The sequence below is a fragment of the Mucilaginibacter sp. P4_A11 genome, assembly GCF_056402535.1.
Window position 1 is genome coordinate 1 of the sequence record NZ_JBFUHE010000021.1, and the last position, 57671, is coordinate 57671.

Annotated in this window: 46 protein-coding genes (1 of these 46 running past the window's edge); 18 read left to right on the top strand and 28 right to left on the bottom strand. The window is 42.2% G+C overall.

The features are described 5' to 3' along the window. Window positions 1-448: 448 nt before the first annotated feature. The 3 genes from AC1DUD_RS27995 to AC1DUD_RS28005 all read left to right on the top strand — a co-directional run bounded on the left by AC1DUD_RS27995 (window position 449) and on the right by AC1DUD_RS28005 (window position 3062). Window positions 449-1102: a hypothetical protein gene (locus AC1DUD_RS27995; protein ID WP_477380707.1), complete on the top strand. Its 654-nt coding sequence runs from the start codon at window positions 449-451 to the stop codon at window positions 1100-1102. A gap of 94 nt (window positions 1103-1196) precedes the next feature. After that, window positions 1197-1610, top strand: a complete 414-nt coding sequence (locus AC1DUD_RS28000; protein ID WP_477380709.1) for a hypothetical protein — start codon at window positions 1197-1199, stop codon at window positions 1608-1610. A gap of 9 nt (window positions 1611-1619) precedes the next feature. Continuing rightward, window positions 1620-3062 carry a hypothetical protein gene (locus AC1DUD_RS28005; protein WP_477380711.1) on the top strand — a complete coding sequence of 481 codons (1443 nt, stop codon included), beginning with the start codon at window positions 1620-1622 and terminating at the stop codon, window positions 3060-3062. 45 nt (window positions 3063-3107) lie between these two features. Here the strand turns inward: AC1DUD_RS28005 and AC1DUD_RS28010 are convergent, their stop codons facing one another. Both AC1DUD_RS28010 and AC1DUD_RS28015 read right to left on the bottom strand, forming a co-directional pair. Beyond that, a complete protein-coding gene (locus AC1DUD_RS28010; RefSeq protein WP_477380713.1) occupies window positions 3108-3254 on the bottom strand; it encodes a hypothetical protein in 147 nt (48 codons plus the stop codon). 609 nt (window positions 3255-3863) lie between these two features. After that, window positions 3864-4463: a hypothetical protein gene (locus tag AC1DUD_RS28015; RefSeq protein WP_477380715.1), complete on the bottom strand. Its 600-nt coding sequence runs from the start codon at window positions 4461-4463 to the stop codon at window positions 3864-3866. Between the two features lie 306 nt (window positions 4464-4769). On the opposite strand from AC1DUD_RS28015, the gene AC1DUD_RS28020 reads away from it, so the two are divergent. Further along, window positions 4770-5567 (top strand): alpha/beta fold hydrolase, encoded by a 798-nt coding sequence (locus tag AC1DUD_RS28020; protein WP_477380717.1) that lies wholly within the window; start codon window positions 4770-4772, stop codon window positions 5565-5567. Window positions 5568-5656: 89 nt separating this feature from the next. Beyond that, complete coding sequence (locus tag AC1DUD_RS28025) at window positions 5657-6244, top strand: Crp/Fnr family transcriptional regulator (RefSeq protein WP_477380720.1); 588 nt, start codon at window positions 5657-5659, stop codon at window positions 6242-6244. Window positions 6245-6287: 43 nt separating this feature from the next. Here AC1DUD_RS28025 and AC1DUD_RS28030 read toward each other — a convergent pair whose 3' ends face one another. Further along, window positions 6288-8597 (bottom strand): tetratricopeptide repeat-containing sensor histidine kinase, encoded by a 2310-nt coding sequence (locus AC1DUD_RS28030; RefSeq protein WP_477380722.1) that lies wholly within the window; start codon window positions 8595-8597, stop codon window positions 6288-6290. 435 nt (window positions 8598-9032) lie between these two features. On the opposite strand from AC1DUD_RS28030, the gene AC1DUD_RS28035 reads away from it, so the two are divergent. Further along, complete coding sequence (locus tag AC1DUD_RS28035; protein WP_477380724.1) at window positions 9033-9617, top strand: DJ-1/PfpI family protein; 585 nt, start codon at window positions 9033-9035, stop codon at window positions 9615-9617. A gap of 68 nt (window positions 9618-9685) precedes the next feature. Here AC1DUD_RS28035 and AC1DUD_RS28040 read toward each other — a convergent pair whose 3' ends face one another. After that, window positions 9686-11317, bottom strand: a complete 1632-nt coding sequence (locus tag AC1DUD_RS28040; RefSeq protein WP_477380726.1) for a hypothetical protein — start codon at window positions 11315-11317, stop codon at window positions 9686-9688. A gap of 401 nt (window positions 11318-11718) precedes the next feature. On the opposite strand from AC1DUD_RS28040, the gene AC1DUD_RS28045 reads away from it, so the two are divergent. Both AC1DUD_RS28045 and AC1DUD_RS28050 read left to right on the top strand, forming a co-directional pair. Beyond that, on the top strand, window positions 11719-12465 hold the full coding sequence (locus AC1DUD_RS28045) for an SDR family NAD(P)-dependent oxidoreductase (protein WP_477380728.1): 747 nt from the start codon (window positions 11719-11721) through the stop codon (window positions 12463-12465). Between the two features lie 20 nt (window positions 12466-12485). Further along, the gene (locus AC1DUD_RS28050; RefSeq protein ID WP_477380730.1) at window positions 12486-13361 is read left to right on the top strand and encodes an NmrA family NAD(P)-binding protein; all 876 of its coding nucleotides are present in this window, start codon (window positions 12486-12488) and stop codon (window positions 13359-13361) included. Window positions 13362-13536: 175 nt separating this feature from the next. Here AC1DUD_RS28050 and AC1DUD_RS28055 read toward each other — a convergent pair whose 3' ends face one another. The 4 genes from AC1DUD_RS28055 to AC1DUD_RS28070 all read right to left on the bottom strand — a co-directional run bounded on the left by AC1DUD_RS28055 (window position 13537) and on the right by AC1DUD_RS28070 (window position 18339). Further along, window positions 13537-14916: an aldehyde dehydrogenase family protein gene (locus AC1DUD_RS28055; protein WP_477380732.1), complete on the bottom strand. Its 1380-nt coding sequence runs from the start codon at window positions 14914-14916 to the stop codon at window positions 13537-13539. 192 nt (window positions 14917-15108) lie between these two features. Then, on the bottom strand, window positions 15109-16026 hold the full coding sequence (locus AC1DUD_RS28060) for an SDR family NAD(P)-dependent oxidoreductase (protein WP_477380734.1): 918 nt from the start codon (window positions 16024-16026) through the stop codon (window positions 15109-15111). Window positions 16027-16301: 275 nt separating this feature from the next. Continuing rightward, the gene (locus tag AC1DUD_RS28065; RefSeq protein WP_454801256.1) at window positions 16302-16994 is read right to left on the bottom strand and encodes a response regulator transcription factor; all 693 of its coding nucleotides are present in this window, start codon (window positions 16992-16994) and stop codon (window positions 16302-16304) included. After that, complete coding sequence (locus AC1DUD_RS28070; protein WP_477380737.1) at window positions 16981-18339, bottom strand: sensor histidine kinase; 1359 nt, start codon at window positions 18337-18339, stop codon at window positions 16981-16983. Before AC1DUD_RS28070 ends, AC1DUD_RS28065 begins: the two co-directional genes overlap by 14 nt. 140 nt (window positions 18340-18479) lie before the next feature. Here AC1DUD_RS28070 and AC1DUD_RS28075 point away from each other — a divergent pair, with 140 nt between their 5' ends. Beyond that, entirely contained in the window at window positions 18480-19403 is a 924-nt protein-coding gene (locus AC1DUD_RS28075; protein ID WP_477380739.1) for a sensor histidine kinase, read from the top strand. A 379-nt stretch (window positions 19404-19782) separates the two neighbouring features. On the opposite strand, the gene AC1DUD_RS28080 is transcribed toward AC1DUD_RS28075, so the two are convergent. After that, on the bottom strand, window positions 19783-20706 hold the full coding sequence (locus AC1DUD_RS28080) for a peroxiredoxin family protein (RefSeq protein WP_477380741.1): 924 nt from the start codon (window positions 20704-20706) through the stop codon (window positions 19783-19785). A 317-nt stretch (window positions 20707-21023) separates the two neighbouring features. On the opposite strand from AC1DUD_RS28080, the gene AC1DUD_RS28085 reads away from it, so the two are divergent. Next, window positions 21024-21206, top strand: coding sequence for a histone H1 (locus AC1DUD_RS28085; protein WP_454801260.1), 183 nt, complete (start codon window positions 21024-21026; stop codon window positions 21204-21206). Between the two features lie 166 nt (window positions 21207-21372). On the opposite strand, the gene AC1DUD_RS28090 is transcribed toward AC1DUD_RS28085, so the two are convergent. The 5 genes from AC1DUD_RS28090 to AC1DUD_RS28110 form a co-directional block, all read right to left on the bottom strand. Then, entirely contained in the window at window positions 21373-22023 is a 651-nt protein-coding gene (locus tag AC1DUD_RS28090; RefSeq protein WP_477380743.1) for an HD domain-containing protein, read from the bottom strand. A 60-nt stretch (window positions 22024-22083) separates the two neighbouring features. Next, entirely contained in the window at window positions 22084-22941 is an 858-nt protein-coding gene (locus tag AC1DUD_RS28095; protein WP_454801263.1) for an AraC family transcriptional regulator, read from the bottom strand. 313 nt (window positions 22942-23254) lie between these two features. Beyond that, window positions 23255-24673 (bottom strand): efflux transporter outer membrane subunit, encoded by a 1419-nt coding sequence (locus AC1DUD_RS28100; RefSeq protein WP_454801265.1) that lies wholly within the window; start codon window positions 24671-24673, stop codon window positions 23255-23257. A gap of 3 nt (window positions 24674-24676) precedes the next feature. Then, the gene (locus tag AC1DUD_RS28105; RefSeq protein ID WP_477380746.1) at window positions 24677-27847 is read right to left on the bottom strand and encodes an efflux RND transporter permease subunit; all 3171 of its coding nucleotides are present in this window, start codon (window positions 27845-27847) and stop codon (window positions 24677-24679) included. 12 nt (window positions 27848-27859) lie between these two features. Further along, on the bottom strand, window positions 27860-28990 hold the full coding sequence (locus AC1DUD_RS28110; protein ID WP_477380748.1) for an efflux RND transporter periplasmic adaptor subunit: 1131 nt from the start codon (window positions 28988-28990) through the stop codon (window positions 27860-27862). A 744-nt stretch (window positions 28991-29734) separates the two neighbouring features. Between AC1DUD_RS28110 and AC1DUD_RS28115 the strand changes: the two genes are divergently transcribed. Next, window positions 29735-30022 carry a hypothetical protein gene (locus tag AC1DUD_RS28115; RefSeq protein ID WP_454801268.1) on the top strand — a complete coding sequence of 96 codons (288 nt, stop codon included), beginning with the start codon at window positions 29735-29737 and terminating at the stop codon, window positions 30020-30022. Window positions 30023-30256: 234 nt separating this feature from the next. Here the strand turns inward: AC1DUD_RS28115 and AC1DUD_RS28120 are convergent, their stop codons facing one another. The 8 genes from AC1DUD_RS28120 to AC1DUD_RS28155 form a co-directional block, all read right to left on the bottom strand. Then, entirely contained in the window at window positions 30257-31330 is a 1074-nt protein-coding gene (locus AC1DUD_RS28120; RefSeq protein WP_477380751.1) for a PAS domain-containing sensor histidine kinase, read from the bottom strand. Window positions 31331-31480: 150 nt separating this feature from the next. Then, window positions 31481-33892, bottom strand: a complete 2412-nt coding sequence (locus AC1DUD_RS28125; RefSeq protein WP_477380753.1) for a histidine kinase dimerization/phosphoacceptor domain -containing protein — start codon at window positions 33890-33892, stop codon at window positions 31481-31483. An 8-nt stretch (window positions 33893-33900) separates the two neighbouring features. Further along, window positions 33901-35505: a sensor histidine kinase gene (locus AC1DUD_RS28130; protein ID WP_477380755.1), complete on the bottom strand. Its 1605-nt coding sequence runs from the start codon at window positions 35503-35505 to the stop codon at window positions 33901-33903. 202 nt (window positions 35506-35707) lie between these two features. Beyond that, window positions 35708-36454 (bottom strand): SDR family oxidoreductase, encoded by a 747-nt coding sequence (locus tag AC1DUD_RS28135; RefSeq protein ID WP_454801272.1) that lies wholly within the window; start codon window positions 36452-36454, stop codon window positions 35708-35710. Between the two features lie 266 nt (window positions 36455-36720). Beyond that, complete coding sequence (locus AC1DUD_RS28140) at window positions 36721-37194, bottom strand: DinB family protein (protein ID WP_454801273.1); 474 nt, start codon at window positions 37192-37194, stop codon at window positions 36721-36723. A 77-nt stretch (window positions 37195-37271) separates the two neighbouring features. Next, window positions 37272-37655, bottom strand: coding sequence for a tautomerase family protein (locus AC1DUD_RS28145; RefSeq protein ID WP_454801274.1), 384 nt, complete (start codon window positions 37653-37655; stop codon window positions 37272-37274). Window positions 37656-37691: 36 nt separating this feature from the next. Then, on the bottom strand, window positions 37692-38204 hold the full coding sequence (locus AC1DUD_RS28150; protein ID WP_454801275.1) for a hypothetical protein: 513 nt from the start codon (window positions 38202-38204) through the stop codon (window positions 37692-37694). Window positions 38205-38247: 43 nt separating this feature from the next. Beyond that, window positions 38248-38472, bottom strand: a complete 225-nt coding sequence (locus AC1DUD_RS28155; protein ID WP_477380759.1) for a hypothetical protein — start codon at window positions 38470-38472, stop codon at window positions 38248-38250. A gap of 452 nt (window positions 38473-38924) precedes the next feature. Between AC1DUD_RS28155 and AC1DUD_RS28160 the strand changes: the two genes are divergently transcribed. The 7 genes from AC1DUD_RS28160 to AC1DUD_RS28190 all read left to right on the top strand — a co-directional run bounded on the left by AC1DUD_RS28160 (window position 38925) and on the right by AC1DUD_RS28190 (window position 50231). Beyond that, the gene (locus AC1DUD_RS28160) at window positions 38925-40664 is read left to right on the top strand and encodes a thiamine pyrophosphate-dependent enzyme (RefSeq protein ID WP_477380761.1); all 1740 of its coding nucleotides are present in this window, start codon (window positions 38925-38927) and stop codon (window positions 40662-40664) included. Window positions 40665-40697: 33 nt separating this feature from the next. Then, window positions 40698-41966, top strand: a complete 1269-nt coding sequence (locus tag AC1DUD_RS28165) for an MFS transporter (RefSeq protein WP_477380763.1) — start codon at window positions 40698-40700, stop codon at window positions 41964-41966. A gap of 23 nt (window positions 41967-41989) precedes the next feature. Continuing rightward, window positions 41990-43438 carry a hypothetical protein gene (locus AC1DUD_RS28170; protein ID WP_454801279.1) on the top strand — a complete coding sequence of 483 codons (1449 nt, stop codon included), beginning with the start codon at window positions 41990-41992 and terminating at the stop codon, window positions 43436-43438. A gap of 106 nt (window positions 43439-43544) precedes the next feature. Further along, window positions 43545-45476 (top strand): sigma 54-interacting transcriptional regulator, encoded by a 1932-nt coding sequence (locus AC1DUD_RS28175; protein WP_454801280.1) that lies wholly within the window; start codon window positions 43545-43547, stop codon window positions 45474-45476. An 831-nt stretch (window positions 45477-46307) separates the two neighbouring features. Then, window positions 46308-47516 carry a TolC family protein gene (locus AC1DUD_RS28180; RefSeq protein ID WP_477380766.1) on the top strand — a complete coding sequence of 403 codons (1209 nt, stop codon included), beginning with the start codon at window positions 46308-46310 and terminating at the stop codon, window positions 47514-47516. 18 nt (window positions 47517-47534) lie between these two features. Continuing rightward, the gene (locus tag AC1DUD_RS28185; RefSeq protein ID WP_454801282.1) at window positions 47535-48635 is read left to right on the top strand and encodes an HlyD family secretion protein; all 1101 of its coding nucleotides are present in this window, start codon (window positions 47535-47537) and stop codon (window positions 48633-48635) included. Window positions 48636-48644: 9 nt separating this feature from the next. Next, window positions 48645-50231, top strand: coding sequence for an efflux MFS transporter permease (locus tag AC1DUD_RS28190; protein WP_477380769.1), 1587 nt, complete (start codon window positions 48645-48647; stop codon window positions 50229-50231). A gap of 261 nt (window positions 50232-50492) precedes the next feature. On the opposite strand, the gene AC1DUD_RS28195 is transcribed toward AC1DUD_RS28190, so the two are convergent. From AC1DUD_RS28195 to AC1DUD_RS28220, 6 genes are all read right to left on the bottom strand, one after another. After that, entirely contained in the window at window positions 50493-51308 is an 816-nt protein-coding gene (locus AC1DUD_RS28195) for an alpha/beta fold hydrolase (RefSeq protein WP_477380771.1), read from the bottom strand. Window positions 51309-51695: 387 nt separating this feature from the next. Then, on the bottom strand, window positions 51696-52577 hold the full coding sequence (locus AC1DUD_RS28200) for an NmrA family NAD(P)-binding protein (protein ID WP_477380773.1): 882 nt from the start codon (window positions 52575-52577) through the stop codon (window positions 51696-51698). Between the two features lie 3 nt (window positions 52578-52580). Next, the gene (locus tag AC1DUD_RS28205; RefSeq protein WP_454801287.1) at window positions 52581-52817 is read right to left on the bottom strand and encodes a hypothetical protein; all 237 of its coding nucleotides are present in this window, start codon (window positions 52815-52817) and stop codon (window positions 52581-52583) included. Between the two features lie 240 nt (window positions 52818-53057). Beyond that, window positions 53058-55505: a sensor histidine kinase gene (locus AC1DUD_RS28210; RefSeq protein ID WP_477380776.1), complete on the bottom strand. Its 2448-nt coding sequence runs from the start codon at window positions 55503-55505 to the stop codon at window positions 53058-53060. An 81-nt stretch (window positions 55506-55586) separates the two neighbouring features. Beyond that, window positions 55587-57545 carry a sigma 54-interacting transcriptional regulator gene (locus tag AC1DUD_RS28215; protein WP_477380778.1) on the bottom strand — a complete coding sequence of 653 codons (1959 nt, stop codon included), beginning with the start codon at window positions 57543-57545 and terminating at the stop codon, window positions 55587-55589. A 33-nt stretch (window positions 57546-57578) separates the two neighbouring features. Beyond that, window positions 57579-57671, bottom strand: partial view of a histidine kinase dimerization/phosphoacceptor domain -containing protein gene (locus tag AC1DUD_RS28220; RefSeq protein WP_477380780.1) — the 3' portion only. The gene runs 2241 nt beyond the window's last position; only the last 93 of its 2334 coding nucleotides appear in the window; its start codon lies off the right edge, out of view — the gene reads right to left on this strand; its stop codon occupies window positions 57579-57581.

Sequence of the window (57671 nt, forward strand, 5' to 3'; positions counted from 1 at the left end):
CTGTCGTAATCTATTCATCTTGATCGGTTTATTGGACATGTATTCGCTGGTTTTGTTTATCTAAAAAGCTAAACAAAAACCTTGTCCACAGAAACCTATCAATACATTACTTTAATCTCTTTTGAGGGGTCACTTTCGTCTGGCGAAGAGGGGTCACTTTGCTTTGGCGAACGTGGTCACTTTCAACTGGCAAAGGGGACCTTTTTGATCTGGCCGGATAGGGTCATTTTGGTGTGTTTTATCCAAGCGAGGCACTATACTCAAAAATTCAAGCGGGATAGGGATTGAACACTTTGGTTATGCGGACGGTGTCAGCCAGCCGATATATCTGGATGAAGAAATCACAGAGCAAGGTAAACGCAATCAGTGGGACGATACCGGAACGCTGGACAATATATTAGTTGTAGATCCAGGTGGAGAGACAGAAGAAAGCTTCGGTAGCTTTTTGGTGTTCCGTAAGCTGGAGCAAAATGTATTTGAATTTAAAAAACATGAAAAATTATTACCGGCAGTCCTCGATCAAAGTGGAAGTCCTGATGACGAACTGCCTGGAGCAATGATCGTGGGCCGTTTCGAGGATGGATCAGAAACCGTCAATGACAGTAATGCCCGGGGTATCATCAAACAAAGCCAGCTATTCAATGACTTTGACTACCGTGACGACACAGCCGGAACCAAATGCCCTTTTCATGCACACATTCGGATCACTAATCCGAGAGCCGGTGTACCTATCGATTTTGCAAATAACGTCAGGCTAACGCGGAGGGGAATCCCTTATAACGAAGCTAACCGGGACGTCAATGATTTAGAAAAAAATCCGCCCAAAACCGGTGTAGGCCTTCTTTTCCAATGTTACCAAAAAAGCATCACGAATCAATTTGAATTTATTCAGAAAGCCTGGGCGAACGACGGAGATATCGGCGGACATATCGTTGGACTCGATGGGATCATCGGCCAGGGTGCAAACCCATTCGTCAAAGACCTTCCGGAGCAATGGGGCGTTACAGGAAAAACTAATGCTATTTCATTTTCAGATTTTGTCAAAAACCTTGGCGGTGAATATTTTTTCACGCCTTCCCTTAGTTTTTTCAAGAACCTGTAGCGTGCTCTTCAATGACCAAATGATTCAGCCTTAAGTGCTGTTTGGTCCATCAAATCGAGGTTACTAATTCACGATAATTAAACAATACATCCTAATGGCAACGACAATCAATTACGCTGATATTCAGAACTACCTGAATGCGATCGCAGATCTTTCCGGTGTTATTGCAGGAAGCCCTCATAAAATTTTTTGGGACATACCTTATGGTAGTTTCATTTCTACAAACGTACCACGTGCCAAATGTAATGGGAACCCCGTACTTATAATGAATAATAACAAGGTGGACCCGGCTCTTGATCCGCTGATGTCACCGTTTTACCGAATTTTGATCGATCCCGCAGGTTTCTGTGGTAATCCCCAAATGCCAGATGGTGGCCCGATGATCACTGAAGCCGGTTATAGCGTCAATTTACCTGACGGCAGTGTAATCACAGGAGCCCAGATTCAAACCAATATTGAGTCCTGGCTCTCCAATGGATTTCCCGAGTTTGCTCCAGCAATAGTTTAAATTTTAGTTATGAGAAAGCTTTGTATTATCCTGCTTTTTTTGGGCGGCATCGGGTTAATGGTCAAATGCAGTTCCAACACCCCGAAATCTAAGTCCTCGAATTTAGTAAAATTGGTATCTGACCCCGAGGAGAATTGTCCGGCAGATAGTAGTTTGTTCCCGATCAGGGCACCACTCAACCTGGAACCGGATAGTGGCAAGGAATGTCAATTCTATCAATGGGCGTGGGCTACTTTTCTATACGCAACACAGGACTCGAGCGGGTCTCCCCGTTTTCTAAGTTATGAAACCCCGACCCAACTTTTCCCCGAAAATGCAACTCCGCAATTCGATAAAAAAGCGATTAAATCATCGAATAAAATGCTGTTATTGTCCCCTAGGCTGGAAGAGGACAGTGTGGTTACCGGATTTGCTGAGGTTGAACAGGCGACGACCAAAGGCATTTTGATTGATAAAAATGGCAGGGCAGTTTATTATGCGCAACATATCAATAAGATATTTGCATCTTTTGTAAGGGATAACAATTTTACGGATACGGCTGCACTTCATAATGCAGATCCCAATCTGGAATTCCCAACCGGTAGTTTAGAGTTGAAAACCTCCTGGAAGATTGTTGACACGAAAGATGATGTTTCCTCCTATTATACCACTGACGCGATGGTAGCGCAATTTGAAACCATTACAGATGCCACAGGTAAAAGCATCGTAGTGATCAACCCTAAAAATTTAAAGCAAAGAAGGGTGGCACTCCTGGGTATGCATGTCGTTGGTGTAACCAAAGGGCATCCGGAATTCATCTGGGCGACGTTCGAGCATGATGACCTGGCGCCTAATAATAACTCTCCAAGAGATAAGGATTGGCCGAGTAATGCGCTTTCCGGTTCTGTTTTGAACCAACCATTAGATTCGGGGAATTATTTATTCTATGCCAATGGCGTCTCTGCAAAAAAGAGCAACAACAAAACAGGAATAGCGCAATTAACTTTTCAAGATGCAACCCAGCAGACGTTTAAGCAAGTCAGCAACATTTTCCACCAATACTGGTTTGACGACGATGGCCTGATCGAATCTTTAAACCGGAATGTTAAGCAGAAGCTTGGTCCAACTTCTGTCTGGAGCCACTATAGCTTTAAGGGGGCAGTTTGGCTGAATAGTATTAAAAAGAGTTTCAAAACTGACAGCGATTTTGCAGATATGGACAAAAAAGATTCAACAACTATCGGAGGTGAAAAAGCGCTATCAAATGTTACAATGGAGACTTTTAAACAATCAACCCAAAGGTGTTTTAGTTGCCATAAAACTTCCGAAGAAAGTGATCCGGATTTAAGCAGTATAATAACTTTTCCAGCCAAAAAAATAAACGTGAGCCACGTATTAACGAATGCCTATTTCAATTTAAAAAGGGGTGACCAGATTGCTAAAGCAAAGCTTAAGCAAAAAAACAAAGGTTAAAAGTCTGTACATAAAAAAAGCCCCGCGAACTTCTCGGGGCTTTTTTTATGTTTCAAATAGCAATAAATCTTTTAAAAGCTGTTTCAAAGAATGCATGCTTGACTGCGCCTCCACACATTCCAGATAACGGCCCATGAAGGATACACCTGTTTTTTCTTTCTGCCAGCGCAGCAGGGCCGGTTTTCCTTTCAAAGCGCTTGCCACCCATATATCGGTCAGGTCCCCCAGCAGTTGATTCCCAAAAACCAGCGTAAATTTCCGCCGCGCAAAGCTGCGCCTTAAGATACTAAATATTCTCCCAAAACAATTCTTACCATCCCTATAATTGCGAAATATGAAGGTGCAAAATCAGGTTTCATAAGGCCTTATAATTTGACGAATGCAGTTATATACATGGATTCGAGTAACTTGAACTTTTTTGATGGTTCCGATGTCCAAAATATGATTATGCGACTATGCGATACTTTTGTAAATACGTTAAATGTATCCTTAAGTAGCGAAGACTTAGTTGTGCCTAACGTAGATTTTAGTCCTCCCAGATTAAATCGCTCGAATTCAATGATAAATACATGCATAAAGGATTTGGAGTTCTTTGAAGCTTTAGATAAGAAGCCCTTAATAATAGATCAGTACTCATCCTTGGAAATGCTACCATGGAATTAGTTACTTGATATATGAGATTATAGCGTAATAGAGGCGATTTGGATCGTATCTTAGACATTAAAAGCAATCAACTCGTGCATTGCTCTCTTCGCTGATTCAGTCGGCAGGTATTATGATTTGAGACTTGTGATCATCAATTTAATGAAATTGATCAAGGTTTAGCTTTAAGAATTCCACATTGGATATTTTAGTGTCTTCCCATTCTTCATTAGCCTTAGCCGTAAAATAACTATGCGCCTTCAACTGCTGAAGTATTTTTATCAAAGCATCCTTTTCGCTAATTGAAATGTTGGTCAAAGCTTCTCTTTCCATAATCAATATCTTGTACCGTGCCAAAAAAGTTGGGTCACCATAATCGGAAGACAAGGCATCATAAGCCATTTCTTCTAAAAACCCATGCTTCTTCTTGTTGTCTAACACCGATATCAGGTCACCAACTTCTTGCTTTACATCCTGCGTAACAAATTGGCTCGTAAGGAAATCATCGGCTAAGATTAATGCGGTCGATTGATCATCGTTGATTTCTAAAAGAAAATCGGAACTGTAAAACCAAATTGCAGTTTCAAGAATAAACATCCCAAGTTCATTCAACTGGCCATGGTTTGCCAGCATTCTTGCAGCTTCAATGGTGCGATTAACCCAATTTATGTCGTGATAGGGGAATTTATCAACTTGTTGTATTTTAAATAAAGAGGTTACATGTGCTGCGACCCTCTCCCTTAGTTGTGAAATATTCATTTAACGATGATCATCCTTTAATTATTCCTTGCTTTACAATAAAAGTGCCTATAGTTAAATCATTGATAGTATGTATATTAATTCTAGAAGCGATCTTTCTTTCTTTGATATATCGTAAATCATCCAAAATTATCGTGATAAAAAATCTTCGTTAGTGCATATTAGCAAATACCCTTCCTATTGCCTTGGACATTCATATTAAATATTTTTTTACAAGGTTGCGATATTAACCTGGGTTAATATTATCCAGACTAAGGCGTAGTACGTTTGCAGTGTCAAAATTACTTGGCACTAAAAATGAAAAAAATGAAAACTATTATTTTAACATTGGCCATAGCCCTGATGGGTATCACCGCCTTTGCACAAAACAAAACTAAAATCAAATCACAACAAACTATCGTAATTGTACCGGGTGCTTGGACCGACCCATCAGCATGGGCATATGTGATACCCACGCTTAAAGCCAAGGGTTTTAATGTCATCGCGGTCACACTGCCTGGACATGGTAAGGACACAACTTCCTTTGCCCATATCACATTGCAATCATATGTTGATGCCGTTGAAAAAGCCATTGGTAACAAGACGGACGTTATTCTCGTAGGTCACAGTATGGCTGGTATAGTAATCAGCCAGGTAGCTGAAAACATTCCGGCTCAAATTAAAAAGTTGGTTTATGTAGCGGCTTACCTTCCTCAGAATGGAGAAAGCTTGTTATCATTGGCACAAACCGACGCCGATGCCCATGTTGGTAAATATTTACATATCAGCGAAGCAACGGGATCAGCCAATATAGCTAAAGAAGGAATTGTTGACGCCTTCGTAGCTGATTCACCGAAACCGGTGCAGGATCAGGTTGTAGCAGGCTTTAAAGCAGATCCTTTGGCTCCTCTGGCAGGCAAAGTCACTTTAACTGAAGCCAACTTCGGTTCTGTATCAAAAACTTACATCCATACAGTAAATGACCACACCGTTAGTTATAAATTACAACAAGCGATGGTCGGCAAGTCTAATGTAAAAAAAGAATATTCTCTACCCAGCAGCCACACGCCGTTCCTTTCAATGCCTGATAAATTAGCAGCGATTATCATCAGCGAAGCGAAATAACAATCAGCGAACTTCCATTATCATATAACTCACCGGAATTTCCCCGGTGAGTTTCTTTTTTTAAATTTACAACCGTGAGTTTAAATAACATGACAGAATTCGATCAACTACAGCAAGCATTATTCATCACAGCACATCTCGACCGGGAGGACTTTGAACTTTCCCGCCCTTATTGGAAATTGAAATCATATAAGAAGGGTGAATTTTATAATGAATATCAAAATGTCTGTAAACATCTCGGCTTCATCGTGAACGGCGTCTTCAGAATTTACCGGGCTGATGAAAAAACCGGTGAAGAAAAGAATATGCTATTTTATTCCAACGGCCAGTTCGTCGCTTCCTACAAAAGTTTTATCAACCAAACTGCATGTGATTATTATACGTCGTCTATGAATGACTCGGTAATCCTTTACATCCACATTGACAACCTAAAGAAGCTATACCAACAATCGCACAGTTGGGAGCGCTTTGGCCGAATGATCGCGGAGCTTGCCTATCACCAGGTAATAAGTAATACTGAAGGTTTTTTGTTTAAGAGCCCGGAGGAGCGCTACCTTGAAATGCTTGAATTGCATCCTTACATTTTCAATTCAGTGCCATTATACCACATCGCCTCTTATTTAGGCATCCAGGCCCCGTCATTAAGCAGAATAAGGAAACGAATGGTCAGTAAGTAGCCCCCAAAATAATCGTTGGTCTAAAGTTTATATCCCACGGCTATTAGCTGTCTGCATTTATTTGCTTTTTAAGGACTTCTATTTCTTCAACAGATATTAGGTGTAGACTTATTTTTTTGAAGACTATAGCCAATGTGGTACCTTCATGATTTACAATGGAGAACGTACCGTTCAATTCTTCTGTCAATCCTTTCATCAGTTTCAACCCAAAAGATTCCACACCATCGCCATCGAATTGTTCAGGCAGCCCTTTTCCATTATCACTAATAGTTAACAATAGATCATCAGCACATCCCTGAGTCAGGCTGATCGTCAGGCAATCATCGTCCGAATAAGGAAATGCATGTTTAAAAGAATTGGTGATAGCCTCATTTAAGATCAGGCCTACGGGTACAGCCTGAACTACATCGAGATCAATGGGATCGATAGTCATCTTAAAATGGACGATTTGTTTGGTTTTGAAAGACTCGCTTAAATAATCAACAAGCTCTGTTATATATCCCCGCATGCCAATAGAGGACATATTATCAGAGCGATATAGCTTCTGATGTATCAGAGACATCGTTTGAATGCGATGCCGGCTATCGGCCACTGCCTCATAAGCAGCCTCATCCTTCAAATACAACGATTGGGAAGAAAGCAAACTGACGATAGTTTGCATATTATTCTTGACCCGGTGGTGTGCTTCTCTCGTAAGCCATTCGTTATCGCGAAGTAATTTTACCAAAGCCTCATTCTTTTCGGAAATGATATGCTGTTTTTCCTGAAGTTGAATGTTATTCCGCTGCTTAAGCCTGTATCTGTTATACCCCAGAGCTAAAAGCACAGATACCAAAAAAAACCCACCGAAAAAAACATTTTTGATGGCCTTCGTTCTGTCCATCTGGTTCTGTTCAAGCAGGCTTTGCTTTTGTAAAAGCTGAATATTTTTGGATTGTAACTCCAAATTTCTGTCTTTCTTTTCCGATTCATTCCTGATCTCTACTTCTTCAAATAACTTTTTGTTAGTGGCGTTATAAAGTGAGTCATTTAATTTTTTATGGTGCTGGTAATGTTTGATAGCGGAGGCTAATTTTCCGGATGACGAGTCTACCTTAAATTGTAAAAGTTCGACCTGGCTCATAACCGACGGTCTAATAAGCTGGGGTGATACATTGAGCAATTTACCCAGATAATATTCTGCTTTTTTGTACCGTCCTCTTGCCACGTAAAAATTACTGATTGTATTATAATTTCTTAAGTAGTCCTCTATGTCCTGATTTTTCAGATCAATGTCCGAGAGCCTGGCCAAATCCTTGTAATACATTTCAGCATCTCTGATCTGCCCCAATTTTTCATAGCAAATGCCAAATGCAGCATCCATCCATTGGCGCTGCGTATCGTTGGCAGGTGGAATTTTTCTTGTACTCTTGATCAAAAAATCAAGGGCTTTGTTAATATTGCCTTCCTGTACCTGCGCTTTAACAATGTTTGTTAAGACCTCATAATATCTGTTATAGTTCTTTTCTGCAATACTGAAAGGCAAAGCCTTATATAAATATTGGAGGCTTTTAGAATAAAGCCCAAGATCAAAATAAGTCATCGCAAGATTGTAATAGAGGTATGATGCATAGGAAAAGTCACCCGTCGACTCCATACTATTGACAGCTTCTTTCTTGTAGAAAAGCTCCTGATGAAAATTTCCTTTGAGTTTACTCAGAGATGCAAGAAGGTCGAAAGTGAAATGCAGGTTTTTGTAACCTATCGACTTCAGCCCTTTTACTATTATTTTCAACTCTTTTTCCGCCATATCGTATCTACCCTGGATCATGTGCATATCAGCGGTCTTCTTATAGGCGAGAAAAGACATTACCGGCTCGTTGTTCAGCCCATAAATTTTCTGAGCCTCTCGATAACATTCAATTTTTTTTTCGAGCGTATTTGGTCCGCGATTAAAAGCGTCCCCGAACCTTTCCCAGGTTTTGGCTTCCAGATCTTTGTCATGGCGACTTCGATAATACTGGATCACTTTCATGAAAAAGCGGCTTCCATTTTCGACATCATCAACATGAAGGTAGCTATAGCCGATGCATTGCAAGGCTTCATTCTCCCATTTAACAGTGTGTAAAATTCTGCTAAGTGCCAGCGCCTGGTTTAAAAATGTAAGTGCAGTGTCTTTGTCAACTTTGAACCAGCCTTTCTTATTGAGGTAATAATCTCCGGCTTTTAATAGCAACTTGATCCGGCTGGTATCCGGGCGGCTTTGTTTAATAGATTTCTGCAAGAGTCGCAGGTCATTAATCGCGTTATCTTGCGAAAAAGCCAAGCCTGACGAAATGATTAAAACGCAGAAGACTGACCAAAATCTTTTCATATAACCAGAATTTGTTACGGACCAGAAAGCCTATACCTGAATCAAATCTGAATACAATATTCAGCTGTTACGATGAAACTGTTTGCTAAGATTAATATGATATGAGTCTTCCCTGTATTAAAATTAAGCATTTACGGCGTTAAACAGAATTAAAACTTCAAAGCACCTATGTTTGACTATTGACTAATCACATAGCAATCAAGGTCAAGATTTAAGAACGTGCTAATAGTAAATTCGTATACTTTTAATAGCTTAGTCTTCCTAAATAATATAAAAAACATCCGGTTCGAGGCAATAGACTAGCAGGGATATCGCAACCTATTACGCTATTAAGGGTATCAGAAAAAATTAGCGGATATTCTTTAAAATAGCCCGATGTAAATTCGAATAATTATAAATCAAGTTTTAAGGATAATTATATAATTCAATGTACCCATGAAAAATGTTTTGCTGTTGCTGATTGAAGGCTTTGAATTATTTGAAGCAAGCGCGTTCATAGATGTTATCGGTTGGAATATGCTCGAAGGAGACCAAAACACGAGGCTATTCAGCTGTGGACTTACAAAAGAAGTTAAAAGCTCGTTTAATCAAAAAGTTGTAGTTGATCTTTTAATTGAAGAAATTGATTCGACAGAATATGCTGCCTTGGCTATACCAGGAGGATTCGAAGAATATAACTTTTATGATTATGCTTATCACAAAGAGATAACTGACTTGATACGCAAATTCTACCGGGCCGATAAATGGATTGCGTCAATCTGCACTGGCGCTTTTCCAGTCGCCAAATCCGGCGTACTTAACGGACTTATGGGAACTACTTACAGTCTGGCGCCTGAGATGCATGAGGAGTTGCGGGCGTTAGGTGTAAATGTTCAGCATGTACCTATTGTCACAGATTGCCGGATCATCACATCCTCAAATCCTTCAACAGCAATCCCCGTAGCATTTAAATTATTGGAACACCTCACCAGTATCGAAAACTCAAATCGGGTGAGCGCATTAATGGGATTCACCAAGTAATTAAGTGGACGGCAAATTTACCGTCCACAACTCATTTAGCCTACGATCTCTTTATGGCAGAATTGACTTTAATTGACCATAAATCTCTCCCACGGACCCACAGTTATACGGTTACAGGTCATCGGATTAGTTCCATCTTCTGCAGAAATATATTTACCATTATTACCCCTGAGAGATATAGATGCGTCAGCATTAACGACATAATCGAATTGCTCCCATTCCCCGATACCTGTCCGGTTGCAGGTCAAAGGTCCGTTTCCATCTTCAGATGAAACATATTTCCCCATACTTTGCAGCGCAACCTTACCGTTACCGGCATTAATCACTTTAAATGTCTCCCAGGCATCTCCGTGAGGCACATTACAATACATAGGTGCCGTGCCATTTTCACCACCTACCCAGAGATTATTCCAACCGATCAATTTGATCTTTTGGTTATATGGTGGCAAATGCATTTGCCCTCCTCCTTTTACGGGTTCTGTCGGTCTTAGTAAAGTCAACGGGGTCAAACCTTTGAACATTTTTGTTCCGTCATTTGTGAGTCTCAGGTAATAGTCCGATGAGCATTTTACACCATCTTCATCGAGTGCAAGCAAGCCCACGCCTGCGGGTTGCATAGATTCGTTTTCTGCGGTCTTTGCAATTTGATTAGCTTCATTATACTCATCAAACATGGAGATATACAGCCCCTGTGCACCTAAACGGGTCATATTATAGAATTGATGCCACATAAAGTCGCCATGGACCCGATGCCTCGCTGAAAGATCACCAGGAAGGACGCAGGCCTGATAATCAATATTGTTGGCTTTACAGTAGGCCATGTCCGGGAGGTTGTAATTATTGTAATAAAAGTCAGAAGTCTGGCTATCACCAATCGCTCCGACCATCCAGGGTGAGATCATGTTAAGTGCCTTGAAAACAGGTTCAAAATTTTTAGTCCCCGGTGTGATGTAATCGCGCCATTCATGGGGTACGCCGCCAATGACGTAGCAGCCTTTACTTTTAAACCAGTTAACAACATCCAGTTCGGCATCGGGGGTTTGGTCGCGACTTGCAAATCCAAGGCCCCAGATGCAAACCACAGGCTTACCGTTTTGCATGGCATAGGCCTTGGAGGATGTAAATTTTGCCATCTTTTCTGTCCAATCCGTTTTTATCTCGTCTTGAAAAGTACCCCATCCGCTGATATCATACATGATATAGAATTTCACGTTATGCGCTTCTGCTGCAGTTTTTACGTTTTCAGCAATTACGTTACGTATCTGCCGGTAATCCTGAAATCTTTGGAGTGCGGCTACTTCGATCCCATTTTCCTGCATCCATCGAAAATGCGTATCTACAGTTTGGGGTGTATAGGATGAAAATAACTTTGTCGGCTGTCCGCTTCCCTGATTCGGCAGATTGGTGGCAAACAAGGTAGTATATTCTCTGATATCTGGCCAGGATTTGACCATATCGCCAACTTTTGGTGGGGTATTACCTCCGGTCCAATGCCACCAGATGGCCTCATTTGCGCCGTCGCCAGGGATACTAAACCAGCCCTGGTAACCAACAACTACTTTGCCAACGACATCTCCGGGGACAGAAGTCTTTCCAACGCGTGTGTTTTGTACAACAGCCTTCACATTTCTAGTAGCTGGCAACTCATTCTTGGAGCATCCCGCCAGTAAAATTAACGACAACATTAAATATTTTTTCATAGGTAATTTTTTGTTGACTTTACGAAAGTGGTGCCACAATCAAAAGCATTCACTTTAAGATCATTACCATTATCAAAGGAGATTACCAATACTTTATATCGTGCATAAACATGAATTTTATGATATTAAGTTATCACATTTAGGGATACTATGCCATGTAAGTCCTGGCGTTAAAAACCATTAACGCATGATCGGGCGGGTAAGCCTTTAAGCGCAGAATAAAATGACTGAGCATCTTTATATGTCGTATAAGATCCGTTAAAATTCGAAATAACGTAACGAAATTTACGCAGAAATATAATAAGTAATTAGTAATCAGTGATTTACTCACTGGCACTAATTATGAGTAATTGGGATATCAGGTTATACAACCATTCTCAATTAACTTAAAATTAAAAGATATGTCAGTATTAAAGGGGAAAGTAGCACTTGTTACGGGGGGCAGTCGCGGAATCGGAGCAGCCATAGTCAAAAGACTGGCAGCAGAAGGGGCTGATGTTGCCTTTACTTATGTAAATTCAAAAGAGAAGGCAGACGAAATTGCCAATGAACTCCAAGGGATAGGCTCGAAGGCTTTGGCGATTCGGGCAGACAGCAGTAGGAAAGCTGATCTCGAAGCATCTGTTGAAAGGACTGTTGAACATTTCGGACGCCTGGATATCGTTGTGAACAGCGCAGGAATAATAGTCATTGGTGCAATTGAAGATTCCGAAAAGCTGGCTGATCAATATGACAAACAAATTGATATTAATATGCGTGCGGTAGCTACCCTTATCCGAAAATCAGCGTCTTATATGGAAGCTGGCGGCCGTATCATTAATATAGGATCTGTTGCCGGTACTGCCGTAGGTATCCAGACCTTAACAGAATATGGCGCCACAAAGGCCGCAGCTGCTGCTTACACCAGAGGGTTTGCCTGGGATCTGGGCAGTAGAGGAATCACTGTTAACATTATCCAACCGGGGCCGATAGCCACAGACATGAATCCCGAGGATACTGATTTAGCCGAGCATCTGCGCAACAAAAATGCGTTGAAGCGTTTTGGTAAACCGGAGGAAGTCGCCGCCCTTGTGAATTTTTTAGCAGGGCCGGAATCGGCTTTCATAACCGGCGCAGTTTTTAACATAGATGGCGGAAGCCTGGCTTAACTAGGATAATAAAGAAGATTATGAACAAGAAAATTTTGATCACCGGTGCCACCGGCAAAACCGGCAAGGAAACCGTTTCACAGCTTTTGAAGAAAAACATACCGGTTAAAGCAATGGTCCGGAAGCTTGATGAAAGATCTGACGAATTAGAAAGCATGGGCGCGGAAATTGTCGTAGGCGATCTGCTGGATCTTAACAGTATGAGTGCTGCTATGGAGGGAATAAGCGGCGCCTATTTTGTCTATCCGGTTATCATTCCCGGGATATTGGAAGCCACCGCGATATTTGCGCAGGCTGCTTTTGAAAATAAGCTGGAACTCGTTGTGAATATGTCGCAGATATCCGCAAGGCGGTCTGCAAAAAGCATGGCTGCAAGAAACCATTGGGTTGGAGAACGTCTTTTTGACCGTTCCGGCGTACCGGTAACACACCTACGGCCTACATTTTTTGCAGAGTGGCTAATGTATCGCGCTAAAGAAATAAAAGCAAAAGATTCGCTAACGTTGCCGTTCGGTGAAGGCATGTATGCTCCCATAGCTGCAGCCGATCAAGGCAGGGTTATTGCCAGCATACTTGCTGATACCGAGGCTCACGCAGGTAAAACATATCCGCTTTTTGGCCCAAAAGAACTCAATCAGTTTGATATCGCAGAAATTCTTTCAGATGTTTTGGGGAGAAAGATTACCTACCATCCGGTGGAGATCGCTCATTATGGTGAACACATGGAGAACGATCTGGGTCATGATCCATGGTTCGTGCAGCATGTCATTTCTGTTGCGCAGGATTGCAGAGATGGCGTATTCGCAGGAACCAATAACCTGGTGTTGGATATAACCGGCAAGCCAGCGATGTCAATGCGAGCGTATATAGAAGCAAATCGTGGATTATTTGAATAATTATTTCCTGTTCAGATCACGACAATGAATAAGGCTGCGGGCAACTGTAGCCTTTTTATTTGAGCCAATAAAACTAAGGACGTCTAATGAACAGTTTGTACGTAAATTAAAAGGTACCGGAAAGCTCTACGGAGTAGGACTTTCCGGTAATAATGAAGAGCTTGTCAAAATCAAATTAGTAATCAAACCACATTTGTTGCGCTTCGGCCGTCTCCTTGGTAAATGGCGGAAATAAATGAACAATAGCTACATCTGCAGGAGAAATGAGGATAGACTTTGGGTGCGTTAACGCTTCGTATCCATGTTTTCCATAGTAACTCCCAACACCGGAATCTCCTACGCCTCCGTACGGCATAGATTCTACATACAGATTCACGTTGCTTTGGTTGATTGCACCGCCGCCGAAAGAAACTGAATTTAAAATAAAATCAATGTTGTTCTGGTTGCGGCTAAAGATGAACGCAGCGAGCGGTTTCGCCTTACTTTTGATATTGCTGACCACTTCTTTAATATCTGAATAGGTCAGTACCGGTAATATCGGACCAAAAATCTCGTCGTCCATTATCGGATCTGACCATGCGATAGGATAAAGCAAGGTAGGCGCCAGATATTTTGCTTCTTCATCAAAATCGCCACCCGCGATAACCCTATCCTGATCAATCAGTGCTGCAAGTCTCCTGACCTCTTTTGCCGAGATGATCTGGTCATAGTCGGGATTGTTTTTCGGATCAGGTCCAAACATTTCCAATAGGGCTTTTCTTGCTTCTTCAACAAATTCTTCCACAACCGATTCGTGCACGTAGGCATATCCCGGAGAGGTGCACCATTGCCCGCCCCAGGCCGTTGCACCCCAGGCAAGTTTCTTTGCCGCGTCCTTAATATTAGCCGTTTCATCAACGATACCGGGATTTTGCCCGCCGAGTTCCAGCAACACCGGTGTAAGGTTTTCAGCAGCGGCGCGCATCACTATTTTGCCAACTTTCACACTACCGGTAAAGAACATAAAATCGAAAGGCAGCGCCAGCAACTGCGTTACCACCTCTCTGTCGCCTCTTACCATGGCTACCGCCTCCGGTTCAAAATATTCTGCAATACAGCTTGCAAAAAGTTCAGCGGAAGCGGGCACCGCTTCGCTAGTTTTCAGGATAACCGTGTTACCTGCTGATAGTGCTGCGATGGCGGGTAATAACAGCAAAATAACAGGTCCGTTAAACGGACCTATGACCAGTGAAACACCATAAGGCTCCCTGTAAGTTATGGCAGTATGGCCTGTTGCCGCCAATGCTTTTGGCATTGGTGCGGGGACGGGTTTCATCCATTCTTTTAGTTGCGACCTGGTAAAGGCAATCGTGCCCAAAGGGGCCATGATTTCGAAAGCCTGCTCATTCGAGGCTGTCTTAAAATCCTTTCCCAGTGCTTCCTTGATTTCATCCTGTTTGTCAATCAGGAGACGCTCCAAGCGGTCCAGCTGTTCAATACGCCATTCATAGCTTTTGGTAATATCTGTATTGAAATAGGCTTTTTGTTTGTCAAATAATTCTTGAAATTCGTTCATAGCTTTAATGTTAATTTTGTTTTAGTAAACGTTAGTCTGATAAGCTAAATGGTCACTGCCCGTTCTTGAAGACAAACTAGTTGCTTTTTGCCGGTATCGGGCGTAATCCAGTATTGCTTTCTGATAGTGAACTGCAGGATTTTCAGTTCAAAAAGAACTGATTAATCAATTTTGGAAGTGTCCGATAGCGCATTATAAAACACTGCGTGCATCTAAAAAGTCGGTATTACCGGACACACCTTCCCATTTCTTTATGATGGCGATCGTTTTTTCAGTACTTTTTCGGAACATGCCAATTGAATCCTTACCAATAGGTAGTTGAACGGGCGGATTTTCGGTGTGAGCCAGAATTATAATTACGCTGGCAAGTTTTACAGGATCGCCAGGCTGCTTACCGTGTAAGGTGTCGCCGGCGCTGCGCATAGGGCCGACCGTGCCCTGATAGTCATCAATTACATTTTTGGAAACACCGAAGGAGCCCGCACTAAGAAAAGCGGTACGGAAAAGTCCGGGTTCAACTGCCGTAACCTTGATACCTAAAGGTTCCAGCTCCACCGCCAGGCCCTTTGATAATCCCTCTACAGCATACTTTGTGGACCCATACAGCGCCCAGCCGGGAATGGCATCAAATCCAAAAAGAGACGAGAAATTAATGATATGACCGGCACGGTTAGCACGCATGTGCGGAAGCACAGCGCGGGTAACGTTCAGCAGTCCGAATACATTGGTTTCGTACTGTTGCTTCACTTCTGCATCCGTTGCTTCCTCAATGGCCGTTATAATACCAAACCCGGCATTATTGATCAAAACATCAATTTTTTCAAATGCCAGCAATCCTTCGGCAACAGCCTCCCGGACTTGTTCTTCATTACTTACATCCATGATGGTAATCAAGAGGTTTGGATCCTTGTTGAGCTTTGCGGCAAGGTCTTCCGGTTTACTCCTGACTGTTGCGATTACCTTGTCGCCGTTTTCCAAAGCTGCTTTAGCGATTTCGAATCCGAAGCCGCTCGAGGCTCCGGTGATGAACAGTACTTTTTGTGTTTTCATAACTTTTACAGATTTGATCCTGATGTATATTACTATCAGCAAATGCCAAATCCAAGCCATGAGCTAGTTCTTTATCAATCTGATATTTAGGCTAAAACACGTTAAAACTATGCCACTGTATTTCGTAATACAACTATCGGGAGTACGAGATTTCGTAAGCTCCGGCTGGAAATTCGGAGCCCGTTTTTGGAGATTATACGATTGTTGCGTGGAATTTAAAAAATCCGATATGACTGATTGCAGCTTATCTCATTAAAAAACCGTTAGGTATGATAGATGAAAAACAAGATTTCATAGACGGGATCATCACCTAAGCCACAGGTGGTTGTTGCACTTCAGGCATCAACTAATTTATAGCCGTAACCTCTTACGTTAAGGATTTGCACCGAGGGATCTTCGTTAAAGTATTTTCTTAACCGCGTAACATAGACATCCATGCTCCTGGCGTTAAAAACGCTGTCATCACCCCATATTTTTAGCAAAGCTGTCTTACGATCCAACAGATTGTTTTTATTTGCAATTAACATTTGAAGTAATTCTGCTTCCCGTTGGGAAACCATAGTGGTTTTGTTTGCGTTGATCAGTTCCAGCCGCAGGTAGTTAAATTCATAGGATCCAACAGATAAGATATCCGGAGATGGCTGACCACTATAACTTTTTAGCCTGCGCCGGCATAAACTTTTTAAACGGGCGATCAGTTCTTCCATGCTGAACGGCTTCTTCATATAATCGTCTGCGCCCACATCAAATCCCCGGATCACATCGGCTGTCTGCGTTTTAGCAGTTAAAAAAATGATGGGTACCAGCTCATCAACTTTTCGGATATCTTCGACAAGTGAATAGCCGTCTTTACGCGGCATCATCACATCAACAAGGCAAATATCTGGCTTGCTGTTATTAAAGGCGCTCCAGCCTTCTACACCGTTGGAAGCAATCGTGATTTCGAAGCCGCGGGCATCAAGCGTCTCTTTAACAACGGAAGCCAATACAGCCTCATCCTCAACCAGTAAAACTTTAATCGTGTTCATCTCTTGAAAATTGAATAGTGAAAGTTGTTCCGGAATTTAGTTTGCTTTTAACACTGATAGCTCCATCCAGACTTCCAACCAGCTGCCGGACATAACTCAGGCCCAGACCGTACCCCTTAACATCGTGAATATCGCCAGAAGGCACCCGGTAAAACTTGTCAAACACGAAAGGCAAATGCGCTGTACCGATACCAATGCCGTTGTCACTGATCATTAGCTGCCAGCCATTTTTTGTTCGGGTGATCTCCAGGTTAACAACGACCTTTTCACGGGCATATTTGATGGCATTATCAATCAGGTTATTGACAATTGTATCTATTATATAACCATCTGTGATGACCTCCCCGAGATTATCCTGGTTTTTAAAATAAATTTCCGCACCATCCCTTAAGGTAAAACGTTTGATAACATCTGCGATCAGCTCGTCGATCCTGATCAATTCCAAATTGGCTAGTCGCGCGCCGCTTTCAAACTGAGAGATATCCAGTATCCGGTCGACATTTTTATCCAGTTTATCCAAAATACCTTTATTGATCTGTAAATACCGGATTGTTTTCTCTGTATCTGAAACCTCGCCAAAATTAATTAACGCTTCATGTGTAGATTTTAAAATGCTAAGCGGGGTGCGAAATTCATGGGTGACATTTCCTATGAAATCGTTTTTAATGTCATTTAGTTTAATCTGTTTCCGGATGATGATCCACATATAAAACAGGCTGCCGGCAGAAAGCAGGATCAGCAGTAAGGATACCATTGCAGGGATGAGATTCTGCTGTAATACTTTATTACTGGTGCCGGATATGTCTGCAATGACGATAGGACTGGATTTAGAAAAATTCACATAGCTGGCCACCTTATCTGCGGGAAGAGGTTGCTGGTGTTTCAAAACGATGAGTTTAAAAGGCAGACGGACATTAATTTTCCCCAACTCTTCCCTGAAAATCTTTGTAAGCAGCACAAGATCGACCGGTTTATTATCTCCTTTAGAGATTAACTGAGCCATCATCAGTTTAACTCTCCCAAGATCGTTTTTATCAATTTCGACCGGTTTAAACATAATGGTTACGCCGCGGTTTTTTCCAGACCTTGCATTCTTAGCAGGGGCATTATCTTTCTTCATTTCCAACACATTCAACGTAGGAACCTGTTCACTGAGAGTCGACGGCAAAACTGCCTGTTGTATCAGATACTGATCTACGCTATGCTGAAGGGCGCTGGTTAGCAGTTTTTCAAAATTCTCCTTCCCATTCCGGTAGGTATTGTATACCCAATAACTTTGAAATAACAGGATGGATATTGCCGTCACTGCGGCTACCATCAATACATACTTTACTCTTTTCTTCATGTTGATCTCGATCAAAGATAGCGTTAAATAATCCTGATTAACCGGCAGTTAACACACGTTAACACTAATTAGCAAAGGATTAACAGACGAGTGTCAAGCCCGAAATATCTTTGGTCATCCAAAACATAATTATCGGCAACATGAAAAGCAACTCGTTAACTCTGTCCGGCAGCGGATCTTTTTTTGGTAACGGTGCAGGATCTTCCCTGACCAATGGCTTTAACCAACTATCATTATTCTACAGGAATGCCGCTGACCTATTATGGGGCAATGGATCAAAGAAAAAAAGAAGTACAGCGACAGGTTCCTTAAGCAACGTCAATGATGATTTGGCAGGAATCGGAAAGGCTGCTCTGTTGTTTCAAATCCGTGAACTTCACGCGCGTAATGAAATTCTTGAGATGCACAGCAAACGGCAAGAAGCAACTATTAGCGAAAAGGACTGGTTGCTTCGAGAAGTTCATCACCGTGTGAAGAACAATTTTCAGACGTCTATGAGCCTGTTAAGCCTGCAGTCCGGGCATCTATCCAATCCTGAGGCACAACAGGCGCTCCTGAACAGCCAAAGAAGAATTCAGACCATGGCACTTGTCCATCAAAGGCTTTATCAATCAAGCGATTTTAAGCTGGTTAATTTAAAATCCTATATAGAAGATCTTATTGTTTACCTAAAACAAGGATTTGAAAATTCCGGAATGATTCGCTATAAAGTCAATATACCCAGCGTAAGCCTTAGCATCGACCAGGCAGTACCGCTTGGATTGATACTCAATGAAGCGATTACGAATGCTTTCAAATATGCTTTCCAAAATTGTCCCGGTAACATTACCATTGAGCTAACTGTAGCCGCTGACCAAACCTATTGTCTAAAAATCACAGATGATGGTATTGGCTTGCCGCCATCCTTTGATCCTGAACTTTCAGCGTCCCTTGGGATTAAACTTATGCGTGGACTGGCAGGACAATTGAACGGAGAATTCACTGTTTATAATAATGCTGGTACAGTGATCGCTATAACCTTTAAAAAATTGACTGATGACAGGTCCTGCGATAGATCAGCCTGAAAGGTCAACAACTATCGAATTCACAAAATGAATTTAATTAGCCTTTCAACAGGCACTTACATTTCCACCCCTGATAAAACCTGACAAATGCCAGATGCCAAGACTTCGTTGAAGAAATCTGCTAATGGACATATGAATTTAATTGTAGTCCGAAGAGACCGGTCTTAATCTGTGAAGGATTAATGGTGAGTCAACTCCGTATCTTAGCCGGCCGCACTTAAAAATATTGTTTCATCAACAGCAATCAAAGTTGCGGATATGCCAATGGGTCAAGCTTTGCACCGGTGACGGCAAAACGATATTGCGCCAAGCTAGGGACGGGTAAAAAAAAAGGCAAAATGCTGTATGCATCATGCCGTTTCTCAATACTTAGTAAAAGTTAGCGTATCAAAGCCTGATCAATTGCGGGGGACAGGACCTTATCGACGTTGGTAAAGCCCTGGTAAATATAAGTAATCAAACCGTTTTTACCGACCACCATGGACGTGGGATAAGCAAATACTTTATAATCCCGCCTAGCCTGGGTAGCGTCTGGCACCAGCGTGTATGCAAAGTTTTGGCGCCTAAGAAATTCCCGGACCTTTCCTGGGTTGTCAAGGGCTAATGCCAGAAAAACCACACCGGAAGATTTGTATCTGGATTTGATTTTGTTCAGTTCAGGCATTTCTGTAATACATGCGCCACAGGTCGTGAACCAAAAGTTTAGCACTACCACTTGGCCGCGCAGTTTGGCTAATTGTATTACTCTCCCGTTCAGATCTTTAAGGGTGAAGTCCGGGGCCAGCTTATTCAACAACGACTCGATTTTGCTTTTATTTTCCGCCAGACTTTTATAGTAGGTAGAATCCTGCGGGCGGACATACAATATCTCCGGATCGGATCTATCAGGATGAAATAAAAGCGGAGCATGATGCCATGATTTGATAACGCTGTCAAGTTTATCTATCGCGATCGTATCACCATTTGGAATAATGTATTTTTTTGCCGTCAGCGCTACGCTGAATACTTTAACTTCCTTTGAACCGGTAGAAGTTGTTTGTGCTTTAGCAGGTTGAAAAATCGTCATTGTGACGGTCAAAGCCAGTGAAAGGTACCAAATCCGCTTAAGCGAGTCCCTTTTAAAAAGCTCCATCCCGCCGTGATCTTTTTGAGACCACTTAGGCAGAAAACGTTCGATAGTGTAACCAGACAGCTTGTTCAAAGTAGCTGATTCTAAATAATTGTAACAGTCACTGAAGGCTGCTACAGCCTGCGGCCCGAAGAAGAAAGCTCCTGCGGCAATAAATAATGAATTAGTTTTCATGGCGAATAAATTTAATTTGTTTTATAACTCAAAGTTACCCGCATCTGGGGGAGGCAATGTTAACTACCTGACAATTAGTGTTAATCAATGTTAATCTTAGCGCTGAGAAAAAAAGCGCAACGCTGATTTTCGTCAATGGAGGTATGCGTTACACATCTTTCTGATCAATTGTGGAAATTCAGCACGCCGCTTCCGGTTCAAGATGATTTAATTGAAGTTCCGAGCAGTTTTAATTGGTATACAGCATTTTTCATCCTATTTTTTATTTTTGCCCGCGACATCAAAGAGATGCGGACATTTAAATCAGGAATTTGACCATGGAAAAATTAGCGGAATTAAAAGCGCTGTTAGAGACAGCCGAAAAAGACGGACAACTATTTTACGAGAAAAATAACAATGCAGCAGGTACCCGCCTGCGTAACGCATTGCAGCAGATCAAGGTAGTTGCGACTGACTTGCGTAAAGACGTAACGGACAAGAAAAAAGAAGCAAAAAAATAAGTTAAGAAGATGTTTTGGGGAAGCCCTGTCGAACGACAGGGCTTTATTTTTGACCAAAAACAGTTGAAACTCGTTTCAAATACGAAGCGAAACCAAGACCCCTCCTGAATATATGCCATGACTTGCTTATAGCGTTCGTGTCGGCCTCCTATCAAAATTATCCATTCTATTCAGACCAAGGGGAATGCAGGATGCAGTCACAAAAGTTCTTTTGATGGAAATTGGGAATCATGAAGGCACAAACATCTGACTTGATATTACCGAAGGTGGTTTCTGTCTTATGTTCGAAACCTGAAAAGAAGGTGGGAATTATATTTTTTTTGAAGCCAGTGCGCGGGAATGCCGTAATAATCTCGTTACGGGTCTGTTCACTTAAATTCTCATACCCATCGCCCATAACATCCAGACCCACACCTGAATATAAAAGGGCAACCTCTGTTTCTTTGTGTTCCGCTATGCCGATAGTCGTGTGAAGCGCTATAGCATCCCAAACCAGTTGAATAGCCTCTTTTCCGATACCGTGGCTAATTAAAAAATCACGGGCTGCATTTGCGCCGTCTACCTCGAAACGTAGATCCTTGCTACTATATTTAGGAACCAGACCCAAGTCGTGGAATGCGGACGCTATGTATAACAATTCTGCATCATACTTAAAGTTATTGCGATGCCCGTTAAGTGAGGCGAACAAAAATACCCGCAACGAATGATTATACAGAAAATCAGTACCGTGCTCCAACAGTAACTCAGTTGCCTGAGTAGCTATTGTACTATCGGGAATAGTAATTCCCGCTATTGTTTTAAATGAAGTTAACGACATATCTTTTTTAGGGCAAATGTCGCCTAATAACAGCGCTCCCGGAATGTCAGAAACGGCGAACTACATGTGATTAATTACATAAGCGTCCCTGTAATCTACGGGAGAAAGACCTGTGGTTTTTTTAAAGAAATGGCTGAACTGCTCAGGAGAAGAAAAACTTAGCAGGTAGGCAATCTCTTTAACAGACTTTGCTGAAAACATGAGGGAACGTTTCGCTTCGGCGAGCAATTGGCCATTAATAACTTCCTTTGCGCCTTTGCCACTTGAGCGCTGACAGATTTCCGTTAATTTCCTGGGAGTTACAAATAATTGATCCGCAAATGCAGCTACATCATGATGTGTATGGTATTGATCGCTGACCAATTCAAGGAAACGACGATAGATCTGCTTTTCCTGATCATCAAACCCGCGATGCAAACTAGCATTAACGTTGCCGATTTTGATCATGATTATTTTAAGATACGCTGCCAGGGCATCAACTTTGTTTGCGTATTCCGGTTTATTGTTTTCCGTTAACAGCACTTGAAAAAGCTGCATCAGTTCATTAAGATCATTACAATCAATTTTCAATTGCTGATTTGCTGCAGCATCGTTAAATAAAACAGCTTTGCAGTTGCTGGCGCTAGAGGGTGTCCGCTCCCAAAAACAATCACCAAAAAGAATCTCAAATCCATACAAATTTGTCCCGGCACTTAACGCTTCAACCTGCCCCTTGGCAATAAGAATTAACTGCGCGGCTCCGAGTTGATAAAGGACATCGTCTACCTGAATTTCACCCTGGCCTCTGTGAAGCAGATATATTTTATGAAAATTCAGACGATGCGGTATTGAATCGGTATAAATCTCTTTATCAAGATGTTTGATCGCAAAAGAATCTTTGATGATACTTTCAGAGTCTACCCTAGGTGATATCAGCATAAACAAAGTTAACGGGGATAATATTAAATTGCGCCATCATAAAGTAAGGTTTACCATTAAAACGACCAGTAACAGACAGGCCATTGTTATTACTATAAAGTGCTGCAATTTGATTGTTTATAATAATCAAAGGTGATTTCGCTTCTTATTTCCTACGTTTTCCAATCCGCTAAAACGGTTAGTTATCCGTTGCAATACGACCTATAATAGATAACCGTTAGTAATGTCTTGCCTAACGCAGATAAAAAAAGCCTGTGTTCCGTATTAACGGTCCACAGGCATCAATCAAAACAACATCACTCAAACACAAATTTTAATTCCATCCGCCACCGAGTGAGCGGTAGAGGTCAACTGTAGCATCCAGCCTGGCTTTCTTTATAGTAGCCAGTTCCAGCTGACTCTGTAAGACGTTACTTTCCGCGATGATTACTTCTAAATAGGTTGCCATTCCATTTTTGAATAGCAATTGAGAGTTCCGTGTTGCTTCCTGCAATGTGCCGGTTCGTTGATTAGCCAGATTCTGTTGCTGCTTGAGCTTATCCAGCTTTACAAGGGCATCAGAAACTTCGCCATATGCCGTTAAAACGGACTGGCGGAAGCGGATCACGGTGACTTCACGGTCTACCTTTGCAACATTATAATTCGTGTTCAGCCTTTTCTTGTCAAATAACGGCTGTGTTATTCCGCCGACAACTGTTCCAAATAAAGAAGCCGGTATATTGAACCAATTACTGGCTTTGATGGCATCTAGTCCGCCTTGCGCATTAAGCGTTAGCGATGGGTACATGCTTGCTTTTGCCACGCCGACGTCCGCATTTGCTTTTGCCAGCGCCAGTTCTGCCTGTCGTACATCAGGCCGCCTACGGAGTAATTCTGCAGGCATTCCGGAGGTTAGTTTTTCCGCGATTGAAAGAGAATCCAGGCTGTTACTTCTGCCCACAGGGCTGGGCAGCCTACCGGATAAAACACTTATCGCATTTTCCTGCACTGCGATCTGTTGTTCAAAACGTGGAACCAGCGCTTCAGCTGTCAGCTTTTGAGCCTCCACCTGCTGAATAGCTAAACTGCTTACCTTGCCCGATGTAAATTGCAGCCGGATCAGCGTTAACGTACTATCGTTGAGCAAGACGTTATTCTTGGCGATCTTTAGCTGAGCATCAAGCATAAGCAGATTATAATATCCTTTAGAGATGTCACTAACTATCCTGGTCTGAACAGCTTTACGGGCTTCTTGTGTCGACAAGTATCCTGCCAGGGCAGCTTCCTTCCTGCCGCGAATTTTACCCCAAATGTCAGCTTCCCATGAAAGGGATACGGCCAAGGTATAATCCTCAAGATGTTGCTGCCCTAAAAATTGGTTTAATTGCATTCCGCTCAGACTGTTATCCGATGGCCGGCCTGAACTGGCTGATATACCCAAGCCGACAGACGGGATGTCCCCGAGTTTGGCTTGCTTGAACACGAATTCGGCAGACTGAATATTTTTTACGGCAACCTGGAGATCAAAATTATGGTCCAGTGCGTCGGCAATCAGCGATTTCAATTCCGGATCTTCAAAATAAGATTTCCATGGTAAAGCACCTACTGAAAGAGAATCCTGCGCGTTGTCACGAAAAGCAACCGGCAGGTTCATGTTCGGAACGGCGACATCGCGCGATACTTTACAGCCTTCTATGGTTTGTATGGCCAGCAAAACGATGGCGGCGATACTGTATTTAGTTAACGTTTTCATTGATCAGTTTAAAATTAATTCATCTGCATTAGGGGTAATCTCGACGATCTTTTTGCGGCTCACCCTTTCCTGAAGGCCCTGAAATATGACAAATAATACCGGGATAAATGATAGGCCAAGCATCACACCAACCAGCATTCCGCCTGCTGCGGCAATACTAATCGAGTGGTTGCCGTTCGCAGACGGACCTGTTGCGCTCATCATCGGTATCATCCCGGCAACGAATGCCAGCGATGTCATAATGATCGGCCTGATGCGCAGAGCAGCTGCTTCCAACGCTGACTGGATAAGCGAATGCCCTGCCCTGCGGCGAAGAACAGCGAATTCGACGATCAAAATCGCATTTTTTGAAAGTAATCCGATAAGCATGATCAGTGCAACCTGCACATAAATATTGTTCTCAATACCAGTAATTCCGATGGCCAGAAACACGCCTAATATGCCATTTGGTATAGAAAGGATGACCGCCAGGGGAAGGATGTAACTTTCGTATTGTGCTGCAAGTAAGAGGTAAACAAAGATCAGACACATGCCGAATACGATGACGGCAAGCCCGTTCGAACTTATCTGCTCTTTGGTCAATCCGGAAAATTCCTGGGTATAACCGTCCGGCAGTTTTTTGGTCACTTCATTTACCACGTTGATGGCGTCGCCTGAACTGAACCCTTTCTGAGGCATGACTGTTACTGAAATAGAATTGTAAAGATTATAGCGTTTCGCTGTTTCCGGTCCATAGACTCTTTTCAATTGCACCAGGGTATTGAGTGGCAACATTTCGCCCTTGGCATTTTTAACATAGATGCCATCAATCTTGGATGGATCCGTGCGGTCTTTTACATCTGCTTGTGCAACCACACGATAGAATTTTCCAAACCTATTAAAATCTGATGCCTGGACGCTGCCAAAATAGGTTTGCATTGTCTGCAGGATATCTTTGATGCTTACGCCTAATTGTTTGGCCTTATATTTATCAATTTCGAGTTTAAACTGAGGATAGTTTGCTTTAAAAGTTGTGAAAGCAAATCCAACTTCTTTATGCTTCATCAGTTCAGCAATGAAATTATCCGAAACCGAGGCAAATTTATCCAGTTTAGCATCGCCTGTGCGATCCTGCAACACAACATCAAGCCCGTCCACATTACTGTATCCTCTGATAGAAGGCAACTCGAATGCGAATGCATTAAGGCCCTTGATCTTAGCCAATTTCTGCTGAACAATATTTTTGATTTCAGGAATAGAATTTACAGGTCCACGCTCTGCAACAGGTTTAAGTATAACGAATATCTGAGTGGCTGAAGGGCTATTTGAAAAAGTCAGGAAGTCGAAACCAGCCAGGTTATTTACCTTTTTGATTTGTGGCATGCTTTCCAGCTCTTTCACTGCGTCTTCATCCAATTGTTTCATTCTTTCGAGTGATGACCCGGGCTGCATATTGATCGCAATGCCGATAAATCCGATGTCTTCTGTCGGTATAAATCCTGTTTGGGTCCTTTTGATCATGTAACCTGTTGTCACGGCAATCGCTGCCAGGGCGCCGAGTGTTAACCATTTCTGACGGATCAGAAAGCGAAGGCTGTTGATATAACGATCGGTCAGCATTTTGAAGGTCACGTTAAAAAAGACGAAGAAACGATCTTTGAAATTTTTAGGGGCGTCTGATTCCTCCCCATTATGTACATCCTTTAAAAGCAGGGCGCAAAGTGCCGGGCTTAACGTCAAGGCATTGACAGCAGAGATAACAATAGCGATGGCGAGCGTAAAAGCAAACTGACGATAAAATAAACCGGTTGCACCCTTCATCAGGCCGATCGGTAAGAACACTGCGGCCATGATCAAGGTGATCGAAATGATCGCACCTGTTATTTCGTGCATGGCCTCCAGGGTTGCCGGCGCAGGCGCCAGCTTTTTATGCTCCATTTTAGAATGGACTGCTTCGACAACTACGATCGCATCATCCACTACGATACCGATGGCGAGTACGAGCGCAAACAATGTCAAAAGGTTAATGGTAAAACCAAAAACATACATGAAGAAGAAGGTGCCGATAATGGCCACGGGAACAGCTATCGCGGGAATTAGCGTAGACCGGAAATCCTGTAAGAAAATAAAAACGACAATGAAAACCAGGATAAATGCTTCTATCAACGTATGCTTTACCTGATCGATCGAAGCATCCAGTGCTTCTTTGGTATTATAAAACGTCGCATTTACGATTCCTTTCGGATAGCTTTTTTCGGCTTTTGCAAATAGTTCATTAGCCTGAGTTTGTATGGCATCAGCATTGGTACCAGGTAACTGGAAGATCACGACAGTTATGGCAGGCTTCCCATTCACCGTGTTGGAACTGTTATAAGTATAAGAACCCAGTTCTATGCGTGCAATATCTTTCAGCTTCAGAAACGACCCGTCCGGGTTAGCGCGTATAACAATATCTTCGTAACCTGCAGGTTTAGTCATCTTGCCGTCGTACTTAACGACATATTCAAACGACTCTTCGCTTCCCTCCCCGAATTTGCCCGGCGCTGCTTCCAGATTTTGATCGTTTATCGCCGCAAGTACTTCGGATGACGATATTTTATAAGTAGCCATCTGGCTTGGTTTTAACCAAATACGCATAGCATATTCCTTATTACCGCCTAAAATAAATGCGCTGCCAACTCCCTGGATCCGCTTAAGGTCAGGTATAATATTAATGTTTGCATAGTTGGCAATAAATTGCTGATCATATTTTTTGGGGGTTTCGCTTAAAATTGCCTGAACCATCATCAAACTATTCTGGGCCTTAGCAGTAACAATACCCCGTTGAACAACTTCCGGCGGTAACTGACTGGTGGCTTGTGCTACCCTGTTTTGAACGTTTACAGCGGCCTGATCAGGATCTGTACCTTTAGTGAAAAATACAGAAATAACAAGCGAGCCGTCGTTACTGGCTACTGAACTGATATAGGTCATATTATCCACGCCATTGATTGCCTCTTCCAGGGAAGGCGCAACAGATCGAAGAATAGTTTCAGCGTTCGCACCCGGATAAATGGCTGTTACCTGAACTGACGGCGGCGCGATATCGGGAAAGCGTTCCAAAGGAAGACTGACCATACCCCAAACGCCAAGGATCACGAGTATAGACGATATGACTGTGGCCAGTACCGGTCTATCAATAAATTTCTTTAACATGGTTGATAAGGATTAATTGTTTGCAGCTAATGCTGAGTTGAGGTTGGTTTGCTGAGGTTGGATGAGGTCTCCTTCGTGAAGATGGTCATATCCGCGGTAAACGATTCGATCGCCTGCCTTGAGCCCTTCCTTTACTAAATAGTTATTTCCGCTTTTGCCCGATATGCCGATTTCCTGTTTAACTACTTTATTTTGTTTGTCCACTAAAAAAACAAATGTTTTGTCCTGCATTTCCAGAGTAGCCGATTGGGGAACGATAATTTGGTTGGTTAATCTGAGAGAGAGCCTGATCTTACCGGTATTTCCCGAACGCAGCAGGCCGTTCCCGTTTTTAAATGTGGCACGTACGGTGATCGCGCCAGTGTTACTATCAAATTGTCCATTGATCATGTCCACTTTACCTTTGTTAACGTAGGCACTGTCGTCAGCAAGAATGAGTTCTACAGGAGGAAGACTTTTAATCTTTTCGTCGAGTGTATTACCTGCATAAAGCGATTTGAACCGAATGAAATCATACTCGCCAAGGGCAAAAAAGGCATGAACCTCGTGAATATCTGAAAGATCTGTAAGCGGTGATGGATCAGCCGGGCTAACCACGCTTCCTTCCTTGCGAAGTACACGTCCAATATATCCACTGACCGGTGCCCTGACTATTGTATACCCAAGATTGATTTTTGCCGTAGCGATATCCGCTTTTGACTGTTCCATGTTTCCCATGGCGGTTTCCCGAACCGATTGAGCGGTTTTTAGTTGAATATCCGAAATAACTTTTCCGGATACTAAAGGCGTAAGTTTGTCAACTTCAAGCTGAGCGTTTTTAAGGGTTCCTGCCGAAGCGCGGTAACTGGCCTTAGCATTGTTGAGCTTTTCGATAAATGGAGCCTGATCGATCTGAAAAAGCGGTTGCCCTTTTTTCACAAATGCACCATCGTCAACAAATATATGACTTAAGATACCCGATATTTGCGGGCGGACTTCAACATTGGTAATACCTTCAACTGAAGCAGGATATTCCTGAAAGGTCGAGGCGTCACCTGAGGTTAATTGAATTACCGGAAGCTCTTGTGGTGGCGTTGCTACCTGAGCGGGTTTACCGGCACAGCTGGCCAGGAATGCGAGGATGAATAGATATGGAGTTTTCATTGTTTTGAATTTAAATGTTTAAAATGTGTTTGACTTAATAAATACAACCAGTTGCAAAACGCAAGCAAATATAAATAACAACTGGTTGCATTTTAAAACTGTATTTTTTTACTTGACATTAGGATTACAATAGGGGATTTATGACATAGCAAATATTCGTGATCAGCCTTCTTTCAACCAATCCGTTGTCCCCACTGTAAACCTTTAGAACTCTTTAGAACGGATACCTAACGAAATACCTGGCTAGGTGAGCAGTAGTAATCCAATAAGATGCCATTAGCTAAATACTTGATATACAGTTCAATAATTCAAAGCTTCCAGGAATAATGCTTCTTTATATCGTAAATCGGTAAAAAGATGTACCAAAAAATCATTATAAAACCGTATCAGATCAGTGGAGAAAGCACAAAACACACAAGGAGAATTAAATGAGAGAGGCAACACGCCCTTACTTCAAGGCTCTTTAAGCGCAAGGAAGAAAAAAATTAGTCCGTGCTCATAAAACTCTGAAAAAATTGAGTGTATTGTTTGTAAAACACTTCCAGAATTATTAAATGAGCCTCGTTAAGCAAGCGAATTCAGTATGCTACGTTCGAAAATTAAACGAATTTTTACTTTATCAGCTGTCGATTTACGACAATAAGTAACATTTTTTTTGATTTTTTAATGTAAGTAATTACTATTCAGCACTTTAAAACAAGGCACGAATATTTAATATAGTTCAAGTACCTTATAATCAAGCGCATGAAAACGAAATTCAAACGTATACGGAGATTAAATTTGCTGATTACAAAATCGGTCATCAAACTCCAGGACAGTGGATATCATTTTGACTATCTGATGCTCAACCAAAACGAGTTGTTTTGTATTCAAAGCAGCCAATTGATTCCCGCGGATAGCGCGATGATTAAGTTAATTGACTTGGGATACGATCACCTTCAAAACTGTTATAAATATGTGCATACAGTGGAGGCCTACAACGGCGAAAACGGACTGCTGGTAACTGAAGGGATTTTTTGTAATCAGTGTTAGCGTTTCTCAGAAGTTGCCGATAATCAATGATGTCGCCGCATATAACAGCAAGCCCAAAAAATGGTTGATCGGCATTGGCATGTTGAAAACAGCATATCCCGGACAGGACATTTGTCTGCCTGATTTGATAGCCGATATTCCCCCTGATATTTACCGGCACTTCACCGGACCACCAAAAAAAATCTTTGATTTCAATTCAGTTCTCCGGCCTCAACTTCCGCTGATTTAAGGCATTTAGGAAATGGACGCCTGCAATGGTAAAGTAAAGCTAAAAACAGAACCATGGAGACCTGCACGCTTTGCCCATACCTTCCCTCCATGGGCGATAACGATTTTCTTAACGAGGTACAATCCCAGCCCTTTACTGTTCTTGTTTGTTATAACCTGCTGTCCAGCCTGGTAGTACTTATCAAAGATTTGTTCCTCTAGACCTTCAGGAATTCCCACGCCCTTATCCGTGATATTTATTTCAACATGCCGGTCAATACGGGAAACGGCGATATCGATCTGGGGATGGTTGGGAGAAAACTTTACAGCGTTTGACATCAGATTGATTAGTATCTGCATAATTTTTAGTTTATCTGCTTTTACATATAGGTCGTCCGTTTGCGGAAAGTTAAAATGATAATGTTGATGGATAGAGTTCATTTCAAAAGTAATCGTGCGTATCAATTCGATAATATTGAAAAAACTGAAGTCATATCGCATTTCTTGCTGATCATTGACTGATCTTGTAAGATAATCCGCCATAACCCCGGTTATGGAATTGACGTGCATATCAACACTTTTCAATAAACCTAACTGTTGCTGACTGATGTTTCCGCCAAGCATCTTGATGAGCAACTGCACATTTAGTTTAATAATAGTCAAGGGTGTACTTAACTCGTGATTGATAATGGATAAGCCAAGTGATTCCTCCGACACGGCCTGACCGATATCCTCAATCGTGCCGATCACTTCGTTCACTTTTCCCCAATGCCCGTGATAAGCAATGCCGGTTAATCGTAACCATTTACGCTTTCCCCCAGGAGTCGCTATATTAATTTCGGTAGAAAACCCGGTTTGATCTTTCACTGCCGCCTTAAATGAGCGCAGAATGTCACACCAAAAAGACTGATCAATCTGTTTGAAAATATCGATTAAAAAATATTCTTTCAAACCTGGCAGATCTAGAATTTCACCCGATTTCGAACAAATACTCATTTTATGCGTTTCAAATACAAATTTCCAGCTTCCTTTGACAGTGGTGTTAAACGCAGGTAGCATCGTATTGAACTGGCTAACAGGTAGTATATCGTAGTTATCCATATTTTAGATTGAAATATTTATAACTGGTGTAATCCAATAAAAAAGCCAATAGGTATGGTCCTGATTTTCTTACAGTTAAGTATTACTAAGCGATATTAAGCTACTTTATTTCGAAATACAACCTAGTCTGCGATTAAATACCGTTCAGATCTAAAGAAATGCTTCGCTATCCGCCTTCCGTTCAAAAATAAGGTCGACCGCAAGACCATGGTGATTTCGAAAAACAGGTACCGCATCGACTTGTCCCGATAGCCCAAGGATTAGATTAAACCCAAGCGTTCGACTTGAAGCAGCATCGAAGTCATCAGGCAGACCGGATCCATTGTCCGCCATGCTCAATTTAACGCGGCCGCCGGAAAGCTCGACAAGCTCTACATATATTTTGGCATTCTCCTGAAACAGGAAAGCGTGTTTAATACTATTGGAAAGCGTTTCGTTGATGATCAGTGCTAAAGGAACAGCTTGCGAAAAACTGATATTTAACTTACCCAATTTAAGATCGAACTTGATGAACGAGGCCTTTTTAGGATAATGTTCTTTTAGATATGATACCATTTTCGAAATAAATGCTGCAAGGTCAACACCTTCTGCATTCTGGCTAGGATCCAGTTCCTGATGAATAAGAGACATCGCCATCATCCGGCTTTGACTTTTTTCAATTGCTTCAATTGCGTCATCGTCTGTTATGAAAGTTGACTGCCGGCTCAAAAGATCGATCACTATTTTCAAATTGTTCTGAACCCGGTAATGTATTTCTTTAATGAGTTTATCCTTAGATATCCGAAGTTCTTTATTATCAAGTATGGCTTTTGCTAACAGGCGCTTTTGCTGTTGACCTTCTGACAACTTTCGTATGCGAAATGGAAAGCGAAATATAAATATTACGCCCATCCCGATCAAAAGTAAAGCTAAAACTAAAAATACAATGATCGTGCGGTTTACAGTATTGCTGCTGGACAATGCGCCATTTTCAGATATAGCAACAGGAACTTTACTGTGTGCTTTGATCCTGGCGAGTTCAGATCCATCGGAAATATGGCGCAGTGAATCTATTAAACGATTGTATCTTTTCAGGAAAAGCATAGAACTTGCATATCGTCTGCGCTGTGAATCGATCTGATGAAGCAGCCAGTAAGTCTCTACAAGGTTACCAACAGAAAAATTGCCGGCATCGGGATCCTTTATCAATTTAACCAGATAGGTCCTGCTCTTTTCATAATTCCCTGCGTAGAAATAAAACTGGCCCAAAATAAAAATCATTTCAGCCTGATTAATGTTCCCGCGGATTCGCTCGTTGACAGGCATAAGTGCTTCCGCTTGGAGAAAATACACCTCGGCTTTCTCGTAAAGCTTTAATTTCCTATTGCATTCACCCAATGCGATTAAGGCATCTTGCTTATCAATAGAATTCGTGGGAGGATCCGATATCATCAAGCTGCTCAGCAAATGCAACAAGGAATCATTCCCTGACCTCCCTAAATCTTCATTAATAAAATAGTATAGTAACTTATAGGCATGTGCGCCGTCATTATTACTCATGTACTCTGCAAACGCTTTCCTGTACCATTTAACGGCCTCATCTCTTTTAGTTGCGCCGACGGCATATGCATTGCCCGCCCTGGTATAAAATATGGCAATACTCATATGGTCGCCTGACCGGTCGGCAGCATCAATCGATTCCAGCGCGTATTTTAATTGTCCAACATAATCGCCCTTAACCTGGTGAATGAGACTGATCAAATCACTTGTATAATGCGAATAAGGGAATTTTACGTTCAATTGAAGCTGATAAGAGCGAAGGGCTTGACGCTCTGCCTCAATGATATTTTGTCTGGCAAAATTGAGATAAGCTATATTGGTAAGTACGTTAAATAAATTCGCGGAGTCGTGTAGGTCAGATAACAATACTGCAGCTCTTTCAAGGCAAGCAATTCTGCGGTCTGTCGTGGACGGCAAAAAAGGAAGATACATGCCCTGATAATTCCAGGCTTTGGCGACAACTCCCGAATCGCGTAAACTGGGGGAACGTGTTACCTTATTAAAATAAAAAGACGCCTGCCTTATTTTGCCAGCCTTCAAATAACATTTACCCAGCATGCAATACACCTGAGCTATCCATCGCGTTTCTTTTAAATAGCTGTTTGCCTTTTCAGCCAGATGAAGCCAATATTTACAACTGTCAATATCCCGTTTTTTGAATCCTGGCTGAAAAGCATAATAAGCGCCGAGTAATAACATCAGTCTGACTTTCGGACCTCCACTGAGTTTGGATAGCTGGTATCTTGCTACCCCGGTTTGCCTGTCATCTATCCACTTACAGTATTTTTCAGCATACCCATCATCAATGCCATCTGAAATTATCCTTGAGCGGCTCATGTGATGATACTTCGCGGTCAGCACCAGTGAGCTGTCCAGATCAATGCTTGCCTCATTGGACACCGTTAGGAAAGCTGCGCTTAGTTGCATCAATCCCTTGTTGTTACGCTGGACTGTGTTTTCTTTTTGCGCAAATGCGCACCATGCCGGAAAAACAAGGAATAAAATTAAAGTGTATTTTAACATGGTTGGCGTTAGTAATGTTCAACTTCTTTTTCGTGGCGGAACTCTACGCTCACGGTTACCCCGTCCACCTGCTCAATTTGAAAAAAGCCATGCAGTTGATCACTCAACGCTTTCATCATGATTGCGCCACTTAGGTTATAGGAACAGCTTTTGATATTTAATGAGGTGGTTTGCGAGGCAATGGACAAACGGATCATACCGGGTGATGATACCAATAAACAAATTGAAACTATACAGCTCAACGTTTTTTCATCAATGATTTTTAAAGTGTTAGAAATGGCCTCACCAATAAAAAGTCCTGCGAGTACTGCCTGTGTGTTTCCCATCAGGATTGGATCTGCATAAAACTTCAACGTTGGCGGAACGCCCTTTTCAGCAAGTTTTGTAGTTAGGTAGGCAGCAAGTTCTGCAATATAAGCTACCATGTCGATCTCCGTAGTTTCATCGCTTCCATAGAGCTTTTGATGCATGATCATCATGGTCTGTAAGCGATCCTGGCTTTCATCTATCACATCGATGGCTGTGCCATTATTTAAATATTTTGCCTGCGTGCTCAACAGGCTCATCACCATTTGAAGATTGTTTTTTACTTTATGATGGGCCTCTTTTAATAGCTCCTGAGTTTCGACTTTCAATCTTGCCTGATCATTCAGCAGATCTTTGATAGCATTCTCAGTCAATAGCGTTTCCCTGTTTATCCATACTGTCAGATCCTTTTGTTTTTTCCGTCTGTCCCATACTTTCCAAAAGCACAAACTAAAGGCACAGACGGCTACGATAACTGCCGCGAATTTAAGTGAATGACGATCGACACCCGCGCGGCTGATGTTGGTCGATTCAGCCTTGGGCCTTTGCTTCGCTAGTATAAACTTTTGCTGCATAGCTTTTAAACGCATTTGCTTTTCCTGCCGGAAAAGTGAATCGGTAACGATTTTGTATTGTTGATAATACGCGAAGGATTGTTCGTAATTTCGGGCAGCAGAATCCAGTTTAAATAATATTCGATAAAAATCAGCACGTGCTGCCGGCTTTAAATACGGGCTATCAGCGATGATAATTTTATTGAGCAGTTCATGGGCTGCATCATTTTGACTATACCCATTCGACCGCCACGATTTCAAATGCTTTTTTAACAAGAGGTCGACAAGCATTTGAGTATAAATGGCTTTTTTTAAACGCGCGAGCTTTAACATCAGAACATACTGAACTTTAGCTTTGCCTACCTGGCCCAAAGCAGCAAATACGTCACCGGATATTTTGGCTTTCAACAATTTACTTTTCAGCGTTTTTGCAGGAAGAACTTTAAATTTCCTCTGGATGATTGGATAAGCGGTATTTGCATGTTCGCTAAATAACAGCCCATTAATTTCCAGCAGTAGGGTGCTGTAAAAAAGATCGGCATTAGTACGGGCACTATCGGCCGGAAACTTCGCGATAGTCGGTACCATCAGCGATTGGGACACAGGTATCCTTGTTTTGAAGCGTTTCAGCGGTAATAGATCAGCTCTGCACTGATCAGCATCAGCGAGGAAACAACAGGTACTTATTAAAACAAAGACTAATTTTGACATAATCAACCGGAACGTTCTATAAATAGACAATGCTTTCGCCAATTGAACAATGAACGCTCCGGTTATTGGCTTACCAAAGATATACCATAAAACAACAGTTTGAATATTAGCTATTTACGGAATAGTCGCTTTTTTTATGCTATGATATATCGTAATTCAACGAAATCAGAAATGCGAATACTTTGCTGTTTAACATTTACCAAAGACAGCCTTATCGTTAGCAGTACTAACAGCATCCTGCAAATTAAGAAACGGTTTTGCCGTTAATCGCAAGAAATCCCTTGGCATTGTCGGCAAAATATAATTTGTGAAATTCTTCAGCCGCGCCAACATAGACTTCAAAGCGGTCATCAGCAAATGCATTAAACATTTCCTCTGCGACAAATTCGGGTGATAAACCATTGCTACCGCCTGCATTCTTACTAAATTCAGTGTTTACCAATGGGGGGAAAAGTTCAAAAACACGGATAGGCGAACCATCCAACAGTAACCTTAGAGATTGTGTATATGAATGCAGGGCGGCCTTACTTGCACCATAGGTAGCCCGCTTAATATTTGCGCCAAGGACAGCTACTGAAGTCACGTTGATGATCGCTGAGGCGGATTGCATCTTCAGGGCAGGCATCAGTTTTTCGTTCATACGAATTACCGACAGATAATTAGTCAGCATTTCTTCCTGGGCCAGTGAAAATGCATTGATATTTTCTGCAAGAAGATCATATTGATTTCCCTTCCCCGCGTTATTAATAAGCACATTTAAATCGGGAAAATCTCTGTTCACCTGCGCAACTAAAAATTCCAGATCGGATTCATTGGTCATATCGCAACGAATCCCGGTGGTATTGTTCAACTGCGCTGATGCAGCATCTAACTTTTCCTGATCGCGGCCAGTAATAATAATTTTATTTTGCAGAGAAAAAAGCTTTGCCATCGCAAAGCCGATCCCTGCACTTCCACCGTTGATAAGAATGGTATTACCTGATGTTTTCATATATAGATTAATTATTTATAATAACGATGAATAAGTCAGGCACAGGCTCCGTTGGCCGAAAGGCCGGATTGTCGTTCCAGAATATCCTATGCAAGACCTTTTCCCATGAGCGAAGATGATACCAAATAGCAAAACATTGATATTTAGACAAATACATGAAGCAGGAAATAATTACAGAACGGTATTTCGTAAATCACCGAAACTGATACGAAATACCGAAGCCACTGTCTGTTCAAGCCTGCTGCAAAAAGAACTTGCTACGAGTATTAGTAAAGCAACCTTAGCTGGCCTAAATGATAACTCAGATGGTTGGTCCTGTTCAATAACACACTGTATTTATTGCGAAGTGGGTTTTTCAAGAAATCCTCATCAGTCATTGCTGCATGACGTGCAAGCCAGGCATCCTCAGTCAGTGTTGTAAATTCTTCTTGTAATCGAACGTGAACAAGAAGAAAATAATTTCTCAGCAATCCTGTAAATGACTGTATGAAGGCCGGCTGCTCGCTGTTTTGAACGAATGGTGAATGGAGTTCCGGATAAGCCCGTTTACCTGTACCAAGTATTTCTGACATCGCATCGTTAACAGCGATTAAGTGTCCTACTATGTACCATCCACTGTTCCTGCCTGGTGAAATGGGCTGGGCCAACTGCTCGTCCGACAGTGTCTCAATAATATTTTTAAGTCTGGAAACTTGCAGGTTCCAGCTTGAAAAGGAAAGATTTAAAAATTTATTCTCCATGTTTTTTGATGCAATTATATAAATACCAATCGGTATATTCAGTCATTTTGTTTTAATCTTTTATATTTTCCAGGTACTCAAACATGAGGTTGTATGCCATTAGCAAACGCCCAGTTTTCCCATGCGGTTTCCTGAAAACAGACCATCACATCATTAGGTGATACATTAATCCCATCGAGCCTAGCCATTAAATCTGCAAGTAGCATTTTTTTTACTTTAACACTTCGTCCCACGGAGAAAAGGATCTCGATGATCATAAAACTTTCGGTTCGGGATGTCTTGAGTTCCGGGTAGAACGAATCATATACAAAATTATCTTTGTTCAATTCGATTACACGTTGAAACCTGTCATGTTCAGGAGTGCCCGCTTTCGTAACGATGCATTCATGAACCTGGTTAAGAATAGCGTGCTTCTCTTCGGTTGTTCTGCCTTCCAGGAGGGTTAATGTTATTAATGGCATGTTAACATGAATTTTGGAGATATGATATTATGGATCCTAATAATTAAAGCCATCGGATGAGAGAATTACCCCTTGGTGAGCGTATGTAACACTGGTAGCAAATATTTCTTCATTAACGTGCATGGACTCATCCCCAATCCAGATGCGCGCATCAGCAACTATCAGTTCCCCTTTGATCGAAACGGTTGCATCAGGATGCATTGCTTCCAATTCCTTTGCGATATGAGTACCGAATCCGGAATATGTATCTTCCCCAAGCTGTAAAATATCCAACACCGGCATTTCCCCGCCTTTGCAGTACACTGTAACGCGCCAGGGAGATATGGTGATAGAAACTTTAGTCCCTTCTACTATCTGATTTTGTCGAATGACTACTGCAGTTCCATCTTCAAGGGCGAAATCAGCGTCCAGCATCAAATCGGTTTTAGCTTTCGCATGATAAAAAGAGCAGATAGTCAGGAATTCAGTTCGTTGCTTTTCGAAAGCATAACTGATGGATCTTTGTTTACTGAGGTAAAGATTAGTTCCAAAAATAAAGCCGTGTAACATATATATTAATTCGTTTTCTTTCTTGCGTTAAATAAAAAACTGATCAGGTACGAATGGTCAGCCTTTTTGAACGGTATAGTTTCCAAACACGCCGGCAAAGGCGGAAAACATAGAGCAGGCCTAAAAGGACTGCAAACAATTCCGCGCCTGAAATGATTGACAGCAAAATATTTGAACCTCGCATAGACGTTCCTTCCCTGTTTGCCAAGCCGTATGAAATATCAGGAAACATTGCAATAAGGCCGAGATTTAAAAGTCTTTTTTTCATACCCTTAGTTTTAAATGACTCCCGCAACAAAAAATCAAAAAGATCCATTGGCGGCAATTCTTTAACTCGAAATATGTACCAAAGTATAAACACCTAATAAAGAATCTTTTATAATATTTCGGTTTTTTTTACTGGGACGTTATTTCGTAAAACAACAGCGTCCTCTATGAAATAACGCAGCGAATAATCCTGAATTCGTTGGATCGACAGCACCTTATCTTCTGGCATCACTTAATCAGAAGTTATATGTGCCACAGTTTTTCGTTCTTAATCTTAAGTTTTTACGATATAAAACAGCGAAAATTGGAGCTATTGCTCACAATTAACTGATTGCCAATAATTTAAAAAATGGCATTTCCATTGCAAATTCACGACATACTGGACATTGTTTATCAGACAAGTGCAGGCGAACAATCTCTAACCGTTTTAACATTTATCTAATTTTTAAAATTATGTCAAAAAAAGCAGCCCAACAATTAGTCGACATGCTTGTCCAGGCGGGTATTAAACGCATTTACGCAGTAACTGGCGATAGCCTCAACGAACTCAATGAAGCTGTAAGACTTACCCCTGAAATACGCTGGATACACGTTCGTCATGAGGAAGCCGGGGCATTTGCCGCAGCCGCAGAAGCGGAGCTAAATGGGTTAGCTTGCTGCGCCGGGAGTAGCGGACCAGGACATGTCCATTTGATCAATGGCCTATACGATGCGCACCGTTCAGGAGTACCGGTACTTGCTATCGCATCAACCTGCGCTACAACTGAGTTTGGTAGCGATTATTTCCAGGAGACCAATGTGATCAAATTATTTGATGACTGCAGTCATTATAATCAGATAGCGGCGACGCCAGCACAATTACCCCGAATGACGCAGGCAGCTATACAACATGCCATACATAAAAAGGGTGTTGCGGTGATTGGTTTACCAGGCGATGTTGCGGCGATGGATGCGGTGGAAGTTCATTCAGCACAGGCAAATTATTTTAGTAAAGCGGTGATTACGCCTGCTGCAGAAGAGATCGCGGATCTGGCTGAACTGATCAACCGAAATCATAAAATCTGCATTTTCTGTGGAATTGGGGCTGCAGAAGCCCATACTGAAATTGTTGAATTGGCTGCATTGTTAAAGGCGCCCGTTGGCTATTCATTTCGTGGTAAAATGAGCATACAACATGACAACCCAAATGAAGTAGGCATGACTGGGCTACTTGGACTCCCTTCGGCTTATCATAGCATGCATGAAAGTGATCTGGTCCTGTTGTTAGGAACCGACTTTCCATATGTACCCTTTATACCTCAGGATAAAATTTTGATTCAGATCGATACAAAACCTGAACGTCTTGGACGCCGGGCAAAGCTTACGATGGGTCTTTTTGGTGACATTAAAAGTTCGCTTAGTGCCCTATTGCCACTTATCCTGGCCAAGCAGGATGCAAGCTTCCTGGATGCACAGTTACATATCTACGCAAAAGTAAAGGAGCATCTGCAGATTTACGTGAAAGACAAGGGGCATGTGGACGCTATTCACCCGGAAGCTGTCGCCCAGACCCTGGATAGTTTAGGTACAGATGACGCGATCTTCACTGTTGATACCGGGATGTGTTGCGTATGGGGCGCTCGCTATATACGCTCCACTGGTAAAAGGAGTATGTTGGGATCATTCATTCATGGTTCGATGGCTAATGCCTTACCCCAGGCCATTGGTGCGGCGTTATCTAATCCCTCAAGACAGGTCGTGGCGATGTGCGGTGATGGCGGCATCTCAATGCTCCTTGGCGACCTGGCAACTATCAAACAATATGAACTCCCGATAAAGATCATCGTGTTCAATAACCGTTCATTAGGTATGGTTAAACTGGAAATGGAGGTTAACGGCCTCCCGGACTGGCAAACCGATATGCTCAATCCGGATTTTGCCATGGTTGCACAAGCTATGGGAATAAAAGGCCTTTCAATTCATGACCCTTCGATGTTGGAAGCATCGCTGAAAGAAGCTTTCGATTATGCTGGCCCGGTGCTTGTAAATGTATTCACGGATCCGAATTCCCTGGCCATGCCGCCGAAAATTGAATTGAAAATGGTAAGCGGCATGGCCGTATCAATGACCAAACTAATGCTGAGCGGCAAATTTGACGAGGTACTTGAAACGGTCAAATCCAACTATAAGCATTTACAAGACCTCACCGATTAATTAAATAGCTGACCAGTACTAAATTATATGTATATGAGTGATTTAAACAACAATGCTAATCAAAACTCACAACGTAGGGCTTTCGTAATCGCTTGGGTGTTTGGTTTGATCTTCTATTTTCTGGAATATGTGATCAGGTCGTCACCGGCGGTAATGCTTAGCGAACTTTCAGGAATATTTAATGTAAACGCCTTAGGGGTAAGCACCATCCTTGGCACTTATTATTATACCTATTCCGTAACCAGCCTGATCGCAGGCGTTGCACTTGACCGTGCAGGTGCAAAGTATTCCATATCCGTCGGGATTGGAATTCTGGCGCTCGGGTGTTTCTTATTTGCGATACCCAGTACGATCATGGGTGATACGGGCCGGTTATTACAAGGTGCGGGTTCCGCATTTGCATTTACAGGCTGTGTATACCTGGCGTCTCACGGTTTTGCCGCACGTTATATTGCTACGGCTATAGGTTTTACACAATGTGTGGGCATGATGGGTGGTTCAGCCGGTCAATTTATTGTGGGTCCATTAATCCATAACGGACTTCCGGTAGCCACTTTTTGGACGGGAATTGGCATTCTCTGTGCTGTAGTTTGCCTTTTACTTTACTTTACGACCCCAAGCGAGGACAAAACAGCGGAGCACCAAAGTAGCTTATGGAGTGTGGTGACACCTTATAAAATTGTTTTTTCCAATCCCCAGTCGTACTTGAGCGGTTTATTATCAGGTTTGCTTTTTGCGCCGACTACCATCTTCGCTATGACCTGGGGCGTTGCCTTCTTTCAACAAGACCGGTCCATGTCATATCAATCCGCAGTCTTTGTTTGTTCCATGGTACCGCTCGGATGGGTCATCGGCTGCCCGCTACTGGGATGGGTTTCAGATATAATCGGAAAGCGTAAAATAGTTCTTACAGGAGGTATTGCCATCATGCTGTTAGCTTTTGGCCAGCTTGTCTATCTACCCGGAATGATCTTACCGGCTGTATCCATGCTCATATTCGGAGTAGCTTCGGGCGTCGCGATGATACCTTATACAATTATAAAAGAAGCGAATCCGGACCAGGTCAAAGGCAGTGCTACCGGAGCAATCAACTTTCTAACCTTCAGCATTACAGCGCTGTTGGGGCCAATATTTGCCAGCAAATATGGAAAGTCGCTCATGCATACGTCCGAACATGCAAAGCACTTTCAGGCAGCTGGATTATTTATAATCACAATCACCCTTTTTGCACTTCTTATCAGTCTGATCATCCGCGAGACCGGAACCGGTAAAAAAACTCCAGGCGCCTCCATCGGCCATTAACAAGAAAGCTATAACGAAGCGATATGAAAAAAATATGCACCACCGGATTGTTGTTTTATTTCATCTTGACTGGAGTAATTCCAGCTTTTGCGCAGGGCGGGTCTCCGGAGTATAAAGATGGCATGACTTTAAAGCTGGATAGTTCGGGCCATAAGTACATTCGTTTCTTTAGCTGGGCCACATTCTGGGCCAGACAGACAAACGCAAATCCCGGAACCGCTGTGAACGGTGTAGCCAATAGCAATTACACGGATTTTAGTCTCCGACAGTTTCGGCTGGTAACCTTAAGCCAGTTATCGCCCCGTTACCTAATACTTGCAGACATTGGCATCGACAACCAGAGCTTCTCAAGTGGAGGAACTGCAGGAGGCGGAAATACCGGAAATGGAGGGCCTACCTTTGCGGGTACGCTTGGCAAAAAATCTGAACTTTATGTACATGATTTATGGAATGAGTACGCTATTTATCCTGATAAAGACCCAGTTACAGGTCATGCTAATAATGCCACACTTTACATCGGCACAGGCCTGCATTATTGGAATGGCATCAGCCGCATGACAAGCTCGGGTTCCGCAAACTACCTGGCGTTGGATGTTCCCTTGTATAACTGGCCATTGGTTGATCTTTCCGATCAATTTGCCCGGCAACTAGGTATATATCTGAAAGGTAATATCGGCCGGTTATCTTACCGTTGGGCGGTGAACAAGCCTTTTACTGTTTTGTCGACTCCCGCCGTATTTTCCACGATGACGCCAGACAGCGCTTTTGCTGTAGACGATAACGCAACGGGCAAGATGGCCACGACAGGTTATGCGGCATGGCAATTTTTTCAAAAAGAAAACAGCCAGCTGCCTTATACCACAGGGACATATGTTGGAACTATGAAGGTTTTCAATATTGGTGCGGGGTATTACCATACACAGGACGGCACCGTTACTCAAAAAAACAACACGGTTAGCTCGACGCTGATCCGGCATCCGATCACTTTATGGGCAATAGACGCATTTGTTGATCTTCCATTCGGAGGTGGCAGGGCAAATTGGGCCATTACCGGTTATTCCGTTTATTATCACTATGATTTCGGGCCGGATTATCTCCGCTATGGCTCAATTATGAACGAGAACGTAAGTATGGCACCAGGATTTACGGGAAGAGTATCCCAGGCTGGTTTCGGCAATTCAGCCCCAATTATCGGGAGCGGCTATTCATGGTTCAGCCAGGCAGGTTTGTTGCTTCCCAAAACACTTTTTGATGAAAAAATCCGTGTTCAGCCGTTCGGGGAGTTTAGTTTACAGCAATTCGAACGTTTTGGGTCGGCTAAATTTACTTACTGGAGTGCAGGAGGGAACATTTATCTTGACGGCCATCATGCCCGCATATCTTTCAAATATCAAACACGCCCGATCGTCGTTAATAATTCACAGAATGGATCGAAAGGATCGTTTATCCTTGCGACGCAGGTCTATCTTTAGTAGGATCTCAGGTAAGCGATGCAAGGATCAAGTCGTTTTAACTATTATGTTCTTATATTTACCGCGGGTATGTAAACCCGCGGCTAAATATCGCAACAGTTAAAATATGAAGAAAAATATCCTGATCATAGAGGAGTCTGCGATTGAAACTGCCAGTCTGCAAGCTATACTGCAGGATCAGGATTATGAGGTAACAGTCAGCACCCCTGCATCGGCCAGTTTGATTTTGCAGGGCGAAAGAAAGCCTGATTTATTATTGCTGCCTGTTTTTATTGCCAGTGATCCAAATGGATTGGAATTAGCTTGGGTCTGTAAAGACTTTTCCATTCCTTTTGTCTTTATATTACCGAACTCAGATCAGGATACACTTGAATCCGCGAACAAAACACAGCCTTACGGATTCTTATCACGTCCGCTCCGTAAAAAGGATGTGGTTTCCACAATAGCTCTTGGCCTATCGCGTCACCAGCACCATCAAAATTTCCAGTTCAATCTGAGTAAATGGCTAAATGGACTATTGGTCAGCATTATGAACTGTGCAGGTGATGACGAGCAAAGACTAATGTGGCTAATCAAGGCTTTCCAGCCCTTTATTCAATTTGATAATGTTATTGTTAACCTTGACCTGAAAAACGGAGGCAGGGAGTCCGTTTACGCTTTTGAGCGACTTGGATTAAATGAATATCGTCGTAAGGACCATATTTCGTATATCAGAAAAGCAGAATTGGAAGACCTGGACCTCCGTCTATACCGGAACAGGGCATTAGAAAAGACTGGTGTATACGTAGAAAACGGCGAGTATTTTGATCAGGGCTGTAAAAAGTTTCGCTTTGCGAGTAAACTCCGCGAATTTTACAAGATCAATTCTGAAATGACTATACCGCTAGTCAACGTAGAAAAAAAGCTCTATGCTTCCATCGGTTTTTACAGCACTGAAAATGCTCCTTTCTCTCATGAGCAGGCGGATCTCTTAAGGTTGGCAGCACCATTTGTTAGCAACGCTATCGCGTGGATAAAAGATAGTGGACTGGCATTAAACTCGACTCAAAAAGACGGTTATTCCATAGACCATGTCCGTTCCCCGGAAATTTTCAAAAACATCGTGGGAAACAGTCTTAAGTTGCTATCGGTATTAGACCAGGTCACACAAGTAGCTCCATTTGATACAACCGTTTTAATCACCGGTGAAACGGGAACCGGTAAGGAATCGCTTGTTGATGCAATTCACCAGCTCTCAAGCAGGAATCAGCGCCCGCTTATAAAAGTAAATTGTGCAGCCATCCCGGAGACATTGATAGAGGCTGCATTTTTTGGTTTTGAGCGTGGGGCATTCACTGACGCGAGTGAGAGAAAAATAGGATGGTTTGAAAAAGCGCACGGGGGCACTATATTTCTTGACGAGATTGGGGAACTGCCATTGTTGCTACAAAGTAAATTCCTGCGGGTTCTACAGGAAAAGGAAATTCAAAGAATTGGCGGAACATCAACAATAAAAGTGGATACGCGAATAATAGTGGCTACCAATAAAAACTTAAGTGCTGAAGTTGCAGCCAAACATTTTAGGCCGGACCTTTATTTTCGTATTAACGTTTTCCCCATAGAGATTCCACCATTACGGGAACGAAAGGAAGACATTCCACTACTTGTATCCCATTTCATCAATAAATTCACTACCGAAAGAAACGTACCTTTTAAGACCGTAAGGCAGGAAGCGCTACGTCAGCTGGTCAGTTACGATTGGCCCGGGAATATCAGAGAATTACAGTCTGTTGTTGAACGCACGGCATTAACAGTTATGGGAACAGAAATCCAGGAATTCCTGCTTCCGGACAATTCTGCTTCTGGTGAAAATCAGCGCGAGCAGGAGCACCTGGAAACTTACCAGGAAATGGAACGCAATCATATACTCAAAGTCCTGAAAAGCTGTAAAGGTAAAATAAACGGTAAAGGTGGCGCAGCGGAAATTCTTGACCTGCCTCCGACTTCATTGAGCGTAAAAATGAAGAAGCTCAAAATCGGATGGCACCATACCTATTAATTAGGATAAGTTAAAATAACAGCCATTGCAAGAAAAATCCCTTTTCATTATAGCAGGTAAACTCCCTTAGAAACGCATCTGCAATCAAACTAACTTCCACGCCGATCTACTTCCATGGCGTCTCATCTCTGCATAATTGCTGAAAGTAAATTATTCCGTCTTAATTCAATTATAGAAAAACAATAGTTCAGAAGGAATAATTATTGATGAAGTCATAACGTGTCTATATCCAAGTTCGTCTTACGCTATATAGTATCTCTATTAGTTGAAATACGAAATAAAGCAATAACAAACTCTCCAGGCTTTAAATTATCAATTGATTATCAACTCATTACTCACTGGCACTAAAATAGACTTTACTCTGAAAAATGATCCAGTTGGCTGCGCTCCATTAGGTTGTGCGATAGGCATCTCTGATTTTAGAACCAGACGCCGTTGAAAGCATCCCAGCAAGCGGTAACAACTGATATTATAAAACAATATTTACTAATGGATTAGAATATTAATGACACATACGCACACGGTGCATGGCTGAAAATTTCAGTGATATCATTCTCATAACCCAGACAATCATGCCAAGGCTACAAAAGCAAGCCTGATTTTACCTGGCCGTAATGAGTTTCATTTAATCAGGGTACAAGTTTTTCAGGCATGGAAACTTCGGGAATACATGAATTACCGTCCCAAATCAATCATCGGAGTCTGAGCATTCAGGTTCATTATTATCTCGAAATGAAAACGTTAACATTGATCTGCTTGTTATTTTGCTTTAATCAGGTCTTCGCACAGGATACAGTGACCAGAGTGTTATCGCTAACGGAACTTTTTCAATTGACCGAGACTAACAGTAAACAATTGCAGGCCTCGAAGCAGAACGTAGGCATTAACGAAGCCCGTACAGAAATTGCAAGTTCCCAGAGGCTGCCTGAAATTGTAACCTCGGCTGATGCAGGTTACCTTAGTACCATAGCCATTCTTAATCCAAATTTCTCTTGGTACACCAATGTAAAGACACCACATTTTACCAACAACTATTTTTTAGAAGCAAGTGAGACATTATACAAGGGCGGGACTATCCGTTTAAATATAAAAAAAGCGAAGCTTAATGAACAACTGGCGGGGCTTAATTTTGAAAAAGACCGGCAGGACATTAAATTGGTGTTATTAGGCAGATACCTCGAACTTTTCCAGCAATATAATAACCGACGGATCTTCACTCAAAACATCCTCCTGGCCCAGAAAAGACTTGCTGACCTGACAAAACTTAAGCGACAGGGTTTAGTAACCCAGAACGATGTAATTAGAAATGAATTGCTCATTTCAGATTTTAAACTTGATCTTCAGGAAACCGAAAATAATATAACCATCCTAAGCAAAGAACTCCAGGTTGTACTTGGGCTACCCGGCACGACACGTATATTGCCCGATACGACAATAGCTGCCCAGCCGGTCGAGGTGCGGAGCATCGAAGAATACAATGCTTTAGCACAAAACAACCAGCCAGCTATCAGTGCCAGCAGATTAAGTGAAAGAATTGCTGCCAAAAACATCGAATTAGAAAAAGCAACAAGACTTCCTGAAGTTTCCTTATACGCCGGCGATGCTTTGCAGAGGCCATTTTTAAATACGCTTGAGCCTTTAAATATTTATTATAACGCGTATCAGGCTGGAATCAAAATTAAATATAATATATCGTCTATATATCATGCCAAAGATCGTATCAGGCTGGCCAGACTGGAACTGGAACAGCAGAAAACTCAAACCATTTACCGGCAGCAGCAGGCAGAAATAGAAGTCACTACAGCTTTTACGCGTTACCAGGAAGCGAGGGAACATTTTACAACTTTAAGTAAAAGCCTGGAACTAGCGAATGATAATTTTAGGGTTGTTCAAAAAAAATACATCAATCAGTTAGCGCAGGTTACCGATATTCTTGACGCGAGTACAGCAAAGCTTTCAGCAGAGCTTCGGTTAAATAATTCAAGGATAAATATCATCAACCAGTGGTACAGATTACAAAAAGCAGCCGGTAATTTTTAAATTTTTAACATACAGTAAATGGAAACTCCTGTCAACCAGCACCAATCGCCAGCACAGCCTTCAGCCGCCGAATTAGCCAAAGAAAGAAAACGCAAACGCCGGATTATTCTGTTTAATATTTTATCATTGATGATCGTTATTTCCGCACTTGTGTGGGCAGCAGTTACCTATTTCCATCTGGACAATTCGGTTTTCACTGATGATGCCCAGGTCGAATCCTATATCAACCCGATTAACACCAGGATCACTGGTTATATAAAAGAAATTAGATTTACGGAGCATCAGCGTGTCAAAAAAGGCGATACCTTAGTGACAATAGATGATGGGGAATACAAGATACTGGTTGCTCAGGCTGAAGCAGTACTTTTGGATGCCAAAGCCGGTCGGCTGGTGGTCAACTCCTCTGAAGACGTTGCACGTAACGGGATAGATATATCAACAGCTAATATTTCTGAGATCAGGGCGAGGCTGACCAATGCAGAGGTAAATTATAAGCGATATGCCAGCCTCGTTGCTGATGATGTTGTATCGCAGTTTCAATTTGATCAGATAAAAACGGAACGTGATGCTTTACGGGCGAAATACCTTTCATTACAAAGTGCACAGCAAAGTGCCCGTTTAACAACCAATGAGACACAAAAAAGATTTGCAGTAGCGGATGCTGCGGTTGCCAAAGCCAGCGCAGCCTTAGCTTATACAAAATTAAATCTTACTTATACGGTGATAACTGCACCCTATGATGGCGTCGTTGGCCGGAAAACGATCGAAGAAGGCCAGGTGGTACAGCCTGGACAAACTTTAGTTAGCATTGTACGCGGAAATGAGAAGTGGGTCACGGCCAATTATACAGAAACACAGCTGAGATACCTGAAAGTCGGACAATCAGTGGACATCAAAGTCGACGCCATTAAAGGAAAACATTTTAAAGGAGAAATCTTTTCTATGTCGGAAGCAACCGGAAGCCGTTACTCCGCTATACCTACTGACAACTCGACTGGAAACTTCGTGAAGGTCCAACAACGGTTTCCTGTCAAGATAAAATTATCGGCAACTAACGAGCTGGATGAGGTTGCCCGTTTAAAAACCGGCATGAATGCGGAAGTGGAATTGATCAAATGAAGAAAAATCATGCTGGAAAATAAGATCTTTTTTGAGTGGGTGCGAAAGGAACTGCATCTTTTATTGCTGGTTCTTTTGTTGATTCCACTCGGCTTTACCGGTGGAATTGTCAGCAATGTTTCAGGATATATAACCGGAGGTCTCGGTGCCATACCAGCAGATATTACAATGGCCTCTTATGCACACACGATCGGTTTGATCATTGGCGTTCCGTTTGTCCTAAGTTTTAAGCAGATTATTACCAGCAAAAACCTGTTGTTAGGAGTTTTTTCCGGTCTAATCATATTGAATCTGGTCATCCAATACACCGATCAACCATTGATCCTCGTGATGGCCTCCTTCGTAGCCGGTTTTTTTAAGATCCTGGGACTCTTGGAAATCTTTGCAACGTTGATACCGATACTTATGCCAAAGGGCGAACGATACCGGCTTTACGCGGTTTATTACCCCGTTACGCTGATCGCGGCTCAGTTGACGACGATGTTCATGGCCTACGCTGCGGATCATATGAACTGGCAATTTGGTCATTTCTTTTTAATGGTGCCTTTGTTGGCCGGCATCGTACTCATATTGTTTTTCGTCCACCCGGACTTCCCCGGTGAAAAAATACCACTTTATAATTTTGACTGGCTCGGCCTGGTGCTTTTTACGATCAGCATGCTCCTCCTAGATTATGTGCTTTCTTACGGGCTCACTGAAGACTGGCTAAGCTCCCGCAAAATCATCGTGGGTATTGCTGCCTGCGTACTGACCCTGACATTATTACTCAGCCGAACGTATATTGTCCGCCAGCCCATCCTCAATCTTCACGTGCTGCGCTATAAAAACGTACGCCTGGGGCTTATAACGATGTTCATTTTAAGTTTGTTTTTTGCAGCCAGTAGCATACAGAACAACATGATGAACCTGGTTTTTAAAGGAAATGCTGTTGAAATTACCCGGATTAACCTTTACATGATTCCAGGTTTTATTACAGCGACAATTATTGGTTACCTGTATTATCGCAAGTTTACCAGTTTCCGGTTCATGATCATTTTTGTTGTCCTCTGCTATACGATTTCCTTTGTACAATTGTATTTTATCACGACACTTACAGCAACATCGCAGGACTTTTATCTACCGATGTTCTTCCGGGGAACGGCGATATTACTGTCCTATATGGCAGTTGGAATTTACGTTGCTAACGGATTGCCATTTCTGGAGTTTTTTTCAGTGACCGTGTTTTATCTTGGTATGAGAGTATTTTTCGGACCAGCAGTTTGTTCAGCTTATTTGTCCTATTTTTATTACCATCGGCTAATACATAATGTCAACTTACTTGCTTCGAAAATGGATCAGACAGATCCATTGTTTGCGGCAGCCTATAGCCCTGCCTATCATAGTGCTTTAACTGGTGGCCAGGCTTCTGATGCAGCTGTAAACTCAGGAATAAGGTCGGTTTTCACTAACGTGCAAACCCAGGCAGCGCTATTGACCATACGGGAAACTTTCGGGATGATCATCGTCATTGCATGTCTTTTTATTGCAGCGCTTCTGATTGTTAAAATTTATCAGCGGACATCGGAAAACGGGAAAGAAGGTTTCACGCTAATCTGATTAATCTTCAGCTGGTTCTAGTACCAAATGCCTCATTTTTACAGAACGATTTATCAGGAGATAGCGTAGCACAAAAACAATGCTCCGCTGATGATGTTCTCACCACCGGCACCTACTCTACGTTTTTAAAAATGCTGTACCATTAAAACCATCCATAATCGCTTCACTGTGAAAATGGCGACTTTTTTAAGATCAGTTAATTTTTATAAAACCGAAAAGGCCGTCTGCTACCAGACGGCCTTTTTATAGAGGTGAGTTGTATTATTGGGCTATTTTCTCAAGAATGATGGCCAATGAATCGGGTTTCGCCAGGAAAGGTGAATGGCTAGTATTCAGCTGATAGACGTTTTTAATACCAGCTGCCGCAACCATCCGCTTCTGCAGGTCATATGTGATCGCATGATCCTGAAGGGTATGGATATAATACTTGGCCACACTGCCGTAATTTGCCGCTGTGATAGTTGCAGGTTCTCCAAAAGGAATTCCGGGCTCTGTCCGGTAGTTACTAAGTACCAGAGATTTCGCCCCATCGGATCCGTCTTGGATAAAAATGTCGGTGATCCTGTCATGAGGAAGATCAAGTATTATCCCATGATCAATCTGCTGAATGCTGGGACCCAACAGAGACCCGGCATCTGTATTAGCAAGGTCTAGCAGGCTTTGGTTGTTAGCAGGAAGAAATGCGTTAACATAAACCATTTTTTCAATTTTTGATGGAATCTTTTCAGCTACCTCCGTTATAACCATACCACCCATGCTATGGCCACAAAGAATTACCTTGGTGTTCAAACTATCGATTACATGTATTACTCTGTCCCTATAGGTATCCAGATGGATCGTGTTGAATGCAGTCTTGTCAGACCCGTGCCCTGCCAATTGTACGACGACTACTTTTTGGCCCTGGGCTTCCAGCTTACTTTTTACAGACTCCCAGGCATAGGGTGCAGACCAGGCACCGTGAACGATGACGAATGTTTTGACATCTACCGGTGAATTGACGTCATCATCTTTGGAACAACCTGAAAAGGTTAATAATAAAATGGCTGCAAGAAATACAGCTGCTAGTGATTTTTTCATCTTAATGATTTTTAAATAAATAATTGAACATTTGCTTACGCCAGCTTACTTCAGTAGCATTTCATATGCGTTAGATACCCTCATCTTGCGAAACTAATGCCGAAAAACAACTATTTGATTTATAGAATATTAGAACGAAACGGAGCCTTTAGCAGATACTTTATTTCATAAATCAACTATTTTTTGTAACCGAATTTTGTGCACTACGATCTAGCAGGAGATCGGGATAACAAAGTTGAGGCATACGGCTTTTTTGCTGGGCTTCATAGCGAGAAAAGCCCGCCTTTTGCCGGTTGATCGAAATTTTTTTGAATAAGTTTGCTTTACCAGAGGTACTGGAGAGGTTTTTAACCTCTATTACAATCGATACATCGGGGAGCCTTGGCATCATACAGGCTTGGAAAATAAACCGACATTCTTTTTGATAAAATTGTTCAGGGAAATCGGTTTTCGACCGGTGATTTTCTCGACCCAGTCACTGGTTCCGGCAAGTATACCATCCTGAATATCAGTCAGGATAGCTGACATATGCTGCATAAAGTATGGTGAACATTGTGAATTTTCCATCAGGGTAATAAATGTTTTTCTGTCAATGGGTTCATAGGATATCTTTTGGTGAAGGTTATTACTTAATATCTCTGCCATTTCATTATGAGATAATTCAACGGGGCCGAAAAGCGGATAAATCTGACCCATATGTGGTTCAGGATTCAATAATATTGCGGCGATCACCCTTCCCACATCCTCTCCGGCAATAGGCGCGTAACGGGATTCTCCAAATGGAGAAATAAATTGATTTTTTGACGTTAAATTATGGTTGAGGAAACTCAACCATTCTGCATATAAATTAGGTCTAAGGTGCGTAACAGGAGTTCCTGAGCGGTCAAAGATCCTTTCTGCGAACCAACGGTCTTTAGCCGCATGGCTTTTAGCCATTCTTCGGGATGTGCATTGTGACAGGTTAACAATCAAGCGGACGTTTTCTTCCAGCGCCGCCTGCGCGAAATAAACAGAAGCCGCCAGCAATCCCGGAGATTGTATAGGATATATAAATAAGGCAGCATCAACTCCTCGGAGCGCAACGTTCAAGGTGTCGAAATCACATAAATCACCTTCAACGATCTCAACGCCGCGTTTGGCCAGGGCATCGGACCTGATATCAATCTTATGTACCATTGCCCTGACGGGTTCATTCAGTTCCAGTAACCGGTCAATCGCATTCATACCAGTTACGCCCGTCGCCCCGGTAATTAAAACTTTAGCGTCCATCAGTTATGCTATTATCTTTAGCCCGAAGTGCAACTGCCTGTTTCTTTCATCATGCGGCTCGTTAGCAATTAAAGCAGACATGCTATTAGCTTTTGATAATCGAACCAGTCCTTTGTAACAGCCGATATTTTGAAAACGGGCCTGATGATATACAAGATGGTTACCGTATTTAACACTGACAATTGGCTGCACCATCGCAGCCGGGAACCGGAAAGCCCAATAATTATAAGCGATACTCATATGCGTTCACTAAGGTTTATGAAGTCAGCCGGAGGCCCGGCGTACATCTACCTATATCTAACATGATGCCAACCGCATAAATAATTATCTAACAATATTTTAGCTAAAAAATTGGGGAATATTAATTACTTTATATCATATATAAACATTCGAAATATGATATAAAGTGAAGGCGGCTGAAAAATCGCATTTGCTACCAGGATCACAAACCTGACTCGTTGAACAAAATCTTCAATCGAATCAAGAGGCGACACCCTGGTGGTCGCTGCTGTCGGAGAGCTCTTCCTCTAGGGAATTGATGGGCGTAAAGATTATTTTTACCGTGGTACCCCGGTTAACGGTGACACTCAGGTCACCACCCAGCTGACTTGACAATCCATACATTAAATTCATGCCGAGGGTATGCCCTGAATTACCCAAAAAATCTTCAGGTATTCCGCATCCATCATCCGATATAGACAGTGAAATATTTCCGTTCTCGTTACGATATGCCTGCAAGCTAATGAACCCTTCTACCTTAACCAAAAAGGCGTGTTTAAAACAGTTAGACACCGCCTCATTGATCAGCAAGCCCAAAGGCACAGCCTGGGCTACATCAATTTCAAGATGTTCGATTGCAAGATTAAGGTGGATTTTTTTGTCCGGGCTGAGATTATCCTGCAGATAGCCACCCAGTTCAGCGACATATGAACCGATGTTGATATAGCATAAACCGTCAGATTGATATAACTGCTGATGTATGAGAGAGATGGCATACATTCTGCGCCGGCTGTTGCTAATCGCCTCCTGCGCCTCATGATTTGAGATATAAAAAGATTGCATATTCAACAGGCTCATGGTAACCTGTAGATTATTCTTTACCCGATGATGAATTTCTTTAAGCAGCCATTCCTTTTCTTTAAGTAAAAGCGTAAGATCTTCAGCAGAAGTCATTAACTTTTTATGCTGATTGTCAATTTCCAGTTGCTGGGATTGGAGGAGCAGATTACTTTCCTGTTTGAGCCGATAGCGATTGTAACCAATGCCTAGAACGATCAGGAGCATTATTGCAACACCAATTGTAAGGTTTCGTTTGATTTTCTCCTGCCTGAGGGTGGTACGCTGCAACAAAGATTGACGTGCAAGCATTTCAATATTCTTGTTTTTCAGGAAGATGTTTTTATCTTTTTTTTGAGTTTCATATTGGATGCTTAGCAAGGATATTTGTCTGCTGTTAGATTCGTTAAGTAAAGAATCCTCGCCGCGTTTATAATTCTGATAATGTTTTATGGCCGACAGGTAATTCCCCAATAAGGAATCCGTCTTGAAAAGCCAATTTTCATGTTCTTTATTAAATATTTTAAGATTATTCTTTTTACAAAGGTACTGATAGGCTTTGATAGCTCTTAAAGCGGCCTTGCTTTGTCCTGTCAAGTTATCGTAACGGATCATTCCGTTTAAAGCGTCAAGTTGGTCAGTGAGTGTCAGTTCTTTTGATGCTGCCAAATGGCTGAGTTCGAGAAAATAATTCTCAGCACCATTAATATCGTTCATATCCAGAAAGGTGTGAATCGATGTCGAAGCAAGCTTTTCACGGATACTTACAGGCAATTTAATGTTTTTGTATTTCTTAAGCGTATTCAGCAGTCCGAGCGCTTTTTCTCGCTGGCCACTTTTGTTGCTGCGACGCAATTCACCAGCCGTATACATTCCATATTCAACCATGGTAACTGTATCTTTTAATTGTCCGATGCTTTTGATTAAAGCTACGGCCTCGTCAAATTTATGGTCGAACAGATAGGACATACCCATATTAAAAGTTATTTCTAACATAGCAGAGGTATCTTTCTGCATATAAGCCAGCCGTCTTGCTTTCACGTAATAGGTATGAGCAATATTATAATTCTGGACCCGGTGATAGGCCATGGCCGTGGCATAAAAGATATTTCTTAGTATCGGGGAAGAGGTATCACCGGATGCTTCAATATTTTTAATTGCGAGCAAGCTGTATTTCAATTCATTTACAAAATCACCTGTACTGCTGAGTGCTCTGCTAATCAGATAATAAACGGAGCCCAGGTCTTTATCATGCACAGATTCATACAATTTCAATGATGTTCTTAGGTTTTCGAGGGCCTCCACGTTTCTACCGATTAATAATTGGTTTTCGCCAATATCTTTAAATGCATCGCCCGCGCGCCTGACTGTTCCCGACTTTATAAATGCATTTGCTGCATTTCTGAAACATTCAATTTTACGCTCAAAGCTTGCCGGTTGGTCGTCGTATCGTTGCCCCATAATTATATAGGTTTCACCAATGTCTAAGAAATCGCCGGCCTCGACAAAGCTTTTCAAAGCTTTGCGGGTTAACTGCAAAGCCTCCTGATTTTTTTTATTTTTAATTGCAACAAGTGCTAATCCAAGAACTGAGCGGCCATAACCTATCTTATATCCCTTCGCTTTACTCAACTTTTCCGCCTGTTGGACAAAATAAATTGCGCTGTCCACATTTGTCTTTTCTTTCCCTGGCTTGTCCAGATATAATTTACCCAGCGTCAAAAATACAATCACTTTTTCGGTATCAGCCTCAGCTTTAATTAACCACATCCTTTGAAGACCAATCTTATCGTTTTGAATCCCCTGACTTAAAACAGTTTCGCAACAACCAATCAAAAACAAACAAGCGATTAAGCCTATTTTTATGTTCATGATAACAAGTTTATAAACACCACGTAATTCCATTGCCAAAACATGTTTAGTTAAAAATGCTGACCATTAAGCTTCGTTTTATCAGGTGGTGAATTTTTTTACGATGCCAAGCTTGTTCATTTTTGAAATCAGGGTCGTAGGGGCAAGATCGAGCATTTCAGCCGCCCCCCCTGGACCGCCAATCCTTCCGCCGCACTTCTTCAGTACTGAAAAAATGTAGTCCTTTTCCATCTCTTTAAAAGTTTTAATGGGCGTATCGCTTGCATTTGCTGCGGCTTCCTGGAGTGTTTTTTCAGGCAGGTCAACGCGTGTGAGAACCGACCCACTCGTAAGTAGTATACCTCGTTCAATAATATTTTCCAACTCCCGGATATTTCCCGGCCATTCGTAAGCTTGTAGCGCGTAGCCGACCTGATCAGTCATTGAAGTTACATTTTTACCCATTTTCTTGGACAGGGTTTTCAGGAAGTGTGCGGATAACTCGGCTATATCTTCTTTGCGTTTGCGTAAAGGAGGTAGGGTCAGTGGAAATACGTTCAGGCGGTAATAAAGGTCAAGCCGAAAACGACCTTCTGCTACCTCTTTCTCCAGATTTCGGTTAGTTGCGGCGATTACGCGCACATCAGTTTTGATGATCTGGTTGCCACCCACACGAACAATTTCCTTTTCCTGTAATACACAAAGTAGTTTAACTTGCAGATCAAGCGGTAATTCGCCTATTTCATCCAGAAAAATAGTCCCGCCTATTGCCTCTTCAAACTTTCCAATCCGTCGGTTTATAGCGCTTGTAAACGCACCTTTTTCATGTCCAAAAAGTTCAGATTCCATAAGCGCAGCAGGTATGGCTGCGCAATTTACTTTTACCAAAGGTTTTGCTTTACGGTCAGAGAGCCGATGGATAGCTTGTGCAACTCTTTCTTTTCCGGTCCCGCTTTCTCCGAGGATAAGTACGGAGATATCAAACGGAGCAACCACGCTCAGCTGCTCTTTTATATTATCAAAGGCGTCACTCGATCCTACCAAACCAAATTCTTCACTTTTTAACGAGGTCTCTATTTCAGGGACCAGCACTTCGTAAACTGTGTCGCTCACGTGTTGAACCTCGGCAACTGGCGCATTAGTATGATAACTCAATAATTTATCCCCCACCTGGATCAACAGGAGCTGCAAGCGTTCCAGCCAGGCTACATGTTCCTGTTTAAAGGCATGGCTATCCCTGTTATAAAAAGAGCAAAGAAATTTTCTTTTTTTTGGCAGTTCAACGGGTTGCATTAGTACCGACCCTAACTCGAATTCGCGGGCGATTATCTTTCTGAACGGATTTTGATTCAGCATCTGCTCGAAGTTGTTACCTCCGAAATAAACTGCTGCCTCAGGAAAAACGCCACCGGCTTTTGCTGCGTAAAGTTCTTGCTCGGTCTTACCCACGCGTACAGCCAGATCTTCAACTGAAAGAAATTCAAAGCTACCCCCGTCATCCTTCAGGAAGGCCATCTCATTTTTGCCATGATTTTCATCTTCCCAGCAAACGGCGAAATAATCGAATGGAATGTGGCGATGGAAAGCGGCCATTATTGCCGACATTTTGGATTGCCAATCACTTGAATTCTCTATAACCTGCAGCACCTCGGACTGCAGGGCAACCTCTTTGATCAATTTAGCTTCCAGGTTGTTTTCGTGGCGATAAATTGCTATATCCAGTGCGACAAGGACATCTTTCTCTCTGAACGGCTTTACCATAAAGCCATACGGTTTTGTAGCTTTGGCAAGCTCCAAAACACTTTGATTGGAATTCGCAGATACGTAGATAAAAGGTATTTCAAGTTCATTCAGCGATGCGGCTAAATCAAGACCTGTTAACTTTCCTGTTAATTGAATATCGACAAAAACCCAAGCGGGACGTTTCAGCTTTATAATTTCCAACGCTTTGGGAACAGAAGGCGCAATCCCGCTAATCTCATAGCCAGCCTTTTCCAAAATTTTTCTGAGATCTTCAGCAATGATGAACTCATCTTCAACGATTAGTATTTTTCCATTCATTTTAATATATCTTAACTTGATTATCTTTTCGTTTTAAGCTAGCATTAATTCATCCTTTACATTATTCACAGTTTCTCTCGGGAACTTAGCATCCTGAAAAAACACATCGATTTTTGTTCCCTGTTC

What these genes read in the sequence shown, in the direction of transcription:
- AC1DUD_RS28085 (WP_454801260.1), top strand. Translation starts at nt 21,024, where the DNA reads ATGGAAAAATTAGCGGAATTAAAAGCGCTGTTAGAGACAGCCGAAAAA.
- AC1DUD_RS28120 (WP_477380751.1), bottom strand. Translation starts at nt 31,330, where the DNA reads ATGGATAACTACGATATACTACCTGTTAGCCAGTTCAATACGATGCTA.
- AC1DUD_RS28015 (WP_477380715.1), bottom strand. Translation starts at nt 4,463, where the DNA reads ATGAATATTTCACAACTAAGGGAGAGGGTCGCAGCACATGTAACCTCT.
- AC1DUD_RS28205 (WP_454801287.1), bottom strand. Translation starts at nt 52,817, where the DNA reads ATGAGTATCGCTTATAATTATTGGGCTTTCCGGTTCCCGGCTGCGATG.
- AC1DUD_RS28100 (WP_454801265.1), bottom strand. Translation starts at nt 24,673, where the DNA reads ATGAAAACGTTAACTAAATACAGTATCGCCGCCATCGTTTTGCTGGCC.
- AC1DUD_RS28150 (WP_454801275.1), bottom strand. Translation starts at nt 38,204, where the DNA reads ATGTTACACGGCTTTATTTTTGGAACTAATCTTTACCTCAGTAAACAA.
- AC1DUD_RS28165 (WP_477380763.1), top strand. Translation starts at nt 40,698, where the DNA reads ATGAGTGATTTAAACAACAATGCTAATCAAAACTCACAACGTAGGGCT.
- AC1DUD_RS28125 (WP_477380753.1), bottom strand. Translation starts at nt 33,892, where the DNA reads ATGTTAAAATACACTTTAATTTTATTCCTTGTTTTTCCGGCATGGTGC.
- AC1DUD_RS28025 (WP_477380720.1), top strand. Translation starts at nt 5,657, where the DNA reads ATGACAGAATTCGATCAACTACAGCAAGCATTATTCATCACAGCACAT.
- AC1DUD_RS28040 (WP_477380726.1), bottom strand. Translation starts at nt 11,317, where the DNA reads ATGAAAAAATATTTAATGTTGTCGTTAATTTTACTGGCGGGATGCTCC.
- AC1DUD_RS28075 (WP_477380739.1), top strand. Translation starts at nt 18,480, where the DNA reads ATGAAAAGCAACTCGTTAACTCTGTCCGGCAGCGGATCTTTTTTTGGT.
- AC1DUD_RS28200 (WP_477380773.1), bottom strand. Translation starts at nt 52,577, where the DNA reads ATGGACGCTAAAGTTTTAATTACCGGGGCGACGGGCGTAACTGGTATG.
- AC1DUD_RS28045 (WP_477380728.1), top strand. Translation starts at nt 11,719, where the DNA reads ATGTCAGTATTAAAGGGGAAAGTAGCACTTGTTACGGGGGGCAGTCGC.
- AC1DUD_RS28035 (WP_477380724.1), top strand. Translation starts at nt 9,033, where the DNA reads ATGAAAAATGTTTTGCTGTTGCTGATTGAAGGCTTTGAATTATTTGAA.
- AC1DUD_RS28005 (WP_477380711.1), top strand. Translation starts at nt 1,620, where the DNA reads ATGAGAAAGCTTTGTATTATCCTGCTTTTTTTGGGCGGCATCGGGTTA.
- AC1DUD_RS28170 (WP_454801279.1), top strand. Translation starts at nt 41,990, where the DNA reads ATGAAAAAAATATGCACCACCGGATTGTTGTTTTATTTCATCTTGACT.
- AC1DUD_RS28155 (WP_477380759.1), bottom strand. Translation starts at nt 38,472, where the DNA reads ATGAAAAAAAGACTTTTAAATCTCGGCCTTATTGCAATGTTTCCTGAT.
- AC1DUD_RS28030 (WP_477380722.1), bottom strand. Translation starts at nt 8,597, where the DNA reads ATGAAAAGATTTTGGTCAGTCTTCTGCGTTTTAATCATTTCGTCAGGC.
- AC1DUD_RS28160 (WP_477380761.1), top strand. Translation starts at nt 38,925, where the DNA reads ATGTCAAAAAAAGCAGCCCAACAATTAGTCGACATGCTTGTCCAGGCG.
- AC1DUD_RS28175 (WP_454801280.1), top strand. Translation starts at nt 43,545, where the DNA reads ATGAAGAAAAATATCCTGATCATAGAGGAGTCTGCGATTGAAACTGCC.
- AC1DUD_RS28190 (WP_477380769.1), top strand. Translation starts at nt 48,645, where the DNA reads ATGCTGGAAAATAAGATCTTTTTTGAGTGGGTGCGAAAGGAACTGCAT.
- AC1DUD_RS28065 (WP_454801256.1), bottom strand. Translation starts at nt 16,994, where the DNA reads ATGAACACGATTAAAGTTTTACTGGTTGAGGATGAGGCTGTATTGGCT.
- AC1DUD_RS28215 (WP_477380778.1), bottom strand. Translation starts at nt 57,545, where the DNA reads ATGAATGGAAAAATACTAATCGTTGAAGATGAGTTCATCATTGCTGAA.
- AC1DUD_RS28195 (WP_477380771.1), bottom strand. Translation starts at nt 51,308, where the DNA reads ATGAAAAAATCACTAGCAGCTGTATTTCTTGCAGCCATTTTATTATTA.
- AC1DUD_RS28185 (WP_454801282.1), top strand. Translation starts at nt 47,535, where the DNA reads ATGGAAACTCCTGTCAACCAGCACCAATCGCCAGCACAGCCTTCAGCC.
- AC1DUD_RS28050 (WP_477380730.1), top strand. Translation starts at nt 12,486, where the DNA reads ATGAACAAGAAAATTTTGATCACCGGTGCCACCGGCAAAACCGGCAAG.
- AC1DUD_RS28105 (WP_477380746.1), bottom strand. Translation starts at nt 27,847, where the DNA reads ATGTTAAAGAAATTTATTGATAGACCGGTACTGGCCACAGTCATATCG.
- AC1DUD_RS28140 (WP_454801273.1), bottom strand. Translation starts at nt 37,194, where the DNA reads ATGGAGAATAAATTTTTAAATCTTTCCTTTTCAAGCTGGAACCTGCAA.
- AC1DUD_RS28000 (WP_477380709.1), top strand. Translation starts at nt 1,197, where the DNA reads ATGGCAACGACAATCAATTACGCTGATATTCAGAACTACCTGAATGCG.
- AC1DUD_RS28060 (WP_477380734.1), bottom strand. Translation starts at nt 16,026, where the DNA reads ATGGCTTGGATTTGGCATTTGCTGATAGTAATATACATCAGGATCAAA.
- AC1DUD_RS28110 (WP_477380748.1), bottom strand. Translation starts at nt 28,990, where the DNA reads ATGAAAACTCCATATCTATTCATCCTCGCATTCCTGGCCAGCTGTGCC.
- AC1DUD_RS28095 (WP_454801263.1), bottom strand. Translation starts at nt 22,941, where the DNA reads ATGCTGATATCACCTAGGGTAGACTCTGAAAGTATCATCAAAGATTCT.
- AC1DUD_RS28090 (WP_477380743.1), bottom strand. Translation starts at nt 22,023, where the DNA reads ATGTCGTTAACTTCATTTAAAACAATAGCGGGAATTACTATTCCCGAT.
- AC1DUD_RS28145 (WP_454801274.1), bottom strand. Translation starts at nt 37,655, where the DNA reads ATGCCATTAATAACATTAACCCTCCTGGAAGGCAGAACAACCGAAGAG.
- AC1DUD_RS28070 (WP_477380737.1), bottom strand. Translation starts at nt 18,339, where the DNA reads ATGAAGAAAAGAGTAAAGTATGTATTGATGGTAGCCGCAGTGACGGCA.
- AC1DUD_RS28210 (WP_477380776.1), bottom strand. Translation starts at nt 55,505, where the DNA reads ATGAACATAAAAATAGGCTTAATCGCTTGTTTGTTTTTGATTGGTTGT.
- AC1DUD_RS28135 (WP_454801272.1), bottom strand. Translation starts at nt 36,454, where the DNA reads ATGAAAACATCAGGTAATACCATTCTTATCAACGGTGGAAGTGCAGGG.
- AC1DUD_RS28080 (WP_477380741.1), bottom strand. Translation starts at nt 20,706, where the DNA reads ATGAAAACTAATTCATTATTTATTGCCGCAGGAGCTTTCTTCTTCGGG.
- AC1DUD_RS28115 (WP_454801268.1), top strand. Translation starts at nt 29,735, where the DNA reads ATGAAAACGAAATTCAAACGTATACGGAGATTAAATTTGCTGATTACA.
- AC1DUD_RS28020 (WP_477380717.1), top strand. Translation starts at nt 4,770, where the DNA reads ATGAAAACTATTATTTTAACATTGGCCATAGCCCTGATGGGTATCACC.
- AC1DUD_RS28055 (WP_477380732.1), bottom strand. Translation starts at nt 14,916, where the DNA reads ATGAACGAATTTCAAGAATTATTTGACAAACAAAAAGCCTATTTCAAT.